Origin of the sequence: Enterobacter cloacae complex sp. 6730903 (assembly GCF_048283985.1) — a bacterium.
Taxonomy (GTDB): domain Bacteria; phylum Pseudomonadota; class Gammaproteobacteria; order Enterobacterales; family Enterobacteriaceae; genus Enterobacter; species Enterobacter hormaechei_C.
Window position 1 is genome coordinate 1 of the sequence record NZ_JBLVXX010000008.1, and the last position, 56,057, is coordinate 56,057.

Sequence of the window (56,057 nt, forward strand, 5' to 3'; positions counted from 1 at the left end):
GAGGTTAGTCGTCGGCAGCGTCAGATGTGTATAAGAGACAGGTGCTATACCTTATAGCACAGGCTAATTTTGCTTTGATTTTAATCACCTCAGGAGACTTCTGCGATGCATCCACGGCAAGGATTGAAGCGACTGTTGCTCGGCGCGCTACTCATGACCGCGACCACGACCGGCGCGCTGGCGGCTGAAAAGTTCCAGGTCATCACCACTTTTACCGTTATTGCTGATATGGCGAAAAACGTGGCGGGGGATGCCGCAGAGGTCACCTCCATTACCAAACCGGGCGCGGAAATTCACGAATACCAGCCCACCCCGGGCGATATCAAACGTGCGCAGAAGGCGCAGCTGATCCTGGCGAACGGCATGAACCTGGAGCTGTGGTTCCAGCGCTTTTATCAGCATCTGAACGGCGTGCCGGAGGTGATTGTCACCAAAGGCATCACCCCGATGGGCATCAGCGAAGGGCCGTATAACGGCAAACCCAATCCGCACGCGTGGATGTCGCCGGACAACGCCCTGATTTACGTCGATAACATCCGCGACGCGCTGGTGAAGTACGATCCGGCCAACGCCCAGACCTACCAGCGCAATGCGGAAGCCTACAAGCAGAAGATCACCGCCACTCTCGCACCGCTGCGCAAGCAGGTCGCGGAGATCCCGGAAGACAAGCGCTGGATGGTGACCAGTGAAGGCGCTTTTTCCTATCTGGCGCGGGATTTGGGCCTGAAGGAGCTGTACCTGTGGCCGATCAACGCCGATCAGCAGGGCACGCCCCAGCAGGTGCGCAAGGTTATCGATCTGGTGAAAAAACATCGCATCCCGGCGGTGTTCAGCGAAAGCACGGTCTCGGATAAACCCGCCCGTCAGGTGGCGCGGGAAACCGGCGCCCACTACGGCGGCGTGCTGTACGTTGACTCCCTGAGCGCGGAAAACGGTCCGGTGCCGACCTATATCGATCTGCTGAACGTCACCACCCGCACGCTGGTGCAGGGCATCCGTGACGGGATGAAGGAGTAACCATGCAGAAGGGGATTGTTGTAACCGACGTGACCGTGACCTACCGCAACGGCCACACGGCGCTGCGTGACGCGTCGTTCAGCGTGCCGGGCGGATCGATTGCCGCCCTGGTGGGGGTGAACGGTTCCGGCAAGTCCACGTTGTTTAAGGCGGTGATGGGGTTTGTGCGGGCGGCGAGCGGCACTATCTCCATTCTGGGGTTGCCGCCTCACCAGGCGCTGCGTCAGAACCTGGTCGCCTACGTGCCGCAGTCGGAAGAGGTCGACTGGTCGTTTCCGGTGCTGGTCGAAGACGTGGTGATGATGGGCCGCTACGGGCATATGGGGTTTCTGCGTCGGCCCAAAGAATGCGATAAGCAGATCGTCACCGATGCCCTGAAGCGCGTGGATATGCTTGAGCTGCGCCATCGGCAGATTGGCGAACTGTCCGGAGGCCAAAAGAAGCGCGTGTTTCTGGCGCGGGCGATTGCCCAGCAGGGCGAAGTGATCCTGCTCGACGAGCCGTTTACCGGCGTGGACGTCAAAACCGAAGCCAGGATCATCAGCCTGCTGCGGGAGCTGCGCGACGAGGGCAAAACCATGCTGGTCTCGACCCACAATCTGGGCTCGGTCACAGAATTCTGCGATTACACGGTGATGGTCAAAGGCACCGTGCTGGCGAGCGGCCCGACGGAAACCACCTTCACCGCCGAGAAACTTGAGCACGCCTTCAGCGGCGTGCTGCGCCACGTGGTGCTCAGCGGTTCGGAAGATCGCATTATTACCGACGACGAGCGCCCCTTCGTCACGCACCGTCAGGAGGCCAAATGAACGCGCTTCTCGAACCCTTCGGCTACGAGTACATGCTCAACGCGATGTGGGTCTCGGCGATGGTAGGCGGGCTGTGCGCGTTTCTCTCCTGCTATCTGATGCTCAAAGGCTGGTCGCTGATCGGCGATGCGCTGTCGCACTCCATCGTGCCAGGCGTGGCGGGTGCTTATATGCTCGGGCTGCCGTTCTCGCTGGGGGCGTTTTTATCGGGCGGGCTGGCGGCGGGCAGCATGCTGTTTCTCAACCAGCGCAGCCGTCTGAAGGAGGACGCCATTATCGGGCTGATCTTCTCCTCCTTTTTCGGACTGGGGCTGTTTATGGTCTCGCTCAACCCGACATCGGTGAACATTCAGACCATCGTCCTCGGCAATATTCTGGCTATCGCCCCGCAAGATATCGTCCAGCTGGCGATTATCGGCGTAGTGTCGATGGTTATCCTGCTGTTCAAATGGAAAGATCTGATGGTGACCTTTTTTGATGAGAACCACGCCCGCGCCATCGGCCTGCGCCCGGAACGCCTGAAAATTCTCTTCTTTACGCTGCTGGCGGTCTCTACCGTGGCGGCGCTGCAAACCGTCGGCGCATTTCTGGTGATCTGTCTGGTGGTCACGCCCGGCGCGACCGCGTGGCTGCTGACCGACCGCTTCCCGCGCCTGCTGATGATTGCGGTCGCCATTGGCAGCATCACCAGCTTCCTCGGCGCGTGGGCCAGTTATTACCTGGACGGCGCCACCGGCGGCATTATCGTGGTCGCCCAGACGCTGCTGTTCCTGATGGCGTTCGTCTTTGCGCCGAAGCACGGGCTGCTTGCCAGCCGTCGTCGGGCGCGGGAGGCACACCCATGTTGACGCTGCTTCTCGAACCGTTCCAGTTTGCGTTTATGAACAACGCGCTGCTGATTTCACTCCTGGTGGCCGTGCCCTGCGCGCTGCTGTCGGTTTTTCTGGTGCTGAAAGGCTGGGCGCTGATGGGCGACGCCATGAGCCACGCGGTGTTTCCCGGCGTCGTGCTGGCCTGGATGATGGGCCTGCCGCTGGCGCTGGGGGCATTCGTGGCCGGTCTGTTCTGCGCGGTCGCCACCGGATACCTGAAGGATAACAGCCGCATCAAGCAGGATACGGTCATGGGGATCGTCTTTTCCGGCATGTTCGGCGCCGGGCTGATCCTCTATATCGCCGTCAAACCTGAGGTGCATCTCGACCACATTCTGTTCGGCGATATGCTGGGTATTAACGGGATGGACATTCTGCAAAGCGGTCTCGTCGCGGGGCTGATTGCGCTGGTGATTGGCCTGAAGTGGCGCGATTTTCTGCTGTTCTGCTTTGACTATCAGCAGGCGCAGGCGAGCGGCCTGCGCACCCGCTGGCTGCACTACGGCTTACTGTGCATGGTTTCGCTGACCATCGTTGCGACGCTGAAAGCGGTGGGGATCATTCTGTCGATTTCCCTGCTGATTGCGCCCGGCGCGGTGGCGGTGCTGATTACTCGACGCTTTCACACGGCGTTGCTGGTGGCGGTCGCCGTTTCAGCCCTCGTGTCGGTAAGCGGCGTGTATGCCTCGTTTTATCTCGACAGCGCGCCTGCACCGACCATTGTGGTCCTGTTCGCGATGGTGTTTATCGTGACGTTTGTGGTGACCAGCGTGAAGGCGCGTCGCCTGGAGCGTGTGACAGCAGGGTGATGACCTGTTCGCCGTGCTGCTGCCAGTGCAGGGGGAAGGCGGTGCCTTCGTTAAAGCCAGCCAGTTGACGGGTCAACGCCAGCGTGAGCGTCTTGTCGTCGAGCCTGGTAACGCGGGCGCAGTCAAAACCCATATATGATTTCACCTGCGGAAAGAGGGCCTTGAACAGGCTCTCTTTGGCGCTGAAGACCAGCGTCAGGGCGAGGGCGAACGGGTATCCCAGGCGGGAAAACACAGGTTCTTCCTGCGTATCAATAATGCCGTCTTTGATTTCCCTGGCTTCGTTTTCGGAGAGGATCGTTTCACAATCGATGCCGATAAGCGCCGGGTATTGCGTGACGACGGCTATCGCCTGCGTGCCGCTGTGGGTGATGCTGCCGGAAATACCGTGCGGCCAGAGCGGTTCCCCGCTGGGGCCGATGGCGGGAACAGTGCGATCGTTTAATGCGTGCGCGGCGGCGATGCGGCCTGCGAGGTGGTCGGCCTTGCGTTTGCGTCCGGCGTCAGCGAGCTGGGCGTGATGGGGGAGCCAGAGGAGATCGGCGTCGGTGAAGGTGGTGGGGTCGAAAGTGATGCGGTGGAGGGTGTGGCCGGCGAGAGAAAATGTGCTGTGGTTTGTGTGCATGGTTTTCCCTTCAGTATTGTGCGGCCTGATGCCCTCACCCCGGCCCTCTCCCACAGGGAGAGGGGGAAGTCATTGCCTATATCAGAACCTCGTATTCACGCTCATGTACCAGGTGCGACCCGGCTCATTATACGTATACGCACCCGCACCGTACATATACGCACCCGTCGTGGTATTACCCGTGGTCTGGGCATTACCCGCGCGCCACTGGCGCTTGTCGAATACGTTGTCCACGCCGCCGGTCAGGCTGACGTTTTTGGTCACGTCCCAGGTCGCGCTCAGGCCAACGATGCTGTACGGGCTGACTTCGTCTTTCTCAGACCCGGTCACCGGCTGACCTTTGTAGTTGTACTTCTTCGGCTGCTGCTTGCCGTACCAGGTGAAGGTCGACTGCAATGACACATCCTGACGTACCTGCCAGCTCAGGGTAGAGTTCAGCGTGTACTCCGGGATGATCGACAGACGATCGCCGGTCTCCTTGTTCTTGCTTTGCAGCATGTAGGTGATGTTGTTGGTCCAGTTGATGGTGTCGCTGACCGGCACGTTCAGGGAGCCTTCCAGACCTTCCACTACCGCCTTCGGCACGTTTTCCCACTGGTAGATATCGGTGGTGACTTTGCCGGTGGACGTCTGGCCAATCGGCGCGTAGCCCGCTTCAATCTTGTTGCGGTAGTCGTTGCGGAACCAGGTCACGCCCGCCAGCCAGCCGTCGCGTTTCCACTCCAGGCCAATCTCTTTGTTGATACTGGTTTCCGCTTTCAGATCGTCGTTACCCATCATGTAGCAGCCCACGCCGTCGGAACTGGCGTAGCAGCCCTGGCCTTTGCTGTACAGCAGGTAGTTCGGGTTGGTCTGATACAGGCTCGGCGCTTTATAGGCGCGCGCGATGCCCATCTTCAGGGTGAAGTCATCCCCCAGACCTTGCGACAGGTTCAGGGACGGGCTCCAGTTATTACCCACAATAGTATGGTGGTCGAAGCGCAGGGCAGGGGTCAGCATGGTGCTGTCGGTCAGCTCCATGTTGTTTTCGGCGAACAGGGAGAAGATCTCCGCTGAGGTGTACGGGCTACGGTCTTCGCTCATGCCCGGGATAGTGCCGCCCTGCTGGGTTTGCGAGAAGGAGGTCGAGTCCTTCATGCGCTGCTGGTTCCACTCGGTGCCGAGCGTCAGGTTCTGGTTCACAATGAAATCAATCGGCAGGTTGATTTCGCTGTGCAGCATCACGTCGGCCAGATCGGTATCGGTGAACTTATTGCTGTTGAACAGGCCTTCCAGACCGCCCGCCAGCCCTTCACCCAGACGAGAGTTGCGGGTGTGCTCGTACTGCGCCCAGTTGCTGGTGGTGATGCCGTTATCCCAGCCGCCGTTCCAGGTCACCGCGAAGTTCTGACGATAGATACGGTTAGTCTCTTTACCGTAGTTTTTCTTCACCAGCGCGTTGTCGTTGTTGGTGTTCTGCGTGTCACCCGCATACAGGTTGTTCTGGCGGCTGTAGCCCGCTTCAAACTCCAGCGACTGCATCGGTGCGAAGTCCCAGCGCACCACGCCGTTGATGTCTTTATTTTCCACCCCTTCACGGCCTGCGGGCAGGGTGTTGGCGTAAGCGCCCGTGCGATCGGACTGATGACCCTGGTTGATATCCCACGCGTCGGCCTGGGTTTTATCCAGGTTACCGTACATGCGGAAGCTGAAATCCCCGCCCAGCGGGCCGCTCAGGCTGAAGTTGGTGCGTTTGGTGGAACCTTCGTCTTTATGCTCTGGCGCGTTCAGATAGGTGTTCCAGGAGCCGTGCCACTGGTCGTCGAATTTTTTGGTGATGATGTTCACCACGCCGCCCGCCGCGCCGTTACCGTAGCGGGCAGCAGCCGGGCCACGGATCACTTCGATGCGCTCGATCATCTCCGGCGGGACCCAGCCGGTATCGCCGCGGGTATCACGCTCGCCGCGCCAGCCCAGACGGATGGAGTTGCGGCTGGTGACCGGCTTGCCGTCAATCAGGATCAGGGTGTTTTCCGGGCCCATGCCGCGAATGTCAATCTGACGGTTGTTCCCGCGCTGGCCGCTGGTGGAGTTGCCGGTCAGGTTAACGCCCGGCATGGTGCGGATGATTTCCGCCACGTCGCGCGCGGGCGGGTTTTTGCGGATCTCGTCGGCGGTGATGGTCGACACGCCCGGCGCCTGCAAATTCTGCTCGGCGGCGGTGATCACCATGGTGTCTTCGTGCTGCGCGGAGGCGGTGTTGTCGTCTGCCATGGCGGGCAGCGCGACACCATAAATCCCTAAATTGACCAGCAAGGCCAGAGAGTGAATCTTCTTATTCATTGTACGTCCCGCTTTTATGGTTAATTAATGAGCGCGCTTCCCACAGCGCGGGCATTACGCTATTGCAAATGAAAATAGTTATCAATAATATTATCAATAAAATTTGCTCTGCAACAAAAAAGACTGTTAAACATGGGGTTATAAGGGTGACGGCGTTAACAACCGGAAGTGAAGCGTGGTGGCAGGCGAAAAACGGGCCGGAACGGGAACGTCATCAGGAAAACTATCGCGTGACATTCTGGTGGCGGGACCCGGCGGGAACGCAGAAAACGTCGACGGTGAAACGCGTCTGGCTCTACGTCACCGGCGTGACCGATCACCATCAAAATGCCCGTCCGCAGTCCCTTGAACGTATCCCGGATACCGACGTCTGGCAGTGGCAGGGCGAGTTCAGCCCGGAATGGCGCGGCAGCTACTGTTTTATCCCCTCCGATAATGAAAACGATTTTGCCAGCGCAGTGTTTGACGGCGAGCAGCCGGACCGCATGGCGCTGCGGGAAGGCTGGCGCAAACTGCTGCCGCACGCGGTGTCCGACCCGCTGAATGCCCAGAGCTGGCGCGGCGGGCGCGGGCACGCCGTCTCGGCGCTGGAGATGCCGGAGGCGCCCGTACAGCCCGGCTGGAACCATCCCGATACCCCTTACAAAAAGCCTGTCTGCATTGAGTGGCACAGCGCGCGTCTGAAGAACCGTCGCCGCGTGTGGATTTTTACCACCGGGGATGAAAGCCCTAAGCGCCCGCTGGCGGTGCTGCTCGACGGGCAGTTCTGGGCCGAAAGCATGCCCGTCTGGCCTGCGCTGGCGTCGCTCACCCATGAAGGCAAACTGCCGCCTGCGGTCTATGTCTTAATCGACGTGATTGACACCGCACACCGCAGCCGCGAGCTGCCGTGTAACCCTGATTTCTGGCTGGCGGTGCAGGACGAACTCCTCCCGCAGGTGAAAAGCATGGCCCCGTTCAGTGACCGCGCCGACCATACCGTGGTGGCGGGCCAGAGCTTCGGCGGTCTTTCCTCCCTCTACGCGGGCCTCAACTGGCCGCAGCGTTTTGGCTGCATTCTCAGCCAGTCCGGATCCTACTGGTGGCCGCACCGCGGCGCGCAGCTGGACGGGCTGCTCATCGAACAACTCAAAGCGGGTGAAAAAACCGCTCGCGGGCTGCGCATCGTCCTTGAGGCCGGGCGCAACGAACCGCTTATCTTGCGCGCAAACCAGGCGATCCTCGCCGAACTACACACTCAGCAACCGGTTTTCTGGCGTCAGGTTGACGGCGGACACGATGCGCTTTGCTGGCGCGGTGGGCTGACGCAGGGGCTGATGACCCTCTGGCAGCCGCTTATTCAATAACGGAGTCTGTATGGAATTCAGCAATCCTTTCGATAATCCGCAGGGACAGTTCGCCATTTTGCAAAATGACCAGGGGCAGTACAGCCTGTGGCCGCAGCAGTGCGAGTTGCCCGCGGGCTGGCGCGTGGTCTGCGAACCGCAATCTCAGGAGGCGTGCCAGCAGTGGCTGGCGGAACAGTGGCAGACGCTTGAGCCGTCTTATTTTGCGGGGGAGCGCGCATGAACCGTCTCCCTCTTGTCGCCGCCCAGCCGGGGATCTGGATGGCAGAGCAGCTTTCCTCCCTGCCAAACGCCTGGAGCGTCGCGCACTACACCGAACTGAAAGGCGCTATCGATGCGCCATTGCTGGCAAAAGCCATCGCTGAAGGCATGATGCAGGCCGACACGCTGCGGATGCGTTTTGCCGAAGATAACGGAGAGGTGTGGCAGTGGATCGATGAGGCCATGATCCTGCCGGAGCCGTCCATCGTGCGCGTTGACTGCCACGACGCCGCCGTGGCGCTGATGGAGGCCGATCTCAACCAGAACCTGCGCGTCGACAGCGGTCAGCCGCTGGCGTTTCACCAGCTGATTCAGGTGGGAGAAAGCCACTGGTACTGGTATCAGCGCTATCATCATCTGGTGGTGGATGGCTTCAGTTTCCCGGCTATTACCCGTCAGATCGCCGCCATTTACGCTGCGTGGCAGAGAGGTGAACCCTCGCCCGCCTCCCCGTTCACCCCGTTCGCCGAGGTGGTGGAGGAGTATCAGCGCTATCGCGACAGCGAGGCGTATCAGCGCGACGGTGCTTTCTGGGCCGAACAACGCAAACAGCTTCCTTCTCCGGTCTCGCTCTCTTCCGCGCCGCTGCCGGGTCGCACCGCCACCACCGACATCCTGCGCCTGAAAATTGCGATGGACGGCTATGCGTTCAGCCAGCTTGCACAGATGGCAGGCCAGGCGCAGCGTACCGATCTGGCCCTTGCGCTGGTGGCGCTGTGGCTGGGCCGTCTGACCGGACGGCTGGACTACGCCGCCGGGTTTATCTTTATGCGCCGCATGGGCTCCGCCGCGCTGACCGCGACCGGACCGGTGCTCAACGTCCTGCCGCTGGCGGTCAATATCGATCCGCAGGAGAGCCTGCCGACGCTGGCGCTGCGCCTGGCGAACCAGCTGAAAAAGATGCGCCGCCATCAGCGTTACGACGCCGAGCAGATCGTGCGCGACAGCGGGAAGGCCGCAGGCGACGAAGCCCTGTTTGGTCCGGTGCTGAACGTCAAGGTGTTCGATTATCAGCTGGATATCGACGGCGTGGAGGCCATGACCCACACGCTGGCGACCGGCCCGGTGAACGATCTGGAGCTGGCGCTGTTCCCGGACGAGCAGGGCGGACTGAGTATTGAGATCCTCGCCAACGGGCAGCGTTACGACGAGGCGACGCTGAAGGGACACGCGGCGCGCCTGAACGCAATGCTGATGCAGTTTGCCGCCAATCCGGACCTGCGCTGCGGCGACGTGGAAACCGTATCAGAGCATGAATACGTCCGGCTGGCGCGCATCAACGATACCGGGCTGGCGCTGCCGTCCACCACGCTGGCGGATCTGGTGGCGGAGCAGGCGAGCAAAACGCCGGACGCCCCCGCGCTGGCGGATGCCCATACTGAACTGAACTACCGCCAGATGCGCGAGCAGGTAGTCGCACTGGCAAACCTGCTGCGCGCGCGCGGCGTGAAGCCGGGCGACAGCGTGGCGGTGGCGCTCCCGCGCTCGGTGTTCCTGACCCTGGCGCTGCACGGGATTGTTGAAGCTGGCGCCGCCTGGCTGCCGCTGGATACCGGTTATCCGGACGACCGTCTGCGAATGATGCTGGAGGACGCGAAGCCGTCGCTGCTCATTACCACCGACGAGCAGCTTCCGCGCTTTAACGATCTGCCGATCGCCACCTTTAGTTACAACACACTATTACCGGCCACCGATGCTGAACCTCTGCGGCTGGCGAAGCCGGAGCAGACCGCGTACATCATCTTTACTTCCGGTTCGACGGGACGTCCAAAAGGGGTGATGGTCGGCCATACCGCCATCGTTAACCGCCTGAAGTGGATGCAGGATCATTATCCACTGACGGCGCATGACGTGGTGGCGCAGAAAACGCCGTGCAGCTTTGACGTGTCGGTGTGGGAGTTCTGGTGGCCGTTTATCGCCGGGGCGAAGCTGGTGATGGCCGAGCCGGACGCGCACCGCGATCCGCAGGCGATGCAGAACTTCTTCGCAGAATATGGCGTAACCACCACCCACTTCGTGCCGTCAATGCTGGCGGCGTTCGTCGCCTCGCTGACGCCGGAAAACGTCGACTGTTGCAGGACGCTAAAGCAGGTGTTCTGTAGCGGCGAGGCGTTGCCGACTGCGCTGTGTCGCGAGTGGGAACAGCTCACCCATGCGCCGCTGCATAACCTCTATGGCCCGACCGAAGCGGCGGTGGACGTCAGCTGGTATCCGGCGTACGGCCCCGAGCTGGCGGCGGTGAAAGGCAACAGCGTGCCTATCGGCTTCCCGGTGTGGAATACGGGGCTGCGCATTCTGGACGCGATGATGCGCCCGGTGCCGTTCGGCGTGGCGGGAGATCTGTATCTGACCGGCATTCAGCTGGCGCAGGGGTATCTGGGCCGTCCGGACCTCACCGCCAGCCGCTTTATTGCCGATCCGTTTGCCCCCGGCGAGCGAATGTACCGCACCGGGGACGTTGCCCGCTGGCTGGACAACGGCGCGGTGGAATATCTGGGCCGCAGCGACGATCAGCTGAAAATCCGCGGACAGCGCATCGAGCTGGGCGAAATCGACCAGGCGATGCTTGCGCTGCCGGATGTGGCTCAGGCCGTGGCGCACGCCTGCGTGTTCAACCAGGCGGCTGCCACGGGCGGCGATGCCCGCCAGCTGGTGGGGTACGTTGTCTCCGAATCCGGCTTACCGCTGGATCGTGACGCGCTGCTTGCATCACTCAAAGCCCAGCTGCCGCCACATATGGTGCCGGTGGTGCTGCTGCAAATCAGCGCGTTGCCGTTAAGCGCCAACGGCAAGCTGGATCGCAAGGCGTTGCCGCTGCCGGAGCTGACCAGCAAAACTTCCGGTCGCGCGCCTGAGACGCAAACCGAAGTCGCCGTGGCGCAGGCGTTTTCTGCCCTGCTGGGCTGCGCGGTGAACGATATCGAAGCCGATTTTTTTGCCCTCGGCGGCCACTCGCTGCTGGCGATGCGTCTCGCGGCTCAGCTTAGCCGTGCGTTCAGCCGCAAGGTCACGCCGGGGCAGATTATGGTCGCCTCGACGGTGAGTAAGCTTAGCGCCCTGCTGGACTCGCAGATGAGCGACGAGCAGGCGCAGCGTCTGGGGTATGAAACTGTTCTCCCGCTGCGTGAAAGCAACGGCCCGACGCTGTTCTGCTTCCATCCGGCGTCCGGCTTTGCCTGGCAGTTTAGCGTCCTGGCGCGCTACCTCAGCCCGCGCTGGTCAATCGTCGGCATTCAGTCGCCGCGCCCGGACGGGCCGATGCAGCAGTGTGCGGATCTCGATGCGGTGATCGAGCATCATCTGAACACGTTGCGTAAGCAACAGCCGCAGGGGCCGTATTATCTGTTCGGCTATTCCCTCGGCGGCACGCTGGCGCAGGGCATTGCGGCGCGCCTGCGCGAGCAGGGTGAAGACGTAGCGTTCCTCGGCCTGCTGGATACCTGGCCGCCGGAAACCCAGAACTGGGCGGAGAAAGAGGCCAACGGCCTCGATCCGGAGGTGCTGGCGGAAATTGAGCGCGAACGTCAGGCGTTTATTGCCGCCCAGCAGGGGCAGGGCTCCAGCGAGTTGTTTAACGCTATCGAAGGCAACTACACCGACGCGGTGCGGCTGCTCACCACGGCACACAGCGCGCGGTTTGACGGTAAAGCGACGCTGTTTGTCGCCGAGCGAACGCGAACCCTGGATCCGCAGGTCGCGTGGGCGCCGTGGGTGGGTGAGCTGGAGGTGTACAGCCAGGACTGCGCCCACGTGGATATTATTTCACCGCAGGCGTTTGAGAAGATTGGGCCGGTACTGAAGGAAATTTTAGGATAGTGCAAATGCCCGGTGGCGCTGCGCTTACCGGGCCTACGGGAGCGGAATGTAGGCCGGGTAAGGCGTAGCCGCCACCCGGCAATTACCGCCGACCTAACGGCACCACCAGCGGCGTACCCGCCACCGGATCGTCAATAATCATGCAGCGCATGCCGTAGATCCGCGCGATCAGATCCGGCGTCACAATCTCCTTCGGCGCGCCCTGCGCCACAATCTCGCCGTCGCGCAGCGCAATCAGATGCGTCGCGTAGCGGCACGCCTGGTTTAAATCATGCAGCACCGCCGCCAGGGTATACCCCTGCGTGCGGTTCAGTTCGCTCAGCAGCTCCAGCAGGTCAATCTGATGGCTGATATCGAGCCACGTCGTCGGCTCGTCCAGCAGCATGATCGAGGTTTCCTGTGCCAGCACCATCGCGATCCACGCGCGCTGGCGCTGTCCGCCGGAGAGGGTATCGACGCTTTGCCGGGCGAGATCGGTGATGCCCGTCGCCTGCATCGCGCGCGTCACGGCCTCGTCGTCCTCCTTGCGCCAGCGGGTAAACAGCGGCTGGTGCGGATAGCGCCCGCGCGAGACCAGCTCCTGCACGGTAATATCCCCCGGCGTGGTGGCGTTTTGCGCCAGCAGTCCGATGCGTCGCGCCACCTCTTTGCTGGCGAAGCGCTGGATCTGCTCCCCGTCGAGGAACACGCTGCCCTCAACCGGCGACATCAGGCGGCTCAGCGTGCGCAGCAATGTCGATTTGCCGCAGCCGTTTGGCCCGATAATGGCGGTGAAGTGGCCGTCCGGAATGGCAACGGATAAGTCCCGGGCAATGATTTTTTTACCGTAGCCGAGGGTCAAGTTTTCGCCGCGCAAGCGGGGTGTTGAATCTGTCATTTCTTGCGTGACTCCTGAACGAGCAAGACGATGAGGTAAATCCCGCCGAGGCTGACGGTCACCACGCCCACCGGCAGTTGATAAGGCGTAAACAGCCGCTGGGCGCAGAGATCGGCGGCCAGCAGCAGAAGCGCGCCGCACAGCGCCGCCTGGGTTAAGCCCCAGCGCGCGGTGCCGCTAAGTCGCCGCGCGATATGGGGCGCGACAAGGGCAATAAACGAGATCGGCCCGGCGATGGCGGTAGACGCTGCGGTCAGCAAGACCGCCACCAGCATCAGCATCAGGCGCGAGCGCTCTACGCTCACGCCCAGCGCGCAGGCGCTGTCGTCGCCCATCTCCAGCAGCCGCATGCGCCTGACCAGCAGCAACGCGCCAATAAACATCAGGATAATCAGCGGCGCGGCGGGCCAGGTTTTTCCCCACGTCAGACCATTGAGGGAACCGGCGTACCACAGCCCGGCGGAGAGTGCGGTTTCCAGCGACGCCTGTAGCAGAAGCCAGGTGTTAAACGCCATCAGCATCGCGCGGATGCCGATCCCGATGATGATCAGGCGGAAGGTGTCGATGCCGTTGCGCCAGGCCAGGGCCCAGATAAGCAGGGAGGTGAGAATGCCGCCCGCCATGGCCGTAAAGGTAATGGCCGTGAGATGCTGCCCGAACAGCACCATCGCTACCAGCACGCCGCTCCACGCGCCGGTATTCAGGCCCATCACGTCCGGACTGCCGAGGGGGTTACGCATCAGTGACTGGAATATCGCGCCGCTGACGCCAAGCGCCGCGCCGACCAGGATCGCCATCGCCACGCGCGGCAGTCGCCACTCCGTCACCACCATGGTGATGTTACGCGGCGCGCTGCCGGTGAGAGCGTGAAAGACCTGCGCGAAATCAAGCGTTACGGCACCGCTTTGCAGGCTCCAGACCGCCAGCAGCAGACTGGCGACGACCAGCAGGGCGACGCTGGTGAGTAAACGACGGGACGGGGCCATCATGCGCCACCCCCGCGTCTGCGACGTACCAGGGAGATCAGCACCGGCGCGCCGATAAACGCGCTGACCACCGAGACGCGCAGCTCGCCGGGCACCAGCAGGCGGCCCAGTACGTCGGCAAACAGCAGCAGGGCAGGGGTCGCCAGCAGCGTCACCGGCAGCGACCAGCGGTGATCCGCACCCACCAGCCAGCGCGCCATGTGCGGCATCATCAGGCCGATAAAGGCAATCGGCCCGACGACGGCGGTCGCGCTGCCGCACAGCACGGTGATGACAAGCAGGCCCGTCAGCTGCGTGCGCGCCACGCGGTTGCCGAGGGCGGTCGCGGTGTCGCTGCCGAGGCTCAGGCTGTTGAGCGCCCGGCTTAAACACAGCGCCACGGCGGCAGCGATAATGACCGGGAATGCCACCACTTTCAGGGTATCAAGGGTACGGATATCCAGCGAACCAGCCTGCCAGAAGCGCAGCTGGTCATACACGTCCGGGTTGAGCAGGGCGATGCCGTTCGATAACCCTTCCAGCACCGCCGCGAGCGCCACGCCCGCCAGGGTTAAGCGTACCGGGCTGAGCTGTCCACCGCCCTGGCTGCCGGTAAACGCCACCACCAGCGAGGCCGCCAGCGCGCCGCAAAAGGCCATCACCAGCTGTTCAGAGGGGGACGTTAACCCGAAAAGCGCCGCGCCGAGCACGATGGCAAAGCTGGCGCCGGAGTTAACGCCGAGAATGCCGGGGTCCGCCAGCGGGTTGCGGGTAAGGGTTTGCATCAGGGCACCGGCAAGGCCGAGCGCGCCGCCGGCCAGCAGTCCGGCAAGGGTGCGGGGCAGGCGAGCGTCGAGCACGATGACGCAGTCGGCGCTCTGACAGGTACCGGAGAGCGCATCGACAATAACGGACGCGGGCAGCGGTTTTGCGCCGACCAGCAGGCTGAGTGCAATCGCAAGGATTAGCAGTAGCAATAAAACGGGCACGGCAATGGCGCGCACCGCAGAAGAGGAAAACGACATAGCAACATCCATGATTTGATAATGATAGTGATTATCGTTATCTATCTTATTTGGCTATGTTAGCATGTGCGCCCATGGAATTGGTAGAAATAGACTCAAGGCCTTGTCATGAATCAAAAATCCTGGCTGCTTAACCTCAGCCTGCTTAAGACGCACCCGGCGTTTCGCGCCGTCTTTATCGCCCGCTTTATCTCTATTTTGTCCCTCGGCCTGCTTGGGGTTGCCGTGCCCGTCCAGATCCAGTCCATGACCCACTCCAGCTGGCTGGTGGGGTTATCCGTCACCTTAACCGGCGGGGCGATGTTTATCGGCCTGATGGTGGGCGGCGTGCTGGCGGATCGCTACGAGCGTAAAAAACTGATCCTGCTGGCGCGCGGCACCTGTGGGGTGGGCTTTGTCGGGCTGTGTCTGAACGCAATGCTGCCGGAGCCGTCGCTGATGGCGATTTATGCCCTTGGCCTGTGGGACGGCTTTTTTGCCTCGTTAGGCGTGACGGCGCTGCTGGCGGCGACCCCCGCGCTGGTCGGGCGCGAGAACCTGATGCAGGCGGGGGCGATCACCATGCTCACCGTGCGCCTCGGCTCGGTGATTTCGCCGATGGTGGGCGGCCTGATGCTGGCGACCGGCAACGTGGCGTGGAACTACGGCCTTGCCGCGGCGGGCACCTTTATCACCACCCTGACGCTGCTGCGTTTGCCGCTCCTGCCACCCCCGCCGCAGCCGCGCGAGCATCCGCTGAAGTCCCTGATGGCCGCGATTCGTTTCCTGTTCAGCAACCCGCTGATTGGCGGCATTGCGCTGCTCGGCGGCCTGCTGACGATGGCGAGCGCCGTGCGCGTGCTGTACCCGGCGCTGGCGGGCGAGTGGCAGATGAGCGCCTCAGAGATTGGCGTGCTGTACGCCGCCATTCCGCTCGGCGCCGCGTGCGGGGCGCTGACCAGCGGCAACCTGGCGCAGAGTGCGAGACCGGGGTTGATCATGCTGGTGGCGACGCTGGCCTCGTTTATCGCGATTGGTTTCTTCAGCCTGATGCCGGTGTGGGCGCTGGGGGTGATGTGTCTGGTGATTTTTGGCTGGCTGAGCGCGGTCAGCTCGCTTTTACAGTACACCCTGATCCAGACCCAGACGCCGGAAGGGATGCTCGGGCGCATTAACGGCCTGTGGACGGCGCAGAACGTCACGGGCGATGCGATTGGCGCAGCGATCCTCGGCGGGCTGGGGGCGATAATGACCCCGGTGGCGTCGGCGAGCAGCAGCGGGTTTGTGTTAGCCGTGGTTGGCGTAATTTTATTGGCGGTTTTGGTGGAGTTGCGTCGGTTCAGGCAGAACCTGTAGGTCGGGTAAGGCGTAGCCGCCACCCGACAAAACGCCCGGTGGCGCTGCGCTTACCGGGCCTACGGGAAACGTGCCTCTTATTTAAAAATTGAATTCAAACGCTGCAACACCAACATCGCGCTGTAATAATCCAGGCGGAACGTCTCGGTTCCCAATGCCCAAACCCGTTTGTTTTTCACCGACGGCAGATGGGCCAGCAGCGGATTGGCGTAAATCGCATCTACATCTTTCTGGTCGCCCGCAAACACAAACAGTCCTTCACCGTTCAGCCCCGTCGCCAGGTTTTCCCCGCCCAGCTGAATAATGTCGTGACGCTTGCCCTGGCTTTTCGAGGTGTGCAATCCATCGGGTAACGCCGCCAGCGTAAAGCCCAACTGGTGCAGCAGCTTGCCCTGTGCGGATTCCGCGGTCCACAGGTTGGCGCTGTGCGCCGCGGCGGTGTAAACGATGGCGTTCACCGGCTGTGGGGGCAGCTTCATTTGCTGTTTCACCTGGGCGAGCTGTTTATCGAAGGCAGCGATGCGCTCTGCGGCCTGTGTTTCCTGCCCGGTGATCGTCCCCAGCTGGGTCAGCAGTTCCTGCCAGCTTTTGTCGTCGTAGTTAATGATAAGCGTCGGGGCGATGGCGGAAAGCTGATCGTAGAGCGCCAGCGCGGAATCCCCGCCGGTGGCGCTGATCAAAATCAGGTCCGGCATCTGGGCCGCGACCGCTTCGGCGCTCGGCTCGCCGATGTACAGCCGGGCAACCTTACGCTGCTTCGCGATATCGCCCCACTGACGTAAAAAGCCCTGTGCATCTGCCACGCGGTTGTTCGGCGTGGTCGCACCGCTGGCAATGACCGGCGCGTCAATCGCCAGCAGCGAGCCGGTTAGGGTCACGCTGGTGGAGACAATGCGCGTCGGTTTGCTCTCAAGCGTGTGAACGCCGCGGCTGTCGGTGACCTGGCGCGGCCAGTCGGCGGCGACGGCTGAGGTTAGTCCTAAAACAAAAAGTCCTGTTAAAAGAAGGGCATTGCGGTAAAGGGCAGCGATTTTCACAGAGCGGCATCCTGATTTTATTGAAGATAATGCTTCTCATTTTCAGGGCTGTGGGGAAGGGATGCAAGCGTTTGTCACACAAGTTAGTTGCCCGACGGTTGACAGCGGGGCGATGTGGGATTAGGTTAGCCGACGAAAATATAAATGATAATCATTATTGCTTCTTTTATCATTTTAAGGAGGATGATATGGACACGTCCCTGGCTGAGGAAGTTCAGCACACCGCGACCACGCTGCAATCAGACAGCTTTTTCTTTATGTCGCCCTATCGCAGTTTTACGACGTCCGGCTGTTTTGCCCGTTTTTCTGAACCCGCCGTGGGCGGTGACGATCCGGCGGGTCCTTTTCAGCAGAAATTAGCACAGGCTTTCCGGAATGCGAAAGCCAGCGGCATTGCCCATCCGGTGATGGTAGGGGCGATCCCCTTCGATACCCGCAAACCGTCATCGCTGTTTATTCCGCAACGCTGGCAAACCTTCTCCCGCCCGGCGCGTCAGCAGTCCGCACGCTACGCCTCCGGCGCGCAGACGCTGAACGTGCAACAACGCACCGAGATCCCGCCGCAGCCGGTTTTCGAGGAGATGGTGGCTCGCGCCGCGTCGCTCACCGCCACGCCGCAGGTGAATAAGGTGGTGCTGTCGCGCCTGATTGATATCGCCACCGACAAACAGATTGATAGCAGCGCGCTGATGGAGCGTCTTATCGCCCAGAACCCGGCGAGCTTTAACTTCCACGTACCGCTGGAAGACGGCGGCGTGCTGCTGGGCGCCAGCCCGGAACTGCTGCTGCGTAAAGAGGGCGCGCACTTTAGCTCGCTGCCGCTGGCGGGCTCTGCGCGCCGTCAGCCGGACGATGTGCTGGATCGCGAAGCGGGCACTAAGCTGCTGGCCTCCGAAAAAGATCGTCACGAGCACGACCTGGTAACCCAGGCGATGAAAACCATTCTGGAACCGCGCAGCCATCATCTGAGCATGCCGGCTTCCCCGCAGCTCATCACCACCCCGACGCTGTGGCATCTGGCGACGCCGGTAGAAGGTGACGCGCGTGAAAACGAAAACGCCCTGACGCTGGCCTGCCTGCTGCACCCGACGCCAGCGCTGAGCGGCTTCCCGCATCAGGCGGCAAAAGAGCTGATTGCCGAGCTGGAACCGTTCGACCGTGAGCTGTTCGGCGGCATCGTTGGCTGGTGCGACAGCGAAGGCAACGGCGAGTGGGTGGTAACTATTCGCTGCGCGCGGCTGCATCAAAATACCGTTCGCCTGTTTGCCGGCGCGGGCATTGTGCCTGCTTCCTCCCCGGTGGGTGAGTGGCGCGAGACGGGCGTGAAGCTCTCCACCATGCTCAACGTGTTTGGTTTGCACTAAGGAATACTCATGACCATCCCTTTTACCCGCTGGCCTGAGGAGTTTGCCCGCCGCTACCGTGAAAAAGGCTACTGGCAGGATCTGCCGCTGACCCACATCCTGACGGACCATGCGGACAGCGATGCGGTCGCGATAATTGACGGCGATCGCCGCATTACCTACCGCGCGTTTAATCAGGCGGTGACGAATCTGGCGTCTGCCCTTCAGGCGCAGGGGCTGCATCGCGGCGAGACCGCGCTGGTGCAGCTCGGCAACGTGGCCGAGTTCTACATCACCTTCTTCGCGCTGCTGCAAATCGGCGTCGCACCGGTCAACGCGCTCTTTAGCCATCAGCGCAGCGAACTCAACGCCTACGCGGAGCAGATCAAACCCGCCGTGCTGATTGCCGACCGCGACCACACGCTGTTCGCGGGTGATGATTTTCTCAATACCTTTGTGGATGCGCATCGCTCGGTACGCGTTGTGCTGCTACGCGGCGATAAGGGCGAACACGCGCTGGAGGCGGCGATTGCACGCCCGGCGGACAATTTCATCCCGAACCCGACGCCCGCCGACGAAGTGGCGTTCTTCCAGCTCTCCGGCGGCAGCACCGGCACGCCGAAGCTGATCCCGCGTACGCATAACGATTACGACTACAGCATCCGTCGCAGCAACGAAATCTGCGGTATCACTGCGCGCACCCGCTATCTGAACGCGCTTCCCGCGGCGCATAACTACGCCATGAGCTCGCCGGGATCGTTAGGCGTTTTCACGGCGGGCGGCTGCGTGGTGCTGGCGAACGATCCGAGCGCCACGCTCTGCTTCCCGCTGATTGAGCAGCATCAGATAAACGTCACCTCGCTGGTGCCGCCCGCGGTCAGCCTGTGGTTGCAGGCGATTGCCGACGGCGCGGGGAACGCCCAGCTGAAATCCCTGGAGCTGCTCCAGGTGGGCGGCGCACGCCTCTCCGCCACGCTTGCGGCGCGTATTCCGGCGGAAATTGGCTGTCAGCTTCAGCAGGTGTTTGGCATGGCGGAAGGGCTGGTGAACTACACCGCCCTCGACGATGCGCCGGAACGCATCATCAATACCCAGGGCCGCCCGATGTGCCCGGACGATGAAGTGTGGGTGGCGGATGAGGACGGCAACCCGCTGCCGCGCGGGGAAGTCGGGCGTCTGATGACGCGCGGCCCTTACACCTTCCGCGGCTATTTCAACAGCCCGGAGCACAACGCCAGTGCCTTTGATGCCAACGGTTTCTACTGCTCGGGCGATCTGATCGCCATCGATGAGCAGGGTTACATCACCGTGCAGGGGCGCGAGAAAGATCAGATCAACCGCGGTGGCGAGAAGATCGCCGCCGAAGAGATCGAAAACCTGCTGCTGCGCCACGACGCGGTGATCCACGCCGCGCTGGTGAGCATGGAGGACAGCCTGCTGGGCGAAAAAAGCTGCGCGTACCTGGTGGTGAAACAACCCCTGCGCGCGGTGGAGGTGCGCCGCTTCCTGCGCGAGCAGGGCGTCGCCGAATTTAAGCTGCCGGACCGCGTGGAGAGCGTAGATGCGCTTCCGCTCACGCCGGTCGGCAAAGTTGATAAGAAACAGTTGCGCCTGTGGCTTGCTGAACGCGCCCGGGGCTGAGGAACAGAGAATGGCCATTCCAAAATTAACCGCATACGCGCTGCCAACCGCCGCCGAACTGCCGACCAGTAAAGTGAACTGGGCGTTTGAGCCGGAGCGCGCCGCGCTGTTGATCCACGATATGCAGGAGTACTTCCTGAACTTCTGGGGCGAAAACAGCGACATGATGCAGCAGGTAGTGGCGAACATCGCTAAACTGCGCGCGTACTGCAAAGAGCACAATATTCCGGTGTACTACACCGCGCAGCCGAAAGATCAGAGCGATGAAGACCGCGCCCTGCTGAACGATATGTGGGGGCCGGGCCTGACTCGCTCGCCGGAGCAGCAGCGCATCGTCGCTGAGCTGACCCCGGACGAAGCGGACACCGTGCTGGTGAAGTGGCGCTACAGCGCGTTTCACCGCTCGCCGCTGGAGCAGATGCTTAAAGAGACCGGGCGCAACCAGCTTTTGATCACCGGCGTGTACGCCCACATCGGCTGCATGACCACCGCCACCGACGCCTTTATGCGCGACATCAAACCGTTCTTTATCGCCGACGCGCTGGCGGATTTCACCCGCGACGAGCACCTGATGTCGCTGAAATACGTGGCAGGACGTTCGGGCCGCGTGGTGATGACCGACGAACTGCTGCCGTCCGTTCCGACAACGAAAGCCGCGCTGCGTGAGCTGATCCTGCCGCTGCTGGACGAGTCCGACGAGCCGATGGATGACGAAAACCTGATCGACTACGGTCTGGATTCAGTGCGCATGATGGCGCTGGCCGCCCGCTGGCGCAAAGTGCACGGCGACATTGATTTCGTGATGCTGGCAAAAAATCCGACCCTCGATGCCTGGTGGGCGCTGCTCTCCCGCGAGGTGAAGTGATGGTTTTTGATTTCACCGGTAAAACGGTCTGGGTGACGGGCGCGGGTAAGGGCATTGGTTATGCGACCGCGCTGGCATTTGTGGAGGCCGGGGCGCAGGTGACCGGGTTCGATCTGGCTTTCCCTCACGGCGAATATCCGTTTGCCACCGAAACGCTGGACGTGGCGGATGCGGCGCAGGCGAGTGACGTCTGCGGGCGTTTGCTCAGCAGCCTTGAGCGGCTCGATGTGCTGGTTAACGCGGCGGGCATTCTGCGTATGGGCGCGACGGATCAGCTCTCGCAGGAGGACTGGCAGCAGACCTTTGCGGTCAACGTCGGCGGCGCGTTCAACCTGTTCCAGCAGACGATGGGCCAGTTCCGTCGTCAGCAGGGTGGGGCGATTGTGACGGTGGCCTCTGACGCGGCGCACACGCCGCGCATCGGCATGAGCGCCTACGGCGCGTCGAAAGCGGCGCTGAAAAGCCTGGCGCTGACCGTCGGGCTGGAACTGGCGGGCAGCGGCGTACGCTGTAACCTGGTGTCGCCGGGTTCAACGGATACCGACATGCAGCGCACCCTGTGGACCAGCGATGATGCGGAACAGCGGCGCATTCGCGGCTTTGGCGAGCAGTTCAAGCTCGGCATTCCGCTCGGTAAAATTGCCCGTCCACAGGAGATTGCTGCGACCGTGCTGTTCCTGGCATCCGATGCCGCCAGCCATATCACCTTGCAGGATATCGTGGTGGACGGCGGCTCCACGCTGGGGGCGTAATGATCTGGAAACGTCATTTAACGCTCGAGGAGCTGAACGCCACCAGCCTGAATACGATGGTGGGGCACCTTGGCATCGTCTATACCCGCCTCGGGGACGATACGCTGGAAGCAGAGATGCCGGTGGATGCCCGCACCCACCAGCCGTTTGGCCTGCTGCATGGCGGCGCCTCGGCGGCGCTGGCGGAAACGCTGGGCTCAATGGCCGGTTTTCTGATGACCCGTGACGGGCAGAACGTGGTGGGCACGGAACTGAATGCCACGCACCACCGCGCGGTCTCTCACGGTAAGGTACGCGGCGTGTGTCAGCCGCTGCATCTGGGCCGTTCCAGCCAGAGCTGGGAGATCGTGGTGTTCGACGAGCAGGGGCGGCGGTGCTGTACCTGTCGGTTGAGTACGATGGTGTTGGGGTAAGTCATTCAGCTGAAAGTGATCGGCTTAACACTGTGGTGTAAATCTCTGGTTTGACCACGCATTATTGCGTTTCAAAGTTGTTAAATTTTATCCGTTGTTCTAGAAACAAAATGTAACATCTCACTGTTTCACAACAACGGACAACAACTATGAACAACTCAGGGAAATACCTTACGTGGGCGGTGCTCTCCGTGGTGGGAGCCTTTGCCCTGGGCTATATCGCCCTCAACCGGGGGGAGCAGATCAACGCGCTGTGGATCGTCGTCGCCTCCGTCTGCATTTATCTGATCGCATACCGTTTTTATGGCCGCTATATCGCTAAGACGGTACTGGGCGTAGACGGCACGCGCATGACGCCGGCCGTGCGTCATAACGACGGTCTGGACTACGTGCCGACCGATAAAAAAGTGCTGTTCGGTCACCATTTCGCGGCGATTGCCGGGGCAGGCCCGCTGGTGGGGCCGGTACTGGCCGCGCAGATGGGCTACCTGCCAGGGATGATCTGGATCCTCGCGGGGGTGGTGCTGGCGGGCGCGGTGCAGGACTTCATGGTGCTGTTCGTCTCCACCCGCCGCGACGGTCGTTCGCTGGGTGAGCTGGTGAAAGAGGAGATGGGCGCAACCGCCGGGGTGATTGCGCTGGTGGCGACCTTTATGATCATGGTGATCATCCTCGCGGTGCTGGCGATGATCGTTGTGAAAGCCTTGACCCACAGCCCGTGGGGAACCTATACCGTCGCCTTCACCATTCCGCTGGCGCTGTTTATGGGGATCTATATCCGCTATCTGCGTCCGGGGCGCATTGGTGAAGTTTCAGTTATTGGCCTGGTGTTCCTGGTGTTTGCGATTATCTCCGGCGGCTGGGTAGCGGAAAGCCCGACCTGGGCGCCGTTCTTCGACTTCACCGGCGTGCAGCTGACCTGGATGCTGGTGGGCTACGGCTTCGTGGCGGCGGTGCTGCCGGTATGGCTGCTGCTGGCCCCGCGTGACTACCTCTCTACCTTCCTGAAAATCGGCACCATCGTCGGGCTGGCGATCGGCATTCTGATTATGCGCCCGACCCTGACCATGCCTGCGCTGACCAAATTTATTGACGGCACCGGCCCGGTCTGGACCGGCAACCTGTTCCCGTTCCTGTTTATCACCATCGCCTGTGGGGCGGTGTCGGGCTTCCACGCGCTGATCGCCTCCGGGACCACGCCGAAGATGCTGGCGAATGAAAATCAGGCCTGCCTGATTGGCTATGGCGGCATGCTGATGGAGTCCTTCGTGGCGATTATGGCGCTGGTTTCGGCCTGTATTATTGACCCGGGCGTTTACTTTGCGATGAACAGCCCAATGGCGGTACTGGCCCCGGCGGGCACCGTTGACGTGGTTGCCTCTGCCGCGCAGGTGGTCAGCGGCTGGGGCTTTGCGATTACCCCGGAAACGTTGACGCATATCGCCAACGAGGTCGGCGAGCAGTCGATTATCTCCCGTGCGGGCGGAGCGCCAACGCTGGCGGTGGGTATGGCCTACATTTTGCACGGCGCGCTGGGCGGGCTGATGGATGTCTCGTTCTGGTATCACTTCGCCATTCTGTTCGAGGCGCTGTTTATTCTGACGGCAGTGGATGCCGGTACGCGTGCGGCGCGCTTTATGTTGCAGGATCTGCTGGGGGTGATCTCCCCGAACCTGAAGCGTACCGATTCACTCCCGGCTAACCTGCTGGCGACGGCGCTGTGCGTGCTGGCGTGGGGCTACTTCCTGCATCAGGGCGTGGTCGATCCGTTGGGCGGGATTAACACCCTGTGGCCGCTGTTCGGTATCGCCAACCAGATGCTGGCGGGCATGGCGCTGATGCTCTGCGCGGTGGTGCTGTTCAAGATGAAGCGCCAGCGTTACGCATGGGTGGCGCTGGTGCCAACGGCGTGGCTGCTGATCTGTACCCTGACCGCGGGCTGGCAGAAAGCCTTCAGCCCGGACAACAAGGTGGGCTTCCTGGCGATCGCCAACAAGTTCCAGGCGATGATCGACAGCGGCAAGATCCCGGCACAGTACACCGAGTCGCAGCTGTCGCAGCTGGTGTTTAACAACCGTCTGGACGCCGGGCTGACCATCTTCTTTATGGTGGTGGTTGTGGTGCTGGCGTTGTATTCTCTGAAAACCGCGCTGGCGGCGTTGAAAGTCGACAAACCGACGGCGAAAGAGACACCGTATGAGCCAATGCCTGAGAACCTGGACGAGATTGTCACCCAGGCGAAAGGGGCGCATTAACATTACCAAACCCCCCTCACCCCAGCCCTCTCCCCACAGGGGCGAGGGTGTTAAAGTTCCCTCTCCCCTTTGGGGAGAGGGTCAGGGTGAGGGGAATACAAACGAGAAACTGATTATGTTCGACACCCTTTCCAAAGCAGGTAAATACCTGGGCCAGGCCGCTAAAATGATGATTGGCGTGCCGGATTACGACAACTACGTCGAGCATATGCGCGTCAACCACCCGGACCAGACGCCCATGACCTACGAAGAATTTTTCCGCGACCGCCAGGACGCCCGCTACGGCGGCAAGGGCGGGGCGAAGTGCTGTTAACCCTCTTTTGGTAAATAGAGGCTGATCTGCTCCTGTTTACAGCCGTAAATTGCCGCCAGCTTTTCGCGGGTGCGCTTTTGCGGTCGGGAGTCCAGCGCTTCAAGCTGTGACACGGCGGACTGGCTGATGCCAAGCTTCTCCGCCACCTCCTGCTGGGACATGCCGCGTAAAATGCGCCAGGCGGCCTGTAGGCTGACGTTTTGCCAGGTCATGATGCTGCATACTTCTCCGGGCAATTCCACGTCATCCAGACTATCGTGTTCGACTTCAATATCCTCCAGATCGTCGTCGGTTTCGTCGTCAATTTCTGACATCTGTAAGAGCATACGAAAATATTCGTGATAGGGAATAACGGCGTACTGCGTTTTCCCGTTATCGTCCTTGATTAGCTGAACAGCCATAGGTGGCACTCTCCTCATGCAGGTAAGTCGTTGAAGTTCTGCGCTTGACGGCCAAAACATAACAATGGTTATCAGGATTGTCCCGAAGCGTATAGACGATGCGGTAATCGCCTACGCGAAGCCGGAAATGATCTTCGGTCGCCGATATTTTTTTGATATCGGGCCGGGGAGCCGAGCGGTCATCCAGCTCAGTAAGCTTTACCTCAATGCGACGCTGATACCGCTCGTCAATTCTGGAAAATGCCTTTTTTGCACCATTGGACCAGACAATCTTCATCCGTACCTCCACTGTACGCCCACACAAAATATAAGGAAATAATAAGACTATTAGATAAATTCCGAATTTCTTATGGGCTACTGTAGAGCGGAGAAAAACCGCGAGAAAGCGGCAAACCGCGAATCGTCGAGGCGGCTCGAACAGGCCTCTGCCGGGCGACAGAGGCATACAGTAAACTTGCGATCAGGCGTTCAGACCGCCGTCGACATCCAGACCGGTGCCGGAAATTTGACCCGCGGCCCCAGCCCACGACTGGCGCCGGTAACCAGCGCCTTTTTACCTGTTAAATCGATCTGCATGATGACCTCGTTACGAGAGTGGAGAGAATCATCATTAGGTATAGTCCGTCGGCGCGATTAACGGCTGAAGGATTCCACCTTCTCAAACGCGGTGCGCAGAACCTCAGGCGTTAACGTCACCGGCAGATAGTGAATCGACTCCACCGGGCGCAGGGTGTGGGCAATGACCTTATCCAGCTCGTCGCGGTTGTGAATATCGACGTCCAGCTCGCGAAGCGTGGTCGGCAGATTGAAGCGCTGGTACGCCGCCACCAGCTGCGCCAGCACGTCGTCCTGACCGAGCAGGGCGCTCTGCACCAGAATGCCGTAGGCCACCTTGGTGCCGTGCAGGTATTTTTCCGTCTGCGGCAGCACGGTTAAGCCGTTGTGCACCGCGTGCGCTGCCGCCACGCGGGTGTAGCGCTCACCCAGACCGCCGACCATTCCGCCTCCGGCAATAATCGCGTCCACCACTTCCCGGAACGCCTGCGTCTGTTCGCCGCGCTGCTGATCCGCAAGCGCCTCTTCACTGCGTTCCAGCAGCACGTCGCGGATCGCCAGCGCACCGTTCAGGCCAAGACGCACGGTCAGCGGCAGACTCTCAGGTTGAGGGGCGAGCACCGCCGCTTCGTACCACTTCGCCAGCGTATCGCCGATGCCCGCCAGCAGGTATTCCGCCGGGGTGTTAAGGATGATCTGCGGCTCCACCAGCACCAGAAAGTTGGCGTCGTCAAAAATCTCAAACTGTAGCGCCTGACCGGCATCGTTGTACCACACGGAGAGGGGCGTCCACGCCGCGCAGGTGGCGGCGATAGTGGGAATGCCCACGAACGGCACGCCCAGACGACGCGCCACGGCCTTGACGGTATCCATTACCGCGCCGCCGCCCACGCCAATCACCACGCTGGCTTCACTTCCCGATTCGTTCACCAGATGAGTGACGTCACGCTCGCTGCAATGGCCCTTAAACAACAGATGTTTTGCCCCCGTCGCGTTAAAACTCTGCGGCAGATAAGGGCGTGCGCCCTCGATTGCCCGCTCGCCGTAGATCCACACTGCGCGGGAAAGCTGTTCCGGAGTAAAGAAATCATCCAGGTGCGCAAGGCTTCCCGGATGAGAGTAGTAGTTCGCCGGGCCAGGCACGACGCGGATATCGGTGTTGCTCATGAAGTTGTCCTTTTTTAGCAAGCGCTAACCCGATGTTATGTCTGGACATCCGGATGGCTAATAATATTTCGCTTTATCTTATGCCTTTTCCGTCGTTGTCAGTCAACAGGAGCTGTGAAAAATTCGCTAAATCAGAAGAGTAATGAAGGATTTACGCGGATGGTTTCCAGTCGCCTTGAGATGCGCGGTATCAGTCTGGCCTTTTCCGGCTTTCAGGCCCTGTCGCGCGTGGATTTCACCCTGAACGGCGGGTCGGTGCATGCGCTGACCGGCGCCAACGGCGCGGGGAAATCGACGCTGATGGCGGTGCTGTGCGGGACGCACGATCGTTATGAAGGCGAAATCTGCATTAACAACCAGCCGGTAAGTATCCGCGAGCCGCTGGACGCTAAACGACTGGGTATCCACCTTGTGCAGCAGGAGGTGGATGTGGCGCTCATCCCCGGGTTAAGCATTGCCGAAAACATCATGCTCGACCAGCTGGCGCATCCGGGGCACCGCTACAGCTGGCGCGCGGTTCGTCAGCAGGCGCGGCAGGCGCTGGCGCAGCTGGATGTTTCGCTCGACGTACGCCGCTCCATCGACAGCTGCACGCTGGCCGAAAAGCAGCAGATTTTGCTGGCGCGGGCGCTGTCGCACCACTGCCGTTTTTTGATTCTTGATGAACCCACCGCGCCGCTGGACGCGCACGAGAGCGAGCGTCTGTTTGCGGTAGTAAGACGTCTGCAACAGCAGGGCATCGGCGTGGTGTTTATCTCTCACCGCATTCACGAGCTGAAGGCCATCTGCGACACCCTGACGGTGCTGCGCGACGGCAGGCTGATTGAGTCCGGCCCGATGGCGGATCTGAGCGGAGAGGAGATCGTCGAGAAGATGCTCGGCCACGAGCTGAGCGATATCTATCCGCCCCCGCGTCCGCCGCACGGTGAAGAGACGCTGCTGCGGGTGGAAGGGCTGCACGACGACGCGCTGCTGAAAGATATCTCCCTGCACCTGCGCAAAGGCGAAATCCTCGGCATTGCCGGGCTGGCGGGAGCGGGGAAAACGGAACTCTGCAAGGCGCTGTTTGGCGCCAGCAAAAGCCGCGTCGCGAGCGGCGAGCTGAACCATCAGGCCTGGAAACCGCGCGACCCGGCAGACTCGGTGCTGCGCGGTCTGGCGCTGGTGCCGGAGGAGCGGCGCAAAGAGGGCATTTTTATCGACGAGCCGGTGAGCATGAACCTTGCCGTGTGCGCCGATAACAGCTTCTCGCGCTGGAGCCTGTTTGGTCATCGTCAGGCGTGGCGCTGGGCAGAAGAGGTGATTGCCCGCGTCGGCGTGCGCACGCGCGGGCCGGGGCAGGTGCTGCGTCGGCTTTCCGGCGGTAACCAGCAGAAGGTCGCCATCGGGAAATGGCTGCGCAATGACGCCAGCGTGCTGATATTCGACGAGCCGACTAAAGGCGTGGACGTGAAGGCCAAAACCGATCTGTTTCAGCTGATCGACGGCCTGGCGCGCGAGGGCAAAGGTGTCATATACGCCTCGGGCGAGTTCGCCGAGCTGGTCGGGCTGTGCGACCGCATCTGCGTGCTGTGGGACGGACGCATCGTGGCGGAAATCGCCGGGGCCGAAGCCCGGGAAGAGACACTACTTTATTATTCAACCGGAGGAACGGCGTCGTGAGCAAGGCCCTTTCAGTGAACTCGGCGGCGTCTGGCCGTCAGCAGATTTTCGATTTTCTTTATAAGTGGGGCATGCTGCTGACCGTCGTCGCGCTGGTGGCCGTCTTTGGCCTGGCGTCGGACAGCTTCCTCGATCCGAACAACATCATCAACATTCTGCGCGCGATCGCCATCGTGACGGTGATTGCCGTTGGCGTGTCGATCTCCCTGACCGTCGGCGGGTTCGATCTCTCGGTGGGGTCAACCGCGTCGCTGGCGAACGCGCTGGTGATTTCGCTTTTCGTCTGGCACGGCTTCGGCACCACCGAGTCGATTCTGATCACCCTTGCGCTCTGCACGCTGGTCGGCCTGTTTAACGCCTTTCTGATCGTCATTCTGCGCATTCCGGACATGCTCGCGACCCTTGCCAGCCTGTTTGTCATCCAGGGCGTGGCGATGACCTACAGCTACGGCGGGTCGATTACCGAGAACATGGTGCTGCCGAGCGGCGACATGGCGGAAGGGACCATTCCGGCGGCGTTCAGCCTGCTCGGGCAGGTGCCGACCATTGTGATCGTCATGCTGGTGGTGACGATTCTTGCGCAACTGGGCCTGTCGCTGACCACCCACGGACGCCGGATGTACGCCATTGGCGGCAACCCGGAAGCCGCGCGACTCTCCGGCATTCGCACCACGCGCTACAAGGTGGCGGCCTACGTAATTGCCTCGCTGCTGGCGGGGCTGGGCGGCATTCTGCTGGCCTCGCGCATTGGGTCGTCGCAGGTGAATGCGGGCGGCGGCTACCTGATGGATGCGGTGGCGGCGGCATGGATTGGCTTCTCGCTGGCCGGGTCCGGCAAGCCGAACGCGCTGGGCACGCTGGTGGGGGCGGTGATCCTCGGCGTGCTCTCCAACGGGCTGGTGATGCTCTCCGTGCCGTATTACGCCATGGACATTATAAAAGGGCTGGTGCTCGCGGTGGCGCTGGCGATTACTTACATACAAAAACGCTGACAACACAACGGGATAATGAATGAAAAAGATTGCACTCTCTTTGGTGGCTCTTGGGTTACTCACTGCTCTGCCGGGCCTGGCGGCTACCCCCGCGCCGGTTCCGGCTGCCATTGCGAACCATGACGGCCCCATTCGCATCGCGGTGATCCGCAACCTGGGCTCGGACGACAACACCACGCAGTTTGTTGCCGGGGCGATTCAGGAAGGGAAAAAGCTCGGCTTTAAGGTCAGCACGTTTTTAAGTAACGGGGACGACGCCAGATTCCAGGACTTCGTTAACCAGGCCATCAGCCAGAAATACGACGGGATTATTCTCTCTCAGGGGCGCGATCCGTACTCCACCGCGCTGGTAAAAAAGGCGGTGGATGCCGGGATCAAAGTTTCGGTGTTTGATACCGCCGTGAACGGCGAGATCCCGGGCGTAACCGTTACCCAGCAGGACGATGCCTCCCTGACCAACCTCTCTTTTGGTCAACTGGCGAAAGATTTCAACGGCAGGGCCAATATCGTCAAGCTGTGGGTCGCGGGTTTCCCGCCGATGGAGCGCCGTCAGGCGGCGTATAAAGAACTGCAAAAGCAGTATCCGGAGATTAAAGAGCTGGAGTCCATCGGCGCGGTCTCCTCTGACGTGCAGGGCGACACCGCCAACAAGGTGGGGGCGATCCTGGCGAAATACCCGAAAGGTAAAATCGACGCCATCTGGGGGACCTGGGATGCCTTCAGCCAGGGCGCGTATAAGGCGCTGAAAGAGAACGGCCGCACCGAGATCAAGCTCTACAGCATCGACATCTCCAACCAGGATTTACAGCTGATGCGTGAGCCGGGTAGCCCGTGGAAGGTGAGCGTGGCGGTAGATCCGAAGCTGATTGGCGCGACCAACGTACGCCTGATCGCCAATAAGATTGCCGGAGAAGCGACGCCTGCCACCTACGATTTCAAGGCGGCGGCTATTCCGCAGGCGCTGCTGACCGCCCAGCCGGGCGCGGTGAACGTGGCGTCGCTGGGGAAAATCATTCCGGGCTGGGGCCAGACGGAAGATTTTATCGCGCCGTGGTTTGCGACGCTGGAAGCCAGGTCAAAATAATGCCCGGTAGCGCTTCGCTTACCGGGCCTACGGTGTTGTAGGCCGGATAAGGCGCAGCCGCCATCCGGCGAAAGGACTTACACATGTCTGCATTACCTCAACCCGAATACAGCCGCAATATGCGGCTAATTGGCCATAGCGACCAGGGCGGTCGTCCGGATGGTGTACAGCTGATGGTGCACCGTGGTTTCGCCTGGATCGGCCATATGGTGTCGCAGGGCTTTTCCATCGTTGATGTGCGCGATCCGAAAAATCCAAAAGCCGCAGGTTACGTGCCCGCGCCGCCGGGGACCTGGAACGTACATCTCCAGGCGCACGACGATTTGCTGCTGGTCATCAACGCCCGGGATCTGTTTGCCGATGCGCGTTTTGCCGATGAGAAGATCTACTACACCCGCCAGGTGGGGGAGACCGTCAGCGACGTGCAGGATAAAGGCTGGAGCGCCGGGCTTCGCGTCTTTGATATCTCCAAGCCGGACAGGCCGCGCGAAATCGGCTTTCTGTCGCTGAGCGGCATCGGCATTCACCGCATCTGGTACGTCGGTGGCCGCTGGGCGTACGTGTCGGCGCTGATCGACGGCTTTACCGACTACATTTTTCTGACTATCGACCTGGCCGACCCGCGCAAGCCTGAAGTGGCGGGGCGCTGGTGGCTGCCCGGGATGAACCAGGCCGAAGGCGAACAGCCGGACTGGCCGGAAGGGAAACGTTACGCGCTGCACCATGCGATTATTGCCGGCGATACGGCGTACGGCAGCTGGCGCGACGGCGGCCTGACGCTCCTAGACGTGAAGGATCGCACCCGGCCTAAGCTCATTAGCCACCGTAACTGGAGCCCGCCGTTTGGCGGTGGGACGCACACCGCGCTGCCGCTGCCGGACCGCGATCTGCTGGTGGTGCTGGATGAAGCGGTGCTGGATAACCAGCAGGACGGCGAGAAGCTGATCTGGCTGTTTGATATCCGCGAGCCGTCGAACCCGGTAAGTATCTCTACCTTCCCGCAGCCGGATGAAACCGACTACGTGGCGAAAGGGGCGCATTTCGGCCCGCACAACCTGCACGAGAACCGGCCGGGGAGCTTTATCAGCTCAACGCTGATCTTCGCGACGTACCAGAACGCAGGCGTGCGCGCGTATGACATTTCCAATCCGTATCGCCCGGTGGAAACGGGGGCGCTGGTGCCTGCCGCGCCTGCGAAGATGATGGATACGCGGCCGAATCGTCCGCAGGTGATCCAGTCGTGCGACGTGTTTGTGGATGCGCAGGGGATTATTTACAGCACGGATTATAACGGTGGGTTGTCGGTGATTGAGTATTTGGGGTGAGTGCGGTTTGATGCCCTCACCCCGGCCCTCTCCCACAGGGAGAGGGAGAAAATCAGCTGTACTGCCGCACCCTTGCCACCAGCTCTTCTGCGCTGTCGATACGGTCGGCAATCACAATCAGCGCTTTACCGAGCGTTATCGCATGGCGCAGGCACTCGTGGCGCATCGCCTCGTCCTGGATGGTGTCGATATCCGCCACGTGGGAAAGCCCGACGCTGCGGCGAATCAGCTCGGTGCCACAGAATCCGATGGCGTCATGCCAGACCTTTTTCAGAAACGCGGAGGCATAGCCCGGCGCGCTGAGTGCGGCGTCGCGGGCTTTCTCGTTCGCCAGCGCCTGGAAGCGTTCCGCGAAGTTGTTCCACAGCTCCTGAATATCGGTCAGGCGCTGCTCGCGCGCGGCGGCGGCATCGCGAATGCCGAGATGACCCGGCAGGCCGCAGAAGTTCAGCAGCAGGTTGCCGATGGCGGTGCCGACGTCAAAACCGATTGGGCCGAAATAGCCGAACTCAGCGTCGATGGCCTTCAGGCTGCCGTCGGCCACAAAAATCGAGCCGCTGTGGATGTCCCCGTGCAGCAGGGCTTCGGCGTGCGAGAAAAAGCGGTGCTTGAGGGAGGCCACGGCGATTTTAAGCTGGGCGTCGTCGCGCAGGGCGGCGACGTCATTTTCCAGCTCGGCCGGGTAGCTGTTGCGCGCGTGGATCTGGTACGGATCGTTGAAGAACAGATCTTCGGTGATCTCGCACATCTCCGGGTTGATGAATTTTGCCACCTGCGCTTTTTTCTCGTGCGGATGCAGATAAAAGTCGCTGGTGTGGAACAGGGTGTGAGCCAGATATTCCCCCAGCTGATGCGCTGCCTGGGGGTAATAATTATTTTTGATCAGCTCGCCGCGCCAGATGCGATGGCTGGAGAGATCTTCCATCACCATCACCGCCAGTTCCGGATCAAAGTGGTGGATTTTCACCGTGTGCTGCGGGCTGTGCTGGTAATGCTCGACCAGGGTTTGCGCTTCAAGACGGGCGCGGTCCAGCGTCAGCGGCCAGGATTCGCCGACGCAGCGTACATAGGGCAGCGCCTGCTTAACGACGATGCGGCTCACGCCCGCGCCGTCGAAAATTTTAAAGACCAGGTTGAGGTTGCCGTCGCCGATTTCCTGCGCCTCTACCAGCGATGAAGGATCGTCAAGTCCGCCAAACTGCCTGGCATACTCCACGGCATCCTGAGCGGTAAAGGTACGGTATTGCGACATGGCCTGCTCCTCAGTTTTGCTAATTAAGACATGTAGACGTCTATACATCTGGATTTCATCCTGACACAATGTGCTACAACAACGCAACAGGGAATTAACGACATGCAGACATTACAGACGACCAGCCTGCGGGTGGCGGATAATCAGCTCTTTATTCTCGACCAGCAGGCGCTTCCGCAGGAGAAACGCTGGCTGGATGCCTCGACGGTCGAGGCGCTGGTCGGGCACATCCACGCGCTGCGGGTGCGCGGCGCGCCGCTGATTGGTCTCTCTGCAAGCCTGCTGCTGGCGCTGTTAGCGGAAAGCGGCAAAAGCCGCGATGAGCTGGCGGTGGCGCTGGAGACCCTGCGCGCCTCCCGCCCTACGGCGGTGAACCTGATGAACAATCTCGACCGCATGAAGCTGGCGCTGTGGCAGGAAGCGTTCGTTCCGGCGTTGGTGGCTGAAGCGCTGCGGCTGATTGACGAAGACAAACGGCTCTGTGACGCCATTGCCAGTGCGGGCAGCGCGCTGGTGAAGCCCGGCAGCCGTCTGCTGACCCACTGCAACACCGGCGGGCTGGCGACGGCGGGCGTGGGTACCGCGCTGGGGGTGATTGCCCGCGCGCATCAGGAAGGCAAGGTCAGCAACGTCTGGGTGGATGAAACACGTCCGCTATTGCAGGGCGGCAGGCTGACCGCATGGGAACTCGGCGAGCTGGGCGTACCGTATCAGCTGATTACCGACTCCATGGCCGCCAGCCTGATGGCAAAAGGGCAGGTGGATGCCGTGTGGGTGGGTGCAGACCGCATTGCCGCCAACGGCGACGTGGCGAACAAGATCGGCACCTATTCCCTGGCGGTGCTGGCGAAGTTCCACGGTATTCCGTTCTACGTCGCCGCCCCGCAAACGACTCTCGACCCGGACTGCCCGAACGGGGATGCGATCCCGATTGAGCAGCGCGCCGCCAGCGAAGTGACGGGCGTCGCGGGAAGCTTTGGCGCGGTGCAGTGGGCGCCGCAAGAGGCGCAGGTTTATAACCCGGCGTTTGACGTCACGCCTGCCTCGCTGATTAGTGGCTGGGTGCTGGATACAGGCGTGGTCACACCGGACGAGGTGGCGGAAGGGAAATTTGCCTGAGTCCGGCTATCCTTTAAGCGGGGCCCTGAGAGGACAACATCGTGACGCTCGATCCTGACACAGACTTAAAACTGGAGCGCGTGGTGGATGCACCGCGCGACCTCGGCGATTGCGCGTCACCCGACGAAGGAGATCCGCGAGCAGCATGAGCAGATGGGCTTCCATGAAGGGTGGGGTGTTGTGCTGGATCAGCTGGTGGGGTATGTTAAGGGGCTTAACGCGTAGTGCGCACGGGTGCCCTCACCCCAACCCTCTCCCACAGGGAGAGGGGGCTAACCGTGCCTGTTCAGACTAGGCCAGGCGTGGATACGCATCCGCAATCGCATCCCCGGTAAACTGCGCCACCCAACCCTCCGGGTTATCGAAAATACGGATCGCCGTAAAGTTCGGCTCTGATCCCATGTCAAACCAGTGCGGCGTGCCCGCGGGTACGGAAATCAGGTCGTTTTTCTCGCACAGCACCTGGTACACCTCATCGCCAATGTGCAGGCAGAATAATCCCGCTCCTTCCACGAAAAAGCGCACTTCGTCTTCGCCGTGGGTGTGTTCGTTCAGGAACTTCGCGCGCAGCGCCTCTTTCTGCGGATTGTCGGCGCGCAGGCTGATCACATCCCAGCTCTGGTAACCTTTCTCTGCCACCAGCTTGTCGATCGCATGCTGATACGCCGCGATCACGGCTTCAGGCGCGGGATCGTGCCCTAAATCGCGATCCGCCGCCCAGCGTTCAAAACGCACGCCTTTGGCGTTCAGCTGTTGAGCAATCTCGGCGGCGTCGGTGCTGTGCCACTGGTGCTGACTGGCGTCTTTATCGGAATAAATGGTCAATGCGCTCATGAAGGGATCTGCTCCGGATTAATCTCGTCAAACTGGTGGATCTGATGATGATGGCTTGCGCCGTCATCTTCACCGCGAATCAGTTGCAGGGTGCGAAAACCCGCCTGTTCAGCCGCGTCCAGCTCCTGATGAATATCCGACAGGAACAGGATCTGCGACGGGGCGATGCCCGTTTGCGTCGCAATATTTTGATAAGACTGCACCTCGCGCTTGGCGCCAATGTGGGTATCAAAATAGCCGCTGAACAGATGAGTAATATCACCTTCGTCGCTGTAGCCAAATAACAGTTTCTGCGCGGCGACGGAGCCAGAGGAATAAACATAAAGATCAATCCCTTGCGCCTTCCATTTTTCCAGCGCGGGCAGTACGTCAGGATAGAGATGTCCGGTAAAGTCACCGTTGACGTAACCGTCCTGCCAGATGATGCCTTGCAGGGCTTTGAGCGCCGTTGATTTGCGGTCTTCATCCATAAAGGTAAACAGCACGTTGATGAGATCGCTGACGCTGGCATGCGGAGCGCTGATTTCATCGCGCAGGTTGTCCAGAATCGATTTGACCGGCTCGGCGTACTGCTGCGCGGTCACAAAGGCCGCCAGCCGCTCACGCGCGTAGGGGAACAAAACATCATGGACAAAACGGATATCGCTGGTGGTCCCTTCAATATCCGTCACAATCGCGCGAATCATACTCTCTCCCATTGTCGTAAACGCATTTCGCATTCAAATAAGAATTCTAAACCTTCCAGATGACGGCGGGCTTCGGCCACGTCGCGTCCCCAGCAGGTTAAGCCATGGCCGCGCAGAAGAAAACCATAATTAAGCGGGCGTTCCTGCGCGTAATGGGCGATGCGTGAGGCGAGGGCGTCGATGTCCTGGTCGTTATCAAACACCGGGATGGCCACCGTATCCCGGTGCGTGGTCTGCCCGGTAAGGGATTTTTGCATCTCAAAACCGGTGATCTTCAGCTCGGCCTCGTTGACCAGACGCGACAGTACCGTGGCATTGACGGTGTGAACGTGCAGGACGGCGTTAGCCTCGGGGAACAGGCGATAGATGAGGGTATGCAGCCCGGTCTCTGCCGACGGTTTACGGCCAGACGGCGCACGGTTGGTGGCGATTTCAACCTGTAGGAAATCGGCGGTGGTCAGGCTGCCTTTGTCTTTTCCGGATTCGCTCAGCCAGCACAGGTGTTCATCCTGACGCACGGACATATTGCCGCCGGTAGCGGGCGCCCAGCCTTTAGCGCCAATCCAGCGGCAGGCCTCGACCAGGTGTGTGAGTTGCAGGTTGTCTGTCATTTCCTTTTACCCTCTCGGTCAGGAATATTTATATCGTTTAGACGTCTAAGCGTCTTGATTGCCAAAGACTAACATCGTGTTATAGTGTCAGCAACATAAGTATTACAGGCAGGCACACTACAATGAGCAATAACCCGTTGATCCCGCAGAGTAAACTTCCGAATCTCGGCACGACGATTTTTACGCAGATGAGCGCCCTGGCGCAGCAGCACAACGCCATTAACCTCTCACAAGGTTTCCCGGATTTTGACGGGCCGAAATATTTGCAGGAGCGTCTGGCGTACCACGTGGCGCAGGGAGCCAACCAGTACGCGCCGATGACCGGCGTGCAGGCGTTGCGTGAGGCCATTGCGGATAAAACGGCGGAGTTATACGGCCATAAGCCTGACGCGAACAGCGATATCACGGTAACCGCAGGGGCGACCGAAGCGCTGTATGCGGCGATAACCGCCCTGGTGCGTACCGGCGATGAGGTGATTTGTTTTGACCCAAGCTACGATAGCTACGCCCCGGCGATTGAACTAGCCGGCGGCGTGGTGAAACGCGTGGCGCTCCAGCCGCCGCATTTTCGTCCGGACTGGCAGGCGTTTGCCGCGCTGCTGAGCGATAAAACCCGGCTGGTGATCCTGAATACGCCGCACAACCCATCGGCGACGGTGTGGCTGAAGAGCGATTTTGCCGCCCTGTGGCAGGCCATCGCCGAACGTGAAATCTATGTTCTGAGCGACGAGGTGTATGAGCATATCTGCTTCGCCGAAGAGGGGCATGCCAGCGTGCTGGCGCATCCGCAGCTTCGTGAGCGTGCAATCGCGGTATCGTCATTTGGCAAAACCTACCATATGACCGGCTGGAAGGTCGGGTACTGCGTGGCGCCCGCCGCCATCAGCGCTGAGCTGCGTAAAGTGCACCAGTATCTGACGTTTGCGGTGAACACACCCGCTCAGCTGGCGCTGGCGGACATGTTGCGCAGCGAACCCGGACACTACCGTGAGCTACCGGATTTTTACCGTGCGCGTCGGGATCGGTTTGTGGCTGCGTTGAGCCAGAGTCGGCTGGAGATTTTACCCTGTGAAGGGACCTATTTCCTGCTGGCCGACTACAGCGCGATTTCCGATCTGGACGACGTGAGTTTCTGCCAGTGGCTGACGAAAGAGGTGGGTGTGGCGGCCATCCCGCTGTCGGTGTTCTGCGCCGATCCCTTCCCGCATAAGCTGATCCGGCTTTGCTTTGCGAAGCAGGAATCGACGCTGCTGGCAGCGGCTGCGCGGTTAAACGCGCTCTGACTATTTCACCGTCCAGGCTTCAGAAAAACGACGGTCTGCGAAGAGTTCGAGCAGACCGTTGATCTGCTTCAGACGCAGCACTTCATCGCTGTCCATACCCAATTCCTGACCAATTTTCTGCTCACTCCAGCCCATAAGCACCAGCTCGCGCACGATTTCTGACATGGCGTTGATCTGGTGGCGTCCGCGCGCGCGGTTGTGGCGAATGGTCGCAGCCATGCGGTCGAACTTTTCCTGCCGCGCTTTACGCAGGCAGGTGACAGGAAGGTAACCCTTAAGCTGGCGCTTCAGGGTCGCCCGGTTACTGCCGATATCATGACGATGAAAACCATCGACAATTTCGTAGTGCTGTGGCGCATTTTCCGTCACAACGATAGGCTGTGTGAATCCATCCAGCTCCAGTGACTTGCTGAGCAGCCGCTTTTCCGGCGGCGCGACGTTATTTGGGTTGTAATCGTTAGCGGTGATGTTTGTCTTTTTTATCCACAATACGCAATCGACGGGCTGATCGCGAAAAGGGCTGATTTCATGTAATGCCTGACGAAACGCATTAATGGCGGCTATTTGCTCTTCTTCAGAAAGTGCCTGAAGGTACGTTTCCATTTCGGTGATTATTCGTTGTTGCATAAAATCCCCCATTCCTTGCGTTTTGCTTTCACTCTGTCGCTGTAGCGCTGATAGTGTTTAGGCTTATTTGGGCTAAACGAAAGTGCCCGGCACCAATAGTCATTGTTGAGTAAAACCTTACAAATGCGTCGCCAGGAAGGGATATCTTTTGCACCAATGTCACCCTCCTGCGTATCGGGAATATCGTCCATGCCTCGCTTTTGATACCAGTGGAGATAAACCGCGATTTTATTGCGGTAATGTTCCGCCGTATTTTGCGGCATGCTGTCGAGTAACAGCATGGCGTATTCGCGCCAGCCAAGATGATCGGGTTTCAGGATCTTCCTGTGTCCATAAAAATGGTTATCGTGCCCGGCATAAATACCGCCGCTGCGCACCCCGCAGGCGCGTTCACACATCGCCGCCCAGCGTTCGGGTTCAATGACATGATAGAGCCACAAGCCCTGACGCTGTTCCGGGCCAAACGGTTCGCAGATGCGCATATAACGCGGCGGCACCCCCGCCTTGTACATCAGGTCGTATAACGGGTTATAGCAACATTTTGATTTCGCGAACCACGTCCAGATGTCGGCGGTTTTCCAGTCGTACAAAGGGTAGATATACCAGGTATGCCCGCCCGGTGCGACGGTCGTCCAGGGTTTATCGTCAGAAAAGCGCTGCTTGCGTGCCGACGCGATAGCCAGAAAGCGGTTGTAGGATTCATCGGCGCGAATGCCTATCATCATGGCTGCCGGACGATTGAGGGAAAACCAGTCAGAGAAGCTGCGAACGAAGGTTTCGAAGGTCATTCCCGGCTGGTAGAAAGGAAAAAAAAGCGGGATCGGTAATGGCGTCGTCAGGGGGCTGTCGCACCCACGGCGTGTCGGGTTCCCAGCATTGCCACTCTGGTTGAAACTGCGACAACGAATTTTGCGTGGTGAGGGGAAGGGCCACCCACCAGAAGTGATCTATCACATCGCTGTAGAGTGAGCGCATATGCTCGATATGGGCAATGGTATAGGTGAACTGCGCTTCCCAGTCTATAAACAGCACGTCAATTTTTCTTTTCATCTGCCTGGCGCGCAGCGCCGCGAGATGCAGCATGACGGTAGAATCTTTACCGCCTGAAAAGGAGACGCAAACCCGGGATATATTCTCAAGCGTCCACGCTATTCGCTCCTCGGTGGCGTTGAGGACATTTTGGGTCAACGGTATTTTATAGATTGACATGATCATTCTCTTCCTGAGTAATAATTACCTGAGACGGAGTCAATATGCGGAAGGATACAACAGGCTGGGGAAATAAAGGGAAATAAATTGTATGATTGTTTTAAATTATCATTTTGATGAATATTTAGGGAAGTGTTCTGGCCGCACAGAAAACGGCCAGAATTCATTACTGTTGCAACTGTGATAATTCTTGAATAAAGCTGGAGAATACCGGGCTATTCAATGCGGAGCGATTATACATTGCGTAGAGTTTAACAGTTGGCAAATTTATATCGGTCTCGATTATCCGCAGGTTGAGAGCCTTGCCGTATTGTTCAAACGCTGGTATTGGGATTAGACCAATAATATCGCTGAAGCTGATCATCGACAGCAGTGATATAAAAGAATCACTGCGGAACACAATATTTCTTTCAGGAAGCACTATTTCTGCACTTTCCTGATAACTTTTCACGCTGGCTTCATCGCTTAAATAGGCCGTGAAATTTTCACGCAGGATTTCTTCAGTCGTCGCGTTAAGGCCGAGTCGCGGATGATCCTGATGGCAAACGAGCACAAAAGGCATCTCATAAAACAGGCTACAGGCCGTAGAACGACTGTTTAAAGGAGAGAATGAAAAGACAAGATCTGCCTTTCGATAGGCCAGCAGGTCTTCCGCTGAGTCTGGTGCGAGAAAAACATCATGCAGTTCAATATGATAATTATGCTTTTCCATTAAAAGCAACATCGGGCCAAGCATGATTTTTGGCGTCATAACTTGCGGACAGTAGATCACGAAACTTTTCTTCAGCCCGCTGGTATGCATCATGTTAATAGTCTGTTCCAGCTGGTTGAGGTTCTGTTCCAGATGATGATGCAGATTAACCCCCACGGTAGTGGGCGTAATGCCTTTACCTGAACGAATGAACAGAGGGTCGTTAAGCTGCCCGCGCAGGCGTTGCAGCGACTGGCTTACGGCGGACGGCGTAATATACAGCGTCTCTGCCGCTTTACTTATGCTGAGATGCTGATAAATGCATTCAAATATGACCAAGAGATTAAGGTCAAATTTTTTAAGGTCGTAGAGATTTGCCATGATTCGTCCTGATGCTGCCGTGTCTGCTGAAGTTACCACATCACTGATAACTATAGATTGAAGCTAGCCATTTACAATCCGTGTGACTAACTTACTTAATTGGTTTTTAAAGCAACCTTAATATATCACGGTGTCGGATTATTGAAATGGTTCTTCAAAGGAAGTGAAGATAATTTTATCTTTAGCAGTGTGACAGAGACCGGAAAATACAATTGACATCTATATCTCGATAGAGATATATAAACCGAGCGGATTTGTTCGCATTAATATTCATTCATTGTTCGATAAAACCTATCACAACCATAGGCAGGAATGCCGTCAGGGCGCATTGCCCTTCCTCTGTTCCAGTGTTGTAATCAAAGCGCTGTTACGGCCTTGATACAAGGTATGTAGAGCGCAACGCAACGCCAGCTTCGGCTGGCACTGAATGTACCTGCGGGGAATTCAGGTATCAGGGCCGCCCGTTGAGGCGGCCTTTTTACTTTCAGGCTTTCCTGTAAAAGGTTCACCTTGCTGTCTTGTTGCTATTGTAAGGTTTGGCTGATTGATTTGATAAAGCATACGCATTAGCCCCGATGAACAAAGTTGGTTACCTTACATCTCAACGAAAACACGGAGGAAGTACAGATGTCCTTGATTAACACCAAAATTAAACCTTTCAAAAACCAGGCGTTCAAAAACGGTGAGTTCATTGAAGTGACCGAGAAAGATACCGAAGGCCGCTGGAGCGTGTTCTTCTTCTATCCGGCTGACTTCACCTTCGTTTGCCCGACCGAACTGGGCGACGTGGCAGACCACTACGAAGAACTGCAAAAGCTGGGCGTAGACGTTTACTCTGTTTCTACCGATACCCACTTCACCCACAAAGCGTGGCACAGCAGCTCTGAAACTATCGCGAAAATCAAATACGCGATGATCGGCGACCCGACTGGCGCCCTGACCCGTAACTTCGACAACATGCGTGAAGATGAAGGCCTGGCAGACCGCGCGACCTTCGTTGTTGACCCGCAGGGCATTATCCAGGCTATCGAAGTTACCGCTGAAGGTATCGGCCGTGATGCATCTGACCTGCTGCGCAAAGTGAAAGCGGCTCAGTACGTTGCTTCTCACCCAGGCGAAGTGTGCCCGGCGAAATGGAAAGAAGGCGAAGCGACGCTGGCTCCATCTCTGGACCTGGTCGGCAAGATCTAAATTTCCGTCGTCTTTCACGCCATAGCTGCGTTGGCGTCGCCTGCTCACCCCGGTCACTTACTTTAGTAAGCTCCCGGGGATTCTCAGGCTAGCCGCCTTGCTCTGACGCGAAATACTTTGGAAATTGTTTCAGTCATGGGCGCTCCCCGCGCCCATTTCATTCCAGCACCATGATGCAAGTTGCATTCAGGCAGCCCGTATAAGGCGGCTTGCATGATGACGTTTTAAGAGAGGGAAGAATAATGCTCGACACTAACATGAAAACCCAGCTCAAGGCCTACCTTGAGAAACTGACCAAACCTGTTGAGCTGATTGCCACGCTGGACGACAGCGCGAAATCGGCAGAAATCAAAGCACTGCTGACAGAGATTGCTGAGCTGTCGCCGAAAGTGACCTTCAAAGAAGACAACACCTTGGCAGTCCGTAAGCCTTCTTTCCTGATCGCCAACCCAGGGTCTGACCAGGGGCCACGTTTCGCGGGTTCTCCGCTGGGGCACGAATTTACGTCCCTGGTGCTGGCGCTGCTGTGGACCGGTGGTCATCCGTCAAAAGAAGCGCAGGCGCTGCTGGAGCAGATCCGCGATATCGACGGTGATTTTGAGTTTGAAACCTATTACTCACTCTCCTGCCACAACTGTCCGGACGTGGTGCAGGCGCTGAACCTGATGTCAGTCCTCAACCCGCGCATTAAGCACACGGCGATTGACGGCGGTACGTTCCAGAACGAAATCACCGAGCGCAACGTGATGGGCGTTCCGGCGGTTTACCTGAATGGTCAGGAGTTCGGCCAGGGGCGTATGACGCTGACCGAAATCGTCGCCAAAGTAGATACCGGCGCAGAAAAACGCGCGGCGGAAGAGTTGAACCAACGCGATGCGTACGACGTACTGATTGTTGGCTCCGGCCCGGCGGGTGCGGCAGCGGCGGTCTACTCCGCACGTAAAGGGATCCGTACCGGTCTGATGGGCGAGCGTTTCGGTGGTCAGGTTCTGGATACCGTAGACATTGAAAACTACATTTCCGTGCCGAAAACCGAAGGTCAGAAACTGGCCGGGGCGCTGAAGGCGCACGTCAGCGACTACGACGTGGATGTCATTGACAGCCAGAGCGCCAGCAAACTGGTTCCGGCCGCGGTCGAGGGTGGTTTGCACCAGATTGAAACGGCCTCCGGCGCGGTGCTGAAGGCGCGCAGCGTGATCATTGCCACCGGCGCGAAATGGCGCAACATGAACGTCCCGGGCGAAGATCAGTATCGCACCAAAGGCGTGACCTATTGCCCGCACTGTGACGGCCCGCTGTTCAAAGGTAAACGCGTCGCGGTGATCGGCGGCGGTAACTCCGGCGTGGAAGCGGCTATCGATCTGGCGGGGATTGTTGAACACGTTACCCTGCTGGAGTTCGCCCCGGAGATGAAAGCGGACCAGGTGTTGCAGGATAAAGTACGTAGCCTGAATAACGTCGACATTGTGCTCAATGCCCAGACGACAGAAGTGAAAGGCGACGGCAGCAAAGTGACCGGTCTGGAATACCGTGACCGCGTGAGCGGCGATATCCACAGCGTAGCGCTGGCAGGGATCTTTGTTCAGATTGGCCTGCTGCCAAACACCACCTGGCTGGAAGGTGCGATTGAGCGCAACCGCATGGGCGAGATCATCATTGATGCGAAATGCGAAACCAGCGTGAAGGGCGTATTTGCGGCGGGCGACTGCACCACCGTGCCGTACAAACAGATCATCATCGCCACCGGTGAAGGTGCGAAAGCGTCGCTGAGCTCGTTTGATTATCTGATTCGCACCAAAACTGCATAATAAAAGAAAGCAAGACGACACCTGCAATGCCAGAGGCCACCAAAAGGTGGCATCTTTTTTTATCTCACGACCATCACCGGAATGTGGGTGTGGCGGATCACGCTGGAGGCGTTCGACCCCAGCAGGTGAGTGGTGATGGAAGGGTTACGTGAACCAATCACTACCACGTCGGCATTTAATTCCCCGGCAAGCTCATTAACGGCGTCGCGCACGCTACCGAACCGGACGTGGGTTTTGATGCGGGAAGGATCGATGCTGAAGTGCCCGACCATGGTTTGCAGGCGTGTCTCGGCTTCATGCTGTAAATGCTCTTCAAAACGACGCACATCAGCAGCGAAACGATGCAGGCTCAGGCTGGCAGAGCCCGGTAAAACATGCAGAAGATGAATAACTCCGTCCTGCTGCGCGAGAAATTCCGCGTGACGTACAGCCTTATCACTCAGTTCCATTTCGAAAACATCAACCGGCATAATGATTGTTTGATACATAACCGTTTCTCCTTGTTAATAAACGCTGAAATCATTCAACCACAAAATATAAATGGTTTCTGTAATCCCGACAGCACTTTTTTATCTCGCCAGGATAAATCTCAAAACAGCCGGATTCCGGGGCAGATCCCGAGAGGTAGCTACCCTTTTATAAGCTTACCCACACCCTTTCGGAGGTTGCATGAAAGCTCTCACCTATCACGGTCCACATCATGTTCGGGTCGATAATGTCCCCGATCCGGGTATCGAACAGCCTGACGATATCATCCTGCGCGTAACCGCCACGGCGATCTGTGGTTCTGATTTGCATCTTTATCGCGGAAAAATTCCCAAGGTCCAGCACGGCGATATCTTTGGTCATGAATTTATGGGCGAGGTGGTGGAGTGCGGGAGCGAAGTGAAAAACGTGCAGAAAGGTGATCGGGTGGTGATCCCGTTTGTGATTGCCTGCGGTGACTGCTTCTTTTGCCAGATGCAACAGTACGCGGCCTGTGAAAACACGAACCGTGGACAGGGCGCGGCGCTGAACAAAAAGCAAATTCCCGCCCCTGCCGCGCTGTTTGGCTACAGCCATCTTTACGGCGGCGTGCCGGGCGGACAGGCGGAGTATGTGCGCGTCCCGAAAGGCAACGTGGGGCCGTTTAAAGTGCCTCAACTGCTGTCTGACGACAAAGCGCTTTTCCTGTCAGATATTCTGCCTACCGCCTGGCAGGCGGCGAAAAATGCGCAGATCCAGAAAGGCTCCAGCGTCGCCGTATTCGGTGCCGGGCCGGTGGGGTTACTGACCATTGCCTGCGCGCGGCTTCTTGGCGCAGAGCAGATTTTCGTGGTTGACCATCATCCCTATCGACTGCGGTTTGCCCAGGAGCGCTACGGCGCGATCCCGATTAACTTTGATGACGATAACGACGCAGCGGAGAAAATCATTGAGCAAACAGCCGGACAGCGCGGGGTGGATGCGGTGATTGATGCCGTCGGGTTTGAGGCCAAAGGCAGCACCACGGAAACGATCCTCAGTAACCTGAAAATTGAAGGCAGCAGCGGCAAAGCCCTGCGCCAGTGCATTGCTGCGGTGCGGCGCGGCGGCGTGGTCAGCGTGCCGGGCGTGTACGCCGGTTTTATTCACGGCTTCCTGTTTGGCGATGCCTTCGATAAAGGGCTGAGCTTTAAGATGGGCCAGACCCACGTCCATGCCTGGCTGGGAGAGCTGCTGCCGCTCATCGAAAAAGGGCTGCTTACACCGGAAGATATTGTGACCCATTATCTACCGCTGGCTGATGCGGAGCGCGCCTATAAGATCTTCGAAAAACGGGAGGAGGAGTGCCGCAAGGTGATCCTGGTGCCTGGCGCAGACACCCCGGAGGCAGCGCAGCAGAAAGTGAAGGGACTGGTGAATGCCTTCCCCGGCGGCGTTGTGTGAAGTTCCTCACTCACCAGTGGCGCTCAAGGTACAGCACCGCCACGACGAGGATCGCCAGGATGATGAGAAAAACCAGTGTGATAACAAGTATCTCACCCATGACCGTCCCCACGGCACCACAACAGAGTAAGCGTGGATTAAGCGGTTTTTGTCCGGTATAGCACAATAGGGTGAATTTGCGGAAAGAGGATGCGAGTGCATCCTCTGTGCAAAGCGGGGTCGCTTGTTCAGAAGGGATTAACGCAGGTAATCGCCAGCGGCTTCGGGCTGGTAGAGCAGCTCAAGCACTTCCAGGTGAGCTGAGGCGCCGCCCGGGAGTTCCCAGTGGATGGTATCGCCCGTGCGCAGTCCAAGCAGCGCTGCGCCCACGGGTGCCAGCACCGACAGTTGCGTGCTGCTGTCGGTCATCTGCGCCGGATAGACCAGCGTACGGGTGAGCTCCTCGCCGGTGGTCAGGTTGCGGAACTTCACCTGGCTGTTCATGGTGACCACATCATGCGGCATGGTCTCAGGCGTACACATCTGCGCCCGGTCGAGCTCTTCGTTCAGCGCATCGGCTACCGGCAGCGAGGCGAATTCTGGTTTCTCCAACAGTCGGTCAATACGTTCTGCGTCGAGTTCATTGATGATAATCGTAGGTCTGGACATTTTTACTCCATGTCGTTAATGCTGCGTGTAACGCAGAAACCAATCCAAAAGAAAACCCTCGCCGTCTGGCAGCGAGGGTTTAACTTATCTGATGATACTGTCTGAAACCGTAAGTTTGAAGTGATGAAGGTCACAATCATGCGCCATATGAATTTTTGGCAATAAACCCGGCATCCCGATTCACGCTGAACGGAAATTTCGTTACGCTGGAAAGACTGAACCCGGGCAATGCACGTTGCAGCCCCAGCGTAGAGAGAGCGATATGTACTTTTACCAACCGTCTCAGGGGCACGGCCTGCCGCACGACCCGCTGAACGCCATTATCGGTCCGCGTCCGATTGGCTGGATCTCATCCTGTGATAAGGCCGGTCAACTGAACCTTGCCCCGTACAGCTTCTTTAACTGCTTTAACTATCGCCCACCGATCATTGGTTTTTCAAGCAACGGCTGGAAGGATAGCGTGCGGAATGTTACCGAAACGGGGGAGTTTGTCTGGAACCTCGCAACGCGCGATCTGGCCGAGGCGATGAATGAAACCTCCGCCACGCTCCCTCATGGCGAGGATGAATTTACCTTTGCCGGCCTGACGCCCGTAGCCAGCCAGCTTGTGAGCTCGCCGCGCGTGGCGGAAAGCCCGGTTAATTTCGAGTGTCGATTGTCACAGTGCATTCAGCTTACCGGCGCGGATGGGACACCGATTGATACCTGGCTGGTGCTCGGCGAAGTCGTGGGCGTCCATATCGCCGAGAGTTTGCTGGAAGAGGGGATTTACCAGACCGCGAAAGCGCAGCCCATTCTGCGTGCGGGTGGACCTACAGCCTACTACGCCATCAGTGACAGCCATCGCTTCGATCTGGTACGCCCGGATGCGCGCAGGGGGTGATATGCGCGCAACCCTGTTGCCCGCCGATCAGCAGTTTTTTGCCGATCTGTTGAGCGGCCTGGTGCTCAACCCACAGCAGCTGGGGCGAGTCTGGTTTGCTCAACGTGGCGCGTCTGACGCTGTCGGAAGCGTGAGCCGCGACTGGCCACGGCTTGATGTCGTTCTTCGCGGGGAATATGGCAACAGACTGGTTACCGGGCAGCAGACCCTCTGCCAGGGGGAAATGCTGTTTCTTCCCGCCCAGGCCGCCAGCGTCCCGGTGTTTGAACGACCGGTCATGCTGCTGAGCATTCTTTTTGCGCCGTCGTGGCTGGGGCTGGTGTTTCATGATACCCGTCACGGGCGATCCGTGCCTGCGCAGCGACACGTTGAGCTTCCTCATCCTGAACGAGGCGAATGTGCTGCGATGCTGATGGCCCTGACGCACCTGAGCGCTTCCCCGCAGGATCAGGCCATTATTCAACCGCTGGTGCTGAGCCTGCTGCACTGGTGCCGGAAAGTGGTGTCGTCGCTGCCTGAACCGGGACTGTCGCGCGGGGATTTTCTCTATCAGAGCATTTGTAACTGGGTGCAGGAAAACTATGCTGAATCCCTGTCGCGGGACAGCGTCGCCGCGCTTTTTAATATTTCGGCTAACCATCTGTCACGCCTGTTCTCCCAGCAGGGGACGATGAGTTTTGTGGATTACGTTCGTTGGGTGCGTATGGCGAAGGCGAGAACCATCCTGCAAAAATACCACCTGCCGGTGGGGGAAGTGGCGAAGCGCTGCGGCTATGCCGATAGCGACTATTTTAGCCGTCTGTTCCGGCGCCAGTTTGGCCTGACGCCGGGGGAGTATCGCGCACGCTTTCAGTGACAGTCAGAACGTGATTTCAGCGTTCAACAGATCCAGGATACTTTGCGGCGTCGTTGCTGCAAACAGCGACTCGCGAAACGTTTTATTGACCAGCTTCCGCGCCAGCTGGGAAAAGACCTTCACGTGATTAATCCCTTCCTGAGCGCCGAGCGTCAGCATGATCACCATCTCGACGTCGCCCAAATCCGACTCCCAGTCAATCGCCTTGTCCAGACGGGCAATGCTGATGCTGGAGTGGCGTATCCATTGCGATTTGGTATGAGGGATCGCTACGCCAAACCCGACGGCGGTGGTGACAATCTCTTCGCGCTGCCAGAGATCTTCTTCAAGCTCCAGCGGGTTTTCGGTCCTGCCATGAATCGCAAGATTTCCGCATAAGAACTGAAGCACCTGCTCTTTTGAGGTCAGCGGCTCATTGACCACGATAGTCTCCAGCGCCAGCAATGGACGCGGCGGCGCTTCCGGTGTGAAATCCGCCAGCAGGGCTTCAATTTCCTCTGCGCTGCGGCTGTCGCAGGCCTTATCTGCCAGCGCCCGGCAGGCCGCCATGTCCAGCTGACGCAGCTGGGTTTTTACCGCAGGGATGCGCGGCCCGCTCATGCTGAACTCATCTATACCCAGCCCAAGCAGAAGAGGGAAGTAGCGCTGCTCTCCGCCAAGTTCCCCGCAAATGCCGACCCATTTCCCGTGACGATGCGCTGCGGTGACAATCTGGCGAACCATGCGTAAAAAAGACGGTGTGATGGGGTTATACAGCGCCGAAACGCGCGGGTTGTTGCGATCGACAGCGTAGAGATACTGAGTCATATCGTTCGAGCCGATACTGAAGAAATCCACCTCTTCGCAGAAGTGATCGATGATAAAGCAGACTGAAGGCACTTCAACCATGATCCCCAGCGGCAGGTGTGCGGTGTGACGTAACCCCTGTGAGGCCAGGGCGTCACGAACGTTTTGCAGCTCCTGTTTGATCCATAAAATCTGATCGAGACTGTGCACCATCGGGATCATCAACAGCGCATTGCCGCTGGCGCCTGCGCGTAAGATCGCGCGCAGTTGGGTGCGGAAGAGATCGGCAAATTCGGGATAAATACGAACGGCACGATAGCCGAGGAACGGGTTTTCTTCCTGGGGAATGTTCAGGTAAGAGAGCTGCTTATCGCCGCCGATGTCCATTGTGCGAAAGATGACCGGCTTGCCCTGCGCGGAGAGCAGCACCTGCTGATAGGCTTCGAATTGCTCCTGCTCGTCCGGCGCGGTGTCTCTGTCCATATACAGCATTTCAGTGCGAAACAGCCCGATACCCTGCGCGCCGCAGGTAAACGCCCCGGGCGCTTCCAGCGCGCTGCCGATGTTGGCGGCAATCTCTACCGGTACGTTGTCGCGGGTGAGCGCTGGAAGACCCGCATCTTTGATCTGCTGCTGGTGGCGTCGGTCGGCAAGGCGCTGCGCCACGCTATAGTAATCATTCACCGCGTCGTTGGGTTCAACGACCAGCACGCTACAGATGCCGTCCAGAATGACCTCTTTTCCCATCAACGGCGCCAGCGAGGCGACCGTTAAACCACTCAGCACAGGCACGGAGGCCGCGCGTGCCAGGATCAGCGTATGCGACGTCCGGCCTGTTTTTTCAAGCACCATTCCTTTCAGATACTGCGTGTCGAGGCTGAGGAACTGGCTGGGCGTCAGATCTTCCGCCACCAGAATAGTGGGAGCGCTGAGGGTGAATGCGGAGGTTTGCTGTAACTCCGGCCAGGTAATGTTAAGAAGCTGCTCGCTGATGTCGCGAATATCGCTGACGCGTTCACGCAGGTAGTCGCTGGCGGAGAGCGACAGCTTGTCGCAGATCAGCTCCATATTACGAATGATCGCCTCCGCAAGGCTTAGCCGTTCCTCGGCGATCAGTCGGCGTATGGTGCCGCCAAACTCCTCATCCTGGATCAGCGAAAGATGCGCGCTGAGAATGGTTTTACTCTCGCCGTCCAGCCCGCGCAGACGGTGGTTGAGCTGTTCAGCCAGTGTCGCCAGGCTGTGTTCCAGGCGGGTAATATCTTCCGGCGAGGCGGGGATCTGACAATAACGTTTGAGGTTATCGCTCTGCCAGCCTCGCAGAGTGCCAGCCCCGATGCCACTGGCGAGCGTAATGCCGTGCTGAAGGTGGGGAGCAAGCCTTACAAGCGAACGGGGCAGGGGATGCGCAACGTGCGGCGCGTCGCCGGAGGGAATACTGTCGCTGTCGATAAACGCGCCGGTGAGATACGCCTCCAGCACGCGTCGGGCCTGCTCCTCGTCGCTGCCGTTAATTTCCAGCACGCAGCTGTCATTAAACAGCGTACCGGTACTGATCAGCGCCAGCGAGCTTTTGGCATCCGCGTGAGTGTTAAGCCGTCTGTTGATAAAACGGATGTCGCTGCGCCATGCGCTGCACTGCTCTTTTAACGCCCAGGCCGGACGCGCATGCAGGCCGTTGGGCAGTGGGCAGAAAAATTCAATTGAAAGCATACTTCCTCCTGGCCGCGTGAGATCAGCATCTGAAGTCCGTCAGATGATCCACGGTCTCACGGTTCATGCATGCCACAAGCGCGACAAGCAGTTGTTGGGTGTGATGAATGTCTTTTTCGTCGGCAATGGATGCCGCGCAGTGTCCGTGTCGGGTCGGGGGACCAAGCACAAGAGTCGGCACGCCAGTGCCGGAGAGATGGATCGCCCCGCCGTCCGTTCCGCCGTTGCTGAACATGTCTTTTTGCAGCGGGATCCCTTGCGAGCGCGCGATCGTCTCAGCCAGCGCAATCAGTTTGGCTGGGGCGATGAGCGTTTTGTCGTACAGCACCAGCATCGGGCCCGCACCGATCTGGCGATGGTTGGCGCTGCCATAATCGAAATTTTTTGACCAGCAGGCGGTATCCAGCACCAGCGCGATATCAGGATGAATGGCGCGCGTGGCGGTCTGGCCGCCGCGCAGGCCGACCTCTTCACTTGAGCTGGCCACCAGCCAAAGCTCGCAGTCGAGCGGCGTCTGGTGCAGCTCGCGCAGCAGCGCGATCAGCAGGTAACAGCCGAGACGATCGTCGAAGGCTTTACCCATCACCCGATTATGGGGAAGGGTCTGAAAGGGCGTATCGAACGTCACGCGGTCGCCTGCGTCGATACCAGCGGCGAACACCTCCTCCGCCGACGTCGCGCCAATGTCGACACGCAAATTGTCAACGTTTTCTCCTTTCAAATCCCCATCCAGCAGTCCCGGTATTTTTTCCCCGTTACGCGTGGTGATGCGTACCGGCTGAAGGGTACGGGCCATCATGCGCACGTTGCCGATGGGCAGGACATCAATGGCCCCTTCGCGCGAGACGCTACGCACCATAAAACCAACTTCATCCATATGGGCGCAGACCATTACTTTCGGGCCCTGGCTCTGGTTGACGCGGATAAGCACGGAACCCAGCCCATCAAACTGAACCTCTTTATGGTATTTTTGCGCCTCACTAAGCAGGATGTCGCGCACCTCTTGCTCTGAGGCCGCAATGGCGTCTGCTTCGCTCAGGGCGCGCAGTAAATCTCTGTCCACTCTTGTTCTCCCGTCAGCAATAGCTGTTTGTGGAAGGTATAAAGCACCTCGGCGCCCGTTTCCGTCACCAGCACCACATCTTCAATTCGTACCCCGCCCAGGTGTTCAAGATAGATCCCCGGCTCAACGGTCAGCACCATGCCGGGCTGTAACAGGGTGCGGTCGGTGGGGGAAAAACGTGGATTTTCATGGACATCAATACCTATGGCATGGCCGGTGTTATGCCCGAACTGCGGGCCGTAACCTGCACGTTCAATCACGGAACGTGCGGCGCTATCGATCTGATGACAGGAAACGCCGGGGCGGATGGCATCAATGGCCGCCTGTTGTGCCGCCAGAACGATCTGGTACACCGCATAGAGAGGGTGCTCCTCCGGCGGCGTGTTTTGCCCGGCGACAAGAAAGGTCCTTGTCATATCCGAGCAATACCCCTGGTGTTGGGCGCCGAAATCAAGGGTGATCATCTCGCCAGGCATTATCACTTTGTCAGAGGCTTTGCCGTGGGGCAGCGCACCGCGCGGCCCGCTGGCGACAATGGTGTCGAAAGAGGGCTTGTCCGCACCCTCCTGCTTCATAAACCACTCCAGCTCGGCAGCGACTTCACGCTCGCGCATACCGGGCTGAATGAAACGCCGGATGTGCTGTGCGGCGCGGTCTGCAATGCCGCATGCTGCACGGATACGGTCGATTTCGTCAGCGGTTTTTATCTGCCGCAGCGCGTCGAGCGAGGTGCTGCAAAGCGTGGTATTCAGCGTATCGTGCCACAGCACGCCTGTTTGCCAGCTCACGTATTCACCCTCAAAGCCAAGACGGGTGAGATCTTCCTTCGCAATAATCTGATTCACCGCCTGCGCAAACGGGTTCTCCGTGTTAAGCAGGTGCATCTCATAGCCCGCCGCTCGTGAAGCGATATCGCTGTAGTAACGGAAATCCACCAGGATATGTGCCGCGGTTCGTGTCACCATCACATAGCCCGAACCGGTTGAAATGCCCAGGTGCGGCTGTTTATTCTGGCGCGAAGCGATGAGCACGCCGTCCAGTTTTTCCGCAGCCAGCCAGGCACGAAGCCTTCTCAGTAGTTCCATGGTTCACCCCGTTACAGCGTGTCGATAGCAAGTTTTCCGCGCTTGTGCAGACTGTTACGAATAATCACAACCAACAGCGCGGTGATCGCCGCCCCGACCACAATACTGAGCATGTACGCCCCCAGATTGGTGACCAGCGGCCACGCCCAGATCGCCGATTCAGGGAACCACTGCACGGCACCGAGCGCGGTGGCGGTCATCGCACCCGCGATCGCACCCGCCATATACGCTGGCAGCGTCGCAAGCGGATTTTCCAGCAGGAACGGGATGGCCCCTTCACTGATGCCCATAAAGGCGAGGAACATGGCCGTTTTGCCTTGCGGATAAAGCTGCGGACTGAACAGGCGTTTGCCGGTCAGACGATGGTCAATCAGTGTGGCCAGCCCCAGACCAATGGGCGGAATAACAATCGCCACGGCGCGGGAGGTGATGGGCAGGACATGATCGGTTGTCAGCCCCAGGCCAACAAATCCCGCCGCTTTGTTAATGGGGCCGCCAAGATCAATCGCCGTGGCCGCCGCCATCCCGATGGCATACATCATGGAGCCCGCCTGACCCGCCGCCAGCAGTACGGTCCGCATACCTGCATTCAGCCAGCCGCCAATCGGCGTGATGATGTAATACATCGCCAGCATCACAAACAGCGCCGAGAGGATTGGGATCAGAAAGGTGCTTTTAAAGGCCAGCAGATACTGCGGTACGTTAATACGGCTATTCAGCCATTTGACCAGATAGCCTGCGGCTATGGCGATAATCAGCGCGCCAATAAACGTGGAGGGCACGGGTTTGGTGGCAAGCCAGGTCAGTTTTTCCGCATCAAAGTTCAGCACCAGCGTCGGCTGCGTGGCGACAAGGCCACCGATAAACCCGGCCGGGAAGGCCAGCTTTCCGCCGATAGAGTTGGCGACAAAGGCGGCAAACATCGGGATGGCGAAGCTGAACAGCAGCCCGCCGAACGATTCGGTCAGATAGCCAAATTTCAATACCGAGAGATTGAAACCGGTGAATTTGCCAGAGTTAAGCGCGTCGAGAATACCGGTGTCAGGCGGGATCTCCAGCCAGACGTAGGCGATGAGCTGTGAAATGGCGAGGATAACCCCGCCCATGATAAGCGTTGGCACCATGCGGGATATCCCCGACATAATGTGCTGTGGAAGCTCTTTCCAGAAAGACGCACCGGCGGCAACCGGTGCGGATTTGATGGCAAGTGTGTCACCCTCGTGACTGTCCGGGCGAACCGCGCTGCGTTTTTTAATAGCCATGACGAAAACCCCTGGGTGTGAGGATTATTATTGTTCTGCTGCAATCATCTCTTCGATCTCTTTCAGGGTGCCTGCCGCGTTTTTAATGGCGTCCTGAAGCGTAATCTCATACACGTCGCGCGTTTCGAAGCGCTCATTGTCTTCCGGGGTGATCGCGATGGCGTGGATAATAATGTCAGCGTCGGCAATATCCTGCGGGGTCAGGCGATTCTGGATCCCGTCCGCGCCCTGGGTTTCAATTTTTACCTCATAACCGGCTTCCGTCGCCGCGTCTTCCAGCGCCTGGGCTGCCATGAAGGTATGTGCCAGGCCCATCGGGCAGGCGCACAGTGCAATCAGTTTTTTAGCCATGTGAAATTCCTCCTGTAGATAACGCCATGATTATGGCGGGGAGGTTTCAGTGATGTTTACCGGATTAATAATGCTTTAGCTGGAAAAATGATGCGTGTGAGCGGAAGTGTGAGGTTAATCGTCATATCACGGAAATCAATGAAAAACCGGGCAAAAAGGTGCCCGGCGCAGCATCAGTAACCGGCTTTATCAATGACAAACTGTTTGCCGCAGTTGCCCGGATGCGGCTGTGGCGCAAAGGAGCCGGCAGAGAGCGGGTTGTTGATGGTGCTGGCGTTCAGCGAGATCTGCATCTCGGTCAGATAAGCCGGATTGCCGTGGCAGGTAAGCTTGAACGCTTTTACGCTCTGTTTCCCCCAGCTTTTGGCCACGGCTGCATCGAAGTCGCTGCGGCGGACGGTTTTGCCATAATTTTCCGCCAGAAATTTTCCTGCCGCGCTGTGCTTCACTTCCTGGTTCATGCGCACCATGGTGCCGAAGTAAGCGTCGGGATCAAAACCAAAGCAGACGCCGTGTTTCGCGTATTCATAACGTTCAAGGCAGGAGTTGCCGCCCGCGCCGGGCATCACGCTGTTCAGCTTCGCCGCGCCGGTTAGCGATAGTCCGGTCTCTGCGGCGTCACATTTGCGGCTGGCTTTTGCTTCCGGCATATTTGGAACCGGACGAGTGGCACAGCCGAAGCGCATCCAGCGGCGTTCATCCACTCCGCGAGCGGCAATAGATTTCGGCAGCGCGGGCCATAAGCCGTGGACGGTCAGAAAATCGGTTTTGTTGCTGCTCTCTTTTTGCAGGCGGCACTCTTCCGGTTCGTCACGGTTACGTTCGACCATGCTCTGGCAAAATCCGGTTTGCCAGGAAAGGGCCAGAACGTAGCGATCGAAATCGCCGTACTGGGTTGGCTTAAGCGGATCTGCCTGAATTGAGAAGACACAGAGTGCAAGCGCTACTGCGCCAGACGGGATAACGATATCCTTCCTGAACATTTGCTTTCCTGATTGGTTGGGCGCGATTAATTTCTGGGGGTTATTAAAGCACAAAAAGCGCCCGCAGGCGCTTTTTGGAAATCAGGAATTTCGCTTAGGCAGCGCCGGGAACCAGCACTTCGGTGGCGATAATAACGATAATCAGGCCAACCAGCACCGGCACTGACGTGCGTTTTACCACTTCAAACGGAGAGATTTTCGCCATCCCCGCAACCGCAACCACCACGCCCGATACCGGAGAAATGGTACGACCCAGGTTGGAAGCCTGAAGCATCGGAATGGACAGGTAAGCCGGGTTGATGCCGGAGGAGTGCGCCAGCTTCGGGATCATCTCAACAAAGGCGTAGAACGGCGCGTTACCGGAGCCGGTGGTCATCGCCGCCAGCATGGTCAGCACCACCAGCACCAGCATCAGGATAATACTGGCCGAGCCGAACGAGGTGGCGATAGAGATCAGGCTCTGAATAAAGCCGATGGTGCTCAGCCCCTGGGCAAACACCCCCGCGGCAACCAGCAGCATCACCACGCCCGCGAAGGCATCCGCCATACCGCGGAAGGCAACTTCCAGACCCGTGAACACTTTCTGGGTGTTAAAACCACGAACGAATTCCAGGATGGCCGCCAGCAGCATACAGATCACCAGGATAGTGATGATGTGCAGCTGCGGGCCCCATTTGCCGTCGAAAATAAGCACGCCAATAATCGGCGTGAAGGGCAGGATGGAATAAAACGCCGGGGCGGTAGTGGTGATTTCGCTGACGTCCATCATTTCGTGGCTGACGTTCTCTTTCTTATCGAGATAGCGCTGCCAGAAGAAATGCGCCACGCCCATGCCGAGAATAGCGGTGATGGAGATCGGTAGTGTGGTTTTGAAGGCGAAGTCAATCAACGACATTTCCGCGGCTTTTGCGGCCAGCACTACGTCACCGGAAGTAGGGGAGAG

The 56,057-nt window shown here is 59.1% G+C and carries 51 protein-coding genes and 2 pseudogenes (1 of these 53 running past the window's edge); 27 read left to right on the forward strand and 26 right to left on the reverse strand.

The genetic code is table 11. From position 1 onward, the window contains the following. Window positions 1–105 precede the first annotated feature (105 nt). The 4 genes from sitA to ACNQ0W_RS05805 are packed head-to-tail and all read left to right on the forward strand — an operon-like array spanning window position 106 to window position 3,507. On the forward strand, window positions 106–1,017 hold the full coding sequence (gene sitA / locus ACNQ0W_RS05790) for an iron/manganese ABC transporter substrate-binding protein SitA (protein ID WP_062932236.1): 912 nt from the start codon (window positions 106–108) through the stop codon (window positions 1,015–1,017). A gap of 2 nt (window positions 1,018–1,019) precedes the next feature. Beyond that, window positions 1,020–1,826, forward strand: a complete 807-nt coding sequence (gene sitB, locus ACNQ0W_RS05795) for an iron/manganese ABC transporter ATP-binding protein SitB (protein ID WP_116329815.1) — start codon at window positions 1,020–1,022, stop codon at window positions 1,824–1,826. After that, on the forward strand, window positions 1,823–2,674 hold the full coding sequence (sitC, locus tag ACNQ0W_RS05800; RefSeq protein WP_180261496.1) for an iron/manganese ABC transporter permease subunit SitC: 852 nt from the start codon (window positions 1,823–1,825) through the stop codon (window positions 2,672–2,674). Before sitB ends, sitC begins: the two co-directional genes overlap by 4 nt. Then, complete coding sequence (locus ACNQ0W_RS05805; RefSeq protein WP_062932234.1) at window positions 2,668–3,507, forward strand: metal ABC transporter permease; 840 nt, start codon at window positions 2,668–2,670, stop codon at window positions 3,505–3,507. Before sitC ends, ACNQ0W_RS05805 begins: the two co-directional genes overlap by 7 nt. Here the strand turns inward: ACNQ0W_RS05805 and entD are convergent. Further along, window positions 3,443–4,132 (reverse strand): enterobactin synthase subunit EntD, encoded by a 690-nt coding sequence (gene entD, locus ACNQ0W_RS05810; RefSeq protein WP_062932233.1) that lies wholly within the window; start codon window positions 4,130–4,132, stop codon window positions 3,443–3,445. The genes ACNQ0W_RS05805 and entD overlap by 65 nt on opposite strands. A gap of 81 nt (window positions 4,133–4,213) precedes the next feature. Next, on the reverse strand, window positions 4,214–6,454 hold the full coding sequence (locus ACNQ0W_RS05815) for a TonB-dependent siderophore receptor (RefSeq protein WP_047052915.1): 2,241 nt from the start codon (window positions 6,452–6,454) through the stop codon (window positions 4,214–4,216). A 146-nt stretch (window positions 6,455–6,600) separates the two neighbouring features. Here ACNQ0W_RS05815 and fes point away from each other — a divergent pair, with 146 nt between their 5' ends. Genes fes through entF form a run of 3 tightly spaced genes read left to right on the forward strand, consistent with a single transcriptional unit; the run spans window position 6,601 to window position 11,877 of the window. Continuing rightward, the gene (gene fes / locus ACNQ0W_RS05820) at window positions 6,601–7,800 is read left to right on the forward strand and encodes an enterochelin esterase (RefSeq protein WP_062932232.1); all 1,200 of its coding nucleotides are present in this window, start codon (window positions 6,601–6,603) and stop codon (window positions 7,798–7,800) included. 10 nt (window positions 7,801–7,810) lie between these two features. Next, window positions 7,811–8,023: an MbtH family protein gene (locus ACNQ0W_RS05825; RefSeq protein ID WP_062932231.1), complete on the forward strand. Its 213-nt coding sequence runs from the start codon at window positions 7,811–7,813 to the stop codon at window positions 8,021–8,023. Further along, a complete protein-coding gene (entF, locus tag ACNQ0W_RS05830; protein WP_062932230.1) occupies window positions 8,020–11,877 on the forward strand; it encodes an enterobactin non-ribosomal peptide synthetase EntF in 3,858 nt (1,285 codons plus the stop codon). Before ACNQ0W_RS05825 ends, entF begins: the two co-directional genes overlap by 4 nt. Window positions 11,878–11,959: 82 nt before the next feature. Here the strand turns inward: entF and fepC are convergent, their stop codons facing one another. The 3 genes from fepC to fepD are packed head-to-tail and all read right to left on the reverse strand — an operon-like array spanning window position 11,960 to window position 14,744. After that, window positions 11,960–12,754, reverse strand: a complete 795-nt coding sequence (fepC, locus tag ACNQ0W_RS05835) for an iron-enterobactin ABC transporter ATP-binding protein (protein ID WP_062932229.1) — start codon at window positions 12,752–12,754, stop codon at window positions 11,960–11,962. Further along, a complete protein-coding gene (gene fepG / locus ACNQ0W_RS05840; RefSeq protein ID WP_074135646.1) occupies window positions 12,751–13,740 on the reverse strand; it encodes an iron-enterobactin ABC transporter permease in 990 nt (329 codons plus the stop codon). Before fepG ends, fepC begins: the two co-directional genes overlap by 4 nt. Beyond that, on the reverse strand, window positions 13,740–14,744 hold the full coding sequence (gene fepD / locus ACNQ0W_RS05845; protein ID WP_062932227.1) for a Fe(3+)-siderophore ABC transporter permease: 1,005 nt from the start codon (window positions 14,742–14,744) through the stop codon (window positions 13,740–13,742). The genes fepG and fepD overlap by 1 nt, the downstream gene beginning before the upstream one ends. 108 nt (window positions 14,745–14,852) lie before the next feature. Between fepD and entS the strand changes: the two genes are divergently transcribed. Continuing rightward, window positions 14,853–16,079 (forward strand): enterobactin transporter EntS, encoded by a 1,227-nt coding sequence (gene entS / locus ACNQ0W_RS05850; RefSeq protein WP_062932226.1) that lies wholly within the window; start codon window positions 14,853–14,855, stop codon window positions 16,077–16,079. A gap of 77 nt (window positions 16,080–16,156) precedes the next feature. Here the strand turns inward: entS and fepB are convergent, their stop codons facing one another. Beyond that, entirely contained in the window at window positions 16,157–17,116 is a 960-nt protein-coding gene (fepB, locus tag ACNQ0W_RS05855) for a Fe2+-enterobactin ABC transporter substrate-binding protein (RefSeq protein ID WP_062932225.1), read from the reverse strand. Window positions 17,117–17,304: 188 nt separating this feature from the next. Here fepB and entC point away from each other — a divergent pair, with 188 nt between their 5' ends. From entC to ACNQ0W_RS05890, 7 genes are all read left to right on the forward strand, one after another. Next, window positions 17,305–18,480 (forward strand): isochorismate synthase EntC, encoded by a 1,176-nt coding sequence (gene entC / locus ACNQ0W_RS05860; RefSeq protein WP_062932224.1) that lies wholly within the window; start codon window positions 17,305–17,307, stop codon window positions 18,478–18,480. Between the two features lie 9 nt (window positions 18,481–18,489). Further along, on the forward strand, window positions 18,490–20,100 hold the full coding sequence (gene entE, locus ACNQ0W_RS05865) for a (2,3-dihydroxybenzoyl)adenylate synthase EntE (RefSeq protein ID WP_062932223.1): 1,611 nt from the start codon (window positions 18,490–18,492) through the stop codon (window positions 20,098–20,100). Window positions 20,101–20,110: 10 nt separating this feature from the next. Further along, window positions 20,111–20,965, forward strand: coding sequence for an isochorismatase (locus ACNQ0W_RS05870; RefSeq protein WP_015571175.1), 855 nt, complete (start codon window positions 20,111–20,113; stop codon window positions 20,963–20,965). Continuing rightward, window positions 20,965–21,717: a 2,3-dihydro-2,3-dihydroxybenzoate dehydrogenase EntA gene (gene entA / locus ACNQ0W_RS05875; RefSeq protein ID WP_062932222.1), complete on the forward strand. Its 753-nt coding sequence runs from the start codon at window positions 20,965–20,967 to the stop codon at window positions 21,715–21,717. The genes ACNQ0W_RS05870 and entA overlap by 1 nt, the downstream gene beginning before the upstream one ends. Then, on the forward strand, window positions 21,717–22,130 hold the full coding sequence (gene entH / locus ACNQ0W_RS05880; RefSeq protein ID WP_015571173.1) for a proofreading thioesterase EntH: 414 nt from the start codon (window positions 21,717–21,719) through the stop codon (window positions 22,128–22,130). Before entA ends, entH begins: the two co-directional genes overlap by 1 nt. A gap of 149 nt (window positions 22,131–22,279) precedes the next feature. Further along, window positions 22,280–24,385, forward strand: coding sequence for a pyruvate/proton symporter CstA (gene cstA / locus ACNQ0W_RS05885; RefSeq protein WP_015571172.1), 2,106 nt, complete (start codon window positions 22,280–22,282; stop codon window positions 24,383–24,385). A gap of 115 nt (window positions 24,386–24,500) precedes the next feature. Then, window positions 24,501–24,698 (forward strand): YbdD/YjiX family protein, encoded by a 198-nt coding sequence (locus ACNQ0W_RS05890; protein WP_006809671.1) that lies wholly within the window; start codon window positions 24,501–24,503, stop codon window positions 24,696–24,698. On the opposite strand, the gene ACNQ0W_RS05895 is transcribed toward ACNQ0W_RS05890, so the two are convergent. The 3 genes from ACNQ0W_RS05895 to ACNQ0W_RS05905 form a co-directional block, all read right to left on the reverse strand. After that, window positions 24,695–25,099 (reverse strand): helix-turn-helix domain-containing protein, encoded by a 405-nt coding sequence (locus ACNQ0W_RS05895; protein ID WP_032670385.1) that lies wholly within the window; start codon window positions 25,097–25,099, stop codon window positions 24,695–24,697. The two genes, ACNQ0W_RS05890 and ACNQ0W_RS05895, sit on opposite strands and share 4 nt — an antisense overlap. Beyond that, window positions 25,071–25,376, reverse strand: coding sequence for a type II toxin-antitoxin system RelE family toxin (locus ACNQ0W_RS05900; protein WP_045142683.1), 306 nt, complete (start codon window positions 25,374–25,376; stop codon window positions 25,071–25,073). Before ACNQ0W_RS05900 ends, ACNQ0W_RS05895 begins: the two co-directional genes overlap by 29 nt. Before the next feature lie 356 nt (window positions 25,377–25,732). Further along, complete coding sequence (locus ACNQ0W_RS05905; RefSeq protein WP_062932221.1) at window positions 25,733–26,821, reverse strand: oxidoreductase; 1,089 nt, start codon at window positions 26,819–26,821, stop codon at window positions 25,733–25,735. A 159-nt stretch (window positions 26,822–26,980) separates the two neighbouring features. Between ACNQ0W_RS05905 and ACNQ0W_RS05910 the strand changes: the two genes are divergently transcribed. The 4 genes from ACNQ0W_RS05910 (at window position 26,981) to ACNQ0W_RS05925 (ending at window position 31,884) form a co-directional block, all read left to right on the forward strand. After that, the gene (locus ACNQ0W_RS05910; RefSeq protein ID WP_062932220.1) at window positions 26,981–28,483 is read left to right on the forward strand and encodes a sugar ABC transporter ATP-binding protein; all 1,503 of its coding nucleotides are present in this window, start codon (window positions 26,981–26,983) and stop codon (window positions 28,481–28,483) included. After that, a complete protein-coding gene (locus ACNQ0W_RS05915; protein WP_062932219.1) occupies window positions 28,480–29,475 on the forward strand; it encodes an ABC transporter permease in 996 nt (331 codons plus the stop codon). Before ACNQ0W_RS05910 ends, ACNQ0W_RS05915 begins: the two co-directional genes overlap by 4 nt. Window positions 29,476–29,494: 19 nt before the next feature. Continuing rightward, entirely contained in the window at window positions 29,495–30,559 is a 1,065-nt protein-coding gene (locus ACNQ0W_RS05920) for a sugar ABC transporter substrate-binding protein (protein ID WP_062932218.1), read from the forward strand. Between the two features lie 83 nt (window positions 30,560–30,642). Next, window positions 30,643–31,884, forward strand: a complete 1,242-nt coding sequence (locus ACNQ0W_RS05925; protein ID WP_062932217.1) for an LVIVD repeat-containing protein — start codon at window positions 30,643–30,645, stop codon at window positions 31,882–31,884. A gap of 52 nt (window positions 31,885–31,936) precedes the next feature. Here ACNQ0W_RS05925 and mtnK read toward each other — a convergent pair whose 3' ends face one another. Next, entirely contained in the window at window positions 31,937–33,136 is a 1,200-nt protein-coding gene (gene mtnK / locus ACNQ0W_RS05930; RefSeq protein WP_062932216.1) for an S-methyl-5-thioribose kinase, read from the reverse strand. Between the two features lie 102 nt (window positions 33,137–33,238). On the opposite strand from mtnK, the gene mtnA reads away from it, so the two are divergent. Both mtnA and ACNQ0W_RS05940 read left to right on the forward strand, forming a co-directional pair. Then, on the forward strand, window positions 33,239–34,255 hold the full coding sequence (mtnA, locus tag ACNQ0W_RS05935; protein ID WP_047052949.1) for an S-methyl-5-thioribose-1-phosphate isomerase: 1,017 nt from the start codon (window positions 33,239–33,241) through the stop codon (window positions 34,253–34,255). A 102-nt stretch (window positions 34,256–34,357) separates the two neighbouring features. Continuing rightward, window positions 34,358–34,480, forward strand: a pseudogene (locus ACNQ0W_RS05940) (polyketide cyclase); the annotation flags it as partial. Window positions 34,481–34,546: 66 nt separating this feature from the next. On the opposite strand, the gene ACNQ0W_RS05945 reads toward ACNQ0W_RS05940, so the two are convergent. The 3 genes from ACNQ0W_RS05945 to ACNQ0W_RS05955 are packed head-to-tail and all read right to left on the reverse strand — an operon-like array spanning window position 34,547 to window position 36,386. Continuing rightward, the gene (locus tag ACNQ0W_RS05945) at window positions 34,547–35,089 is read right to left on the reverse strand and encodes a 1,2-dihydroxy-3-keto-5-methylthiopentene dioxygenase (RefSeq protein WP_023315605.1); all 543 of its coding nucleotides are present in this window, start codon (window positions 35,087–35,089) and stop codon (window positions 34,547–34,549) included. Next, window positions 35,086–35,775, reverse strand: coding sequence for an acireductone synthase (gene mtnC / locus ACNQ0W_RS05950; RefSeq protein ID WP_047052951.1), 690 nt, complete (start codon window positions 35,773–35,775; stop codon window positions 35,086–35,088). The genes ACNQ0W_RS05945 and mtnC overlap by 4 nt, the downstream gene beginning before the upstream one ends. Beyond that, window positions 35,772–36,386, reverse strand: a complete 615-nt coding sequence (locus ACNQ0W_RS05955; RefSeq protein ID WP_022650583.1) for a methylthioribulose 1-phosphate dehydratase — start codon at window positions 36,384–36,386, stop codon at window positions 35,772–35,774. The genes mtnC and ACNQ0W_RS05955 overlap by 4 nt, the downstream gene beginning before the upstream one ends. A 122-nt stretch (window positions 36,387–36,508) precedes the next feature. Here ACNQ0W_RS05955 and ACNQ0W_RS05960 point away from each other — a divergent pair, with 122 nt between their 5' ends. Next, entirely contained in the window at window positions 36,509–37,669 is a 1,161-nt protein-coding gene (locus tag ACNQ0W_RS05960; protein ID WP_116329817.1) for a pyridoxal phosphate-dependent aminotransferase, read from the forward strand. On the opposite strand, the gene ACNQ0W_RS05965 is transcribed toward ACNQ0W_RS05960, so the two are convergent. The 3 genes and pseudogenes from ACNQ0W_RS05965 to citR form a co-directional block, all read right to left on the reverse strand. Continuing rightward, entirely contained in the window at window positions 37,670–38,296 is a 627-nt protein-coding gene (locus tag ACNQ0W_RS05965; protein ID WP_047052954.1) for an IbrB-like domain-containing protein, read from the reverse strand. Continuing rightward, window positions 38,281–39,505 (reverse strand): annotated as a pseudogene (locus ACNQ0W_RS05970) (phosphoadenosine phosphosulfate reductase). Before ACNQ0W_RS05970 ends, ACNQ0W_RS05965 begins: the two are co-directional and overlap by 16 nt. A gap of 166 nt (window positions 39,506–39,671) precedes the next feature. Continuing rightward, window positions 39,672–40,577 carry a DNA-binding transcriptional repressor CitR gene (gene citR / locus ACNQ0W_RS05975; protein WP_062932214.1) on the reverse strand — a complete coding sequence of 302 codons (906 nt, stop codon included), beginning with the start codon at window positions 40,575–40,577 and terminating at the stop codon, window positions 39,672–39,674. Window positions 40,578–41,204: 627 nt separating this feature from the next. Between citR and ahpC the strand changes: the two genes are divergently transcribed. Together ahpC and ahpF are read left to right on the forward strand one after the other, a co-directional pair. After that, the gene (gene ahpC, locus ACNQ0W_RS05980) at window positions 41,205–41,768 is read left to right on the forward strand and encodes an alkyl hydroperoxide reductase subunit C (RefSeq protein ID WP_014882974.1); all 564 of its coding nucleotides are present in this window, start codon (window positions 41,205–41,207) and stop codon (window positions 41,766–41,768) included. A 242-nt stretch (window positions 41,769–42,010) separates the two neighbouring features. Further along, a complete protein-coding gene (gene ahpF / locus ACNQ0W_RS05985) occupies window positions 42,011–43,576 on the forward strand; it encodes an alkyl hydroperoxide reductase subunit F (RefSeq protein ID WP_022650587.1) in 1,566 nt (521 codons plus the stop codon). 59 nt (window positions 43,577–43,635) lie between these two features. Here the strand turns inward: ahpF and uspG are convergent, their stop codons facing one another. Continuing rightward, entirely contained in the window at window positions 43,636–44,064 is a 429-nt protein-coding gene (gene uspG / locus ACNQ0W_RS05990) for a universal stress protein UspG (RefSeq protein ID WP_006809652.1), read from the reverse strand. Between the two features lie 181 nt (window positions 44,065–44,245). On the opposite strand from uspG, the gene ACNQ0W_RS05995 reads away from it, so the two are divergent. Then, entirely contained in the window at window positions 44,246–45,484 is a 1,239-nt protein-coding gene (locus ACNQ0W_RS05995) for a zinc-dependent alcohol dehydrogenase (protein ID WP_015571156.1), read from the forward strand. A gap of 10 nt (window positions 45,485–45,494) precedes the next feature. On the opposite strand, the gene yldA is transcribed toward ACNQ0W_RS05995, so the two are convergent. Continuing rightward, a complete protein-coding gene (yldA, locus tag ACNQ0W_RS06000) occupies window positions 45,495–45,584 on the reverse strand; it encodes a small membrane protein YldA (protein ID WP_015571155.1) in 90 nt (29 codons plus the stop codon). Window positions 45,585–45,721: 137 nt separating this feature from the next. Beyond that, window positions 45,722–46,132: a nucleoside diphosphate kinase regulator gene (rnk, locus tag ACNQ0W_RS06005; RefSeq protein WP_006809650.1), complete on the reverse strand. Its 411-nt coding sequence runs from the start codon at window positions 46,130–46,132 to the stop codon at window positions 45,722–45,724. 262 nt (window positions 46,133–46,394) lie between these two features. Here rnk and ACNQ0W_RS06010 point away from each other — a divergent pair, with 262 nt between their 5' ends. Then, a complete protein-coding gene (locus ACNQ0W_RS06010; protein ID WP_062932213.1) occupies window positions 46,395–47,015 on the forward strand; it encodes a flavin reductase family protein in 621 nt (206 codons plus the stop codon). A 1-nt stretch (window position 47,016) separates the two neighbouring features. Further along, entirely contained in the window at window positions 47,017–47,871 is an 855-nt protein-coding gene (locus ACNQ0W_RS06015; protein WP_026094381.1) for a helix-turn-helix domain-containing protein, read from the forward strand. A gap of 3 nt (window positions 47,872–47,874) precedes the next feature. Here ACNQ0W_RS06015 and ptsP read toward each other — a convergent pair whose 3' ends face one another. The 7 genes from ptsP to dcuC form a co-directional block, all read right to left on the reverse strand. After that, on the reverse strand, window positions 47,875–50,370 hold the full coding sequence (gene ptsP / locus ACNQ0W_RS06020; RefSeq protein ID WP_062932212.1) for a phosphoenolpyruvate--protein phosphotransferase: 2,496 nt from the start codon (window positions 50,368–50,370) through the stop codon (window positions 47,875–47,877). Between the two features lie 22 nt (window positions 50,371–50,392). After that, on the reverse strand, window positions 50,393–51,433 hold the full coding sequence (gene ypdE, locus ACNQ0W_RS06025) for an aminopeptidase (protein WP_062932211.1): 1,041 nt from the start codon (window positions 51,431–51,433) through the stop codon (window positions 50,393–50,395). Further along, a complete protein-coding gene (gene ypdF, locus ACNQ0W_RS06030) occupies window positions 51,406–52,518 on the reverse strand; it encodes an aminopeptidase (RefSeq protein ID WP_062932210.1) in 1,113 nt (370 codons plus the stop codon). Before ypdF ends, ypdE begins: the two co-directional genes overlap by 28 nt. A gap of 11 nt (window positions 52,519–52,529) precedes the next feature. After that, window positions 52,530–53,780 carry a PTS fructose transporter subunit IIC gene (locus tag ACNQ0W_RS06035; RefSeq protein ID WP_017382484.1) on the reverse strand — a complete coding sequence of 417 codons (1,251 nt, stop codon included), beginning with the start codon at window positions 53,778–53,780 and terminating at the stop codon, window positions 52,530–52,532. 27 nt (window positions 53,781–53,807) lie between these two features. Further along, on the reverse strand, window positions 53,808–54,131 hold the full coding sequence (locus tag ACNQ0W_RS06040; RefSeq protein ID WP_017382483.1) for a PTS fructose transporter subunit IIB: 324 nt from the start codon (window positions 54,129–54,131) through the stop codon (window positions 53,808–53,810). Window positions 54,132–54,304: 173 nt separating this feature from the next. After that, entirely contained in the window at window positions 54,305–55,114 is an 810-nt protein-coding gene (gene rna / locus ACNQ0W_RS06045; RefSeq protein ID WP_003858741.1) for a ribonuclease I, read from the reverse strand. A 94-nt stretch (window positions 55,115–55,208) separates the two neighbouring features. After that, a protein-coding gene (gene dcuC, locus ACNQ0W_RS06050; RefSeq protein WP_017382481.1) for an anaerobic C4-dicarboxylate transporter DcuC crosses the window boundary here: on the reverse strand, window positions 55,209–56,057 show its 3' portion. It continues 519 nt past the right edge of the window; the window shows 849 of its 1,368 coding nt (coding positions 520–1,368); the start codon falls outside the window, past its right edge — the gene reads right to left on this strand; the stop codon is at window positions 55,209–55,211.

What these genes read in the sequence shown, in the direction of transcription:
- sitA (WP_062932236.1), top strand. Translation starts at nt 106, where the DNA reads ATGCATCCACGGCAAGGATTGAAGCGACTGTTGCTCGGCGCGCTACTC.
- sitB (WP_116329815.1), top strand. Translation starts at nt 1,020, where the DNA reads ATGCAGAAGGGGATTGTTGTAACCGACGTGACCGTGACCTACCGCAAC.
- sitC (WP_180261496.1), top strand. Translation starts at nt 1,823, where the DNA reads ATGAACGCGCTTCTCGAACCCTTCGGCTACGAGTACATGCTCAACGCG.
- ACNQ0W_RS05805 (WP_062932234.1), top strand. Translation starts at nt 2,668, where the DNA reads ATGTTGACGCTGCTTCTCGAACCGTTCCAGTTTGCGTTTATGAACAAC.
- entD (WP_062932233.1), bottom strand. Translation starts at nt 4,132, where the DNA reads ATGCACACAAACCACAGCACATTTTCTCTCGCCGGCCACACCCTCCAC.
- ACNQ0W_RS05815 (WP_047052915.1), bottom strand. Translation starts at nt 6,454, where the DNA reads ATGAATAAGAAGATTCACTCTCTGGCCTTGCTGGTCAATTTAGGGATT.
- ACNQ0W_RS05825 (WP_062932231.1), top strand. Translation starts at nt 7,811, where the DNA reads ATGGAATTCAGCAATCCTTTCGATAATCCGCAGGGACAGTTCGCCATT.
- entF (WP_062932230.1), top strand. Translation starts at nt 8,020, where the DNA reads ATGAACCGTCTCCCTCTTGTCGCCGCCCAGCCGGGGATCTGGATGGCA.
- fepC (WP_062932229.1), bottom strand. Translation starts at nt 12,754, where the DNA reads ATGACAGATTCAACACCCCGCTTGCGCGGCGAAAACTTGACCCTCGGC.
- fepG (WP_074135646.1), bottom strand. Translation starts at nt 13,740, where the DNA reads ATGGCCCCGTCCCGTCGTTTACTCACCAGCGTCGCCCTGCTGGTCGTC.
- fepD (WP_062932227.1), bottom strand. Translation starts at nt 14,744, where the DNA reads ATGTCGTTTTCCTCTTCTGCGGTGCGCGCCATTGCCGTGCCCGTTTTA.
- entS (WP_062932226.1), top strand. Translation starts at nt 14,853, where the DNA reads ATGAATCAAAAATCCTGGCTGCTTAACCTCAGCCTGCTTAAGACGCAC.
- entC (WP_062932224.1), top strand. Translation starts at nt 17,305, where the DNA reads ATGGACACGTCCCTGGCTGAGGAAGTTCAGCACACCGCGACCACGCTG.
- entE (WP_062932223.1), top strand. Translation starts at nt 18,490, where the DNA reads ATGACCATCCCTTTTACCCGCTGGCCTGAGGAGTTTGCCCGCCGCTAC.
- ACNQ0W_RS05870 (WP_015571175.1), top strand. Translation starts at nt 20,111, where the DNA reads ATGGCCATTCCAAAATTAACCGCATACGCGCTGCCAACCGCCGCCGAA.
- entA (WP_062932222.1), top strand. Translation starts at nt 20,965, where the DNA reads ATGGTTTTTGATTTCACCGGTAAAACGGTCTGGGTGACGGGCGCGGGT.
- entH (WP_015571173.1), top strand. Translation starts at nt 21,717, where the DNA reads ATGATCTGGAAACGTCATTTAACGCTCGAGGAGCTGAACGCCACCAGC.
- cstA (WP_015571172.1), top strand. Translation starts at nt 22,280, where the DNA reads ATGAACAACTCAGGGAAATACCTTACGTGGGCGGTGCTCTCCGTGGTG.
- ACNQ0W_RS05890 (WP_006809671.1), top strand. Translation starts at nt 24,501, where the DNA reads ATGTTCGACACCCTTTCCAAAGCAGGTAAATACCTGGGCCAGGCCGCT.
- ACNQ0W_RS05895 (WP_032670385.1), bottom strand. Translation starts at nt 25,099, where the DNA reads ATGGCTGTTCAGCTAATCAAGGACGATAACGGGAAAACGCAGTACGCC.
- ACNQ0W_RS05900 (WP_045142683.1), bottom strand. Translation starts at nt 25,376, where the DNA reads ATGAAGATTGTCTGGTCCAATGGTGCAAAAAAGGCATTTTCCAGAATT.
- ACNQ0W_RS05905 (WP_062932221.1), bottom strand. Translation starts at nt 26,821, where the DNA reads ATGAGCAACACCGATATCCGCGTCGTGCCTGGCCCGGCGAACTACTAC.
- ACNQ0W_RS05910 (WP_062932220.1), top strand. Translation starts at nt 26,981, where the DNA reads ATGGTTTCCAGTCGCCTTGAGATGCGCGGTATCAGTCTGGCCTTTTCC.
- ACNQ0W_RS05920 (WP_062932218.1), top strand. Translation starts at nt 29,495, where the DNA reads ATGAAAAAGATTGCACTCTCTTTGGTGGCTCTTGGGTTACTCACTGCT.
- ACNQ0W_RS05925 (WP_062932217.1), top strand. Translation starts at nt 30,643, where the DNA reads ATGTCTGCATTACCTCAACCCGAATACAGCCGCAATATGCGGCTAATT.
- mtnK (WP_062932216.1), bottom strand. Translation starts at nt 33,136, where the DNA reads ATGTCGCAATACCGTACCTTTACCGCTCAGGATGCCGTGGAGTATGCC.
- mtnA (WP_047052949.1), top strand. Translation starts at nt 33,239, where the DNA reads ATGCAGACATTACAGACGACCAGCCTGCGGGTGGCGGATAATCAGCTC.
- ACNQ0W_RS05945 (WP_023315605.1), bottom strand. Translation starts at nt 35,089, where the DNA reads ATGAGCGCATTGACCATTTATTCCGATAAAGACGCCAGTCAGCACCAG.
- mtnC (WP_047052951.1), bottom strand. Translation starts at nt 35,775, where the DNA reads ATGATTCGCGCGATTGTGACGGATATTGAAGGGACCACCAGCGATATC.
- ACNQ0W_RS05955 (WP_022650583.1), bottom strand. Translation starts at nt 36,386, where the DNA reads ATGACAGACAACCTGCAACTCACACACCTGGTCGAGGCCTGCCGCTGG.
- ACNQ0W_RS05960 (WP_116329817.1), top strand. Translation starts at nt 36,509, where the DNA reads ATGAGCAATAACCCGTTGATCCCGCAGAGTAAACTTCCGAATCTCGGC.
- ACNQ0W_RS05965 (WP_047052954.1), bottom strand. Translation starts at nt 38,296, where the DNA reads ATGCAACAACGAATAATCACCGAAATGGAAACGTACCTTCAGGCACTT.
- citR (WP_062932214.1), bottom strand. Translation starts at nt 40,577, where the DNA reads ATGGCAAATCTCTACGACCTTAAAAAATTTGACCTTAATCTCTTGGTC.
- ahpC (WP_014882974.1), top strand. Translation starts at nt 41,205, where the DNA reads ATGTCCTTGATTAACACCAAAATTAAACCTTTCAAAAACCAGGCGTTC.
- ahpF (WP_022650587.1), top strand. Translation starts at nt 42,011, where the DNA reads ATGCTCGACACTAACATGAAAACCCAGCTCAAGGCCTACCTTGAGAAA.
- uspG (WP_006809652.1), bottom strand. Translation starts at nt 44,064, where the DNA reads ATGTATCAAACAATCATTATGCCGGTTGATGTTTTCGAAATGGAACTG.
- ACNQ0W_RS05995 (WP_015571156.1), top strand. Translation starts at nt 44,246, where the DNA reads ATGAAAGCTCTCACCTATCACGGTCCACATCATGTTCGGGTCGATAAT.
- yldA (WP_015571155.1), bottom strand. Translation starts at nt 45,584, where the DNA reads ATGGGTGAGATACTTGTTATCACACTGGTTTTTCTCATCATCCTGGCG.
- rnk (WP_006809650.1), bottom strand. Translation starts at nt 46,132, where the DNA reads ATGTCCAGACCTACGATTATCATCAATGAACTCGACGCAGAACGTATT.
- ACNQ0W_RS06010 (WP_062932213.1), top strand. Translation starts at nt 46,395, where the DNA reads ATGTACTTTTACCAACCGTCTCAGGGGCACGGCCTGCCGCACGACCCG.
- ACNQ0W_RS06015 (WP_026094381.1), top strand. Translation starts at nt 47,017, where the DNA reads ATGCGCGCAACCCTGTTGCCCGCCGATCAGCAGTTTTTTGCCGATCTG.
- ptsP (WP_062932212.1), bottom strand. Translation starts at nt 50,370, where the DNA reads ATGCTTTCAATTGAATTTTTCTGCCCACTGCCCAACGGCCTGCATGCG.
- ypdF (WP_062932210.1), bottom strand. Translation starts at nt 52,518, where the DNA reads ATGGAACTACTGAGAAGGCTTCGTGCCTGGCTGGCTGCGGAAAAACTG.
- ACNQ0W_RS06035 (WP_017382484.1), bottom strand. Translation starts at nt 53,780, where the DNA reads ATGGCTATTAAAAAACGCAGCGCGGTTCGCCCGGACAGTCACGAGGGT.
- ACNQ0W_RS06040 (WP_017382483.1), bottom strand. Translation starts at nt 54,131, where the DNA reads ATGGCTAAAAAACTGATTGCACTGTGCGCCTGCCCGATGGGCCTGGCA.
- rna (WP_003858741.1), bottom strand. Translation starts at nt 55,114, where the DNA reads ATGTTCAGGAAGGATATCGTTATCCCGTCTGGCGCAGTAGCGCTTGCA.